Origin of the sequence: Vibrio sp. CDRSL-10 TSBA (genome assembly GCA_039696685.1) — a bacterium.
Classification (GTDB): domain Bacteria; phylum Pseudomonadota; class Gammaproteobacteria; order Enterobacterales; family Vibrionaceae; genus Vibrio.
On record CP155565.1, the window covers coordinates 979,633 to 1,037,303 of the forward strand.

Below are 57,671 nucleotides of genomic sequence, written 5' to 3' on the forward strand. Positions count from 1 at the left end.
TGAGAAAGTGAAACGATAGGAATGATATTGTGTTTTTCTAAACATTCAAAAACACGGTCATAAAACTCCAACCCAGCTTGGTTTGGCTCTGCTTCATCTCCATTCGGAAAAATACGAGTCCAAGCAAGAGACATACGGAAGCACTTAAAACCCATTTCGGCAAAGAGAGCAATGTCTTCTTCATAACGGTTATAAAAGTCAACACCATGACGCTTTGGATAGTACTTTGTTGAATTAGGGTCCATCGCCTCTTTTACTTGATCATGGGTCATCATAAACCATTGGTTAGACCAAGTTTCTTTTGGTGCTTTGTCGTCAAAAATGTAGACGTCAGAAACAGATAAACCTTTACCGTCCTGATCTGATCCGCCTTCAATCTGGTTTGCAGCGGTCGCTCCGCCCCATAGAAAATTATCTGGGAAACCTTTTAATGTGTTCATTGCTATTCCTTAATCTGTTGGTGCCTTAAGCAAAACTTGGTTGAGCGGCCAGTTTAATGACGTGTTCATCTTCTCGGATGCTCTCGTTAAGAGTGAACTCTTGATAGTCGGACGTATTGGTTACGACCATGATGACGCTGGTATCAACCCCTTCTCGTTCAAGTGACTCCAGTTCAAATTCGACTAGTGGCTGACCGACGGTAATAGTGTCTCCATCCTCAATATTGGAAGAAAAGTACCTTCCGTTGAGTTTCACCGTATCAATGCCAATATGGATTAGAATTTCTGCCCCATTGTCACTAGTAATTGCAATTGCATGTTTCGTTGGGAATATCGAAGTCACCACACCATTAACAGGAGAAGTTACAAGTCCTTCATATGGTTTAATGGCCAGTCCTTTACCAAAAGTTTCCGTCGCAAAGACCGGGTCGCTAACATTCTCTAACTTGACAAACTCACCTTTAACTGGAGGGAAGATAGTTTCTTGAGCAAGAGCTTTTACTGCTTCTTTTGCTTGCGTTACAACAGAAGCCGGAGTTTTGTTCACCGATGCTTCTTTCTCCGTGGAACTAGGTTTATCCTCAAAACCAACCACATAAGTAATCGCAGCTGCAGCGACAAAACTAATCAACATACTACCGATGGCATAGAAGAATGTAGGACCAGCTAATGCCGGTAGCCCTGGTAAACCACTCATTGTGAAGGCGTATGCTTTTACACCAGCTGTGACTGCGAAAGACCCACCTAGAGCTCCACCAATTAGTGCAGCAAAGAACGGTCTTTTCAAACGGATATTGACACCATACATTGCAGGTTCAGTAATACCCATTGCTGCTGTAAGACTCACTGAAAGAGCAAGCGATTTCATTTTTTTATCTTTTGTTTTTAAAAAGACGCCGAATGCAGCACCCGCTTGACCAAGGTTAGCGACAAAGAATAATGGCTTAATTGGATCAAATCCCATTGTACTGACGTTATTTACCATTACAGGCACAAGGGTGTAATGCATGCCGGTAATGATTAGTACTGACATCGTACCGCCCAAGATCAACCCAGCAAGCCATCCCATGTTTTCCAATAACCACAATACCCCTCCAGTAAGGTTCCCACCTAAAAACAAACCAATTGGCCCTAATACGCTTAATGTAATTGGCGTAACAATAATAAGTGTCAATAACGGGACAAACATGGTTTTCAACGAACCTGGCATAAACTTGTCTATGAACTTTTCAACATAAGACATGAGCCAAATCGCTAAAATAATTGGGATAACCGAAGATGCGTAAGATGCTGGCGTGATAGGCAGACCAAAGAAGCTAATGTCTATACCGCTTTGTTTACTTGCCGCAAAGAGTCCAGATAGGCTTGGATGAAATAAAGCGGCAGCAACTGCCATTGCTACATAAGAATTACATTTAAAACGTACTGAGCAACTGTGAGCCAACACAATTGGTAGCAGATAAAAAACACCATCACTGATAGCATTCAGTATCTGGTAGTTTTGACTGTCTTTTGGAAGAATATCGAATGTTAGCAATAACGCCAGTATACCTTTAAGGATACCAGCACCGGCAATCGCAGGGATAATCGGCGAGAAAATACCACTGATTGTTTCCATCAGGAAAGCTAGTTTCCCAGATTTCTCCGCAGTTTCGTTTTCAGCAGAGCCTTCTTGTGATGATTTACGTAAGCGTGGAATTGTTGTGTATATTTCATCACAAACTTTGCTGACTCTATCACCAAGAATAACTTGAAATTGATCGCCTGAAAGATTGGTACCAAATACACCATCGAGATCAGCGATAGCGTCTTTATTTGCCTTCGACAAGTCCTTTAAATTGAATCTTAATCGAGTAATGCAGTGAAAAAGAAACGGTGATGTTATCGTCACCACCCACTAACCGTATAATTTGATTAGCTAACTCTTTATTTGACATGGTATGTCTCCAGAAAGAAATGAAAATTGGCTGCTAGAGCAGCAAATAATCCCTCTGGTGTTTGCCTGATTTAACAGTAACAAGCCTCGTGGACATAAATGTAACTATCTAACGTCGTTAAGGACTCTATCAATATGAATCACTAAATACAGTTTTTCAGAGTCACTCATAGGATGATCATAGGTTTTCCTGACAAATTCGGAAATCGTATCAACACACTGATGAGTTTTAGTTAACTCTTTTATCAACAGGTCCGACAGTAAAGAATCGTGATTGGTAATAACCTCCTTTTTACCAATGCGCTGGGCAAAAAATTTAAGATGTGTAACGAATCGATGATAATTCGGTGAATTTTCATCAAGTTCTACATTAAAAACATACTTAACAATATTGAGTATTTGATAAACAATTTTTGTTAGAGACTTAAAATCGTTTAGATTACTGTTATCCGCATTAATAATATGCAAGGCAATACTACAGGCCTCAGATCTTTCTAACAGAACACCCCAATTTAAAAGTATCTTTTGAATAATGCCTTCGGCAAATTTAAATTCTTGATCGTAAAAACTGCGGATTTCCCATTCAAAAGGGTTTCGGTATGCTTAGACCGTCTTTAGAGCGTTTAATGGCAAAATCCAAGTGATCGGACAACGACACGAACAAGCCGTTACCAAACTTTTTATTCAATGATTTTTCTGCTTCATTACAGATAAATTCTGTAATTTCAACAACCTCAAGAGGCAAACTCTCCATCAATACTTTGAGCCGTTCGGATGTGGCATCGCCTTGATTTAATCTGAATACCTTCTCAGCAATACTAGGATCAATTTCCCCTCCAGGTAGAGCCTTAAAGCCAAGCCCTTTCCCCGTCAGTATCAACTCCTGTCCTTTCTCATCGGCGGCGCTGACCACGTTATTGTTTAGCACTTGTATTATTGTAAACATGCCTTTGTGCTCTCGTTATTGAAACTAAAAAAACAAAAAAGGCGAACCTGATATACAAAACACAAAGCTATACCTAGCTTATCTTGTGTGATGCATACAGTTTCGCCCTATTGGTAACAATCTGTATTACGTTTTAGATGATACATGGAATAATAAGGCAACGTCTATTCATTCCAATGATATCTGTGATTTGTATCCGATTTTTCTACCGGCTACATGTTTCTTTATTGCTAGTTCTGTACAAATGTTGTTTGCAGCGCTTTTTCTGACCGATCTTAAGCGAACATACTAGTCCCCTATTGCAGTTGAAAGGTATACACTAACAAAGCAAGTGTTATAGGAGAAAATAGAGTGGAAAGCAAAATCACATCAGACGTTAAAGAACATTCACGTCCATAGTATTCTGCTACCATAAACGGCCCTGTCCCTGTTGGAAGCGCTGATAGCAACAAGACACAAAGTAACGCAGGCTCAGATAATGGAAATAGAGAGCTGACCAAAATGAAAACTAAGGTTGGGTGAACAATCAACTTTGTGAATACAAACAGCATCGTTCTCTTTGTCAAAAATGAACTGGCACTACTAACCTCTCTGCCTCCAAGAAACAACCCAATCGTGACTAATGCACAAGGTGCTGCTGAGCCGCCAAGGAGATCTAACGATGAACTAATAAAATGAGGTATATGTAAGCCCAGAAACAGGAATAAAGGAAGCGACTACAGGAGCAACAATAATAGGATTACTAGATACTTTTTTAAGAACTGTCATTGCAATATCTTTCTGTTGTCGACCACGATTACTACCGCACTCGACCAGGATAATACTGATGGCAAAAAGTACACATACCGTAATGATTGTCGCACTTAGTGCATAAGTTTGAGACTCGTCCCCCACAATAGCAAGTAATAATGGAAACCCCATAAATCCAGTATTTGCATAACTACTATTAAGAGCATCGATTGAAGCATCCGCTAGCGCTCTTCCTCTTTTCATCTGAAATAGCAGAGTTAACGTAAACAGTACAAAAGTCGCCAATAGAAAAGCAGCGATAAATTCGGGGCGCCATAGTTGGTGCCATTCAGAAGTGGCAACAATATCGAATAACAGAGCTGGCAGAGCAAGAAAAACCACATACTTGTTTAACTCAGTTGTCGCTTGATCGCCCACCCAACCCTTGTATCTAAGTAGCCAACCACAGAAGATTAGAGCAAAAATAGGAAAAATAATAAGAAATGTAGATACCACAGAAGAACCATTAATCTGAAGAAAGATTAGACTCTATCCAAACAACACTATTTAATCTAATATCATTTATAACACTACTTGATACCTTTTTTGTATGAATGTTGATATTAAACAACTTAAATATTTTATCGCTGTTGCTGAGATTGGGAACATAGGTCGGGCTGCAAAAATGCTTCATTTAACCCAACCTCCCCTGAGCAGACAAATTAGCCTTCTTGAGAATGAGTTAGAAGCCACCCTTTTTGTTAGGCATCCAAAAGGAGTCACGTTAACTCCTGCCGGAGAACGCTTCTACATGGACTCAAAACGAATTCTGGCCGCTATGTCTGATGCCTATCAAAACGTGCAAGACATAGTCAAAGGCAAAGCTGGACAACTATCGATTGGTTTCATGATGCACGCGGCATACAACATCATTCCACAGCTTACAAAAAAGTATTTAGCTCTCTACCCAGATGTGTCTTTACATCTAGAAGAAGTGATACCAACAGAACTCGTCAAGCTTATTCAGTCAGGAAAATTTGACGCTGCCGTAATGCTAAAAACACCATATGATGTAGGCCTCAACTCGTTAAAACTTAAAGAAGAGAAGCTATGCCTTGCGTTACCTACATCTCATGCACTGGCAAAAATGGATACGGTATCAGGTTCGGTTTCTAGCCAACGAATCATTTATTGCAACTCCGTGGAGTGTCGCACCAGAGCTGCGGAATGCCATAAAAGTTTATGCAAATCAGTTCGGTTTTGAGCCAAAAGTAATTTTAGAAACACAACTTCAGCAAACAATCATCAATATGGTTGCTGAAGAGTTGGGAGTAGCATTAGTACCAGAACCTTTAAAGAAAGTTCAAACCCCTAATGTCACTTTTCGAGATATTGCTAATGCACCGACTGTTGAATATGTCATTGTCTGGAGAAAAGATAGTCTTAACCCCGCGTTAGAAAAGTTGATTGATTGTTTAAAAAATCTACAAATATAATTCAAAAATAGATTCCAGTATAAGCGCTCACAAGAAAACAGCTACTATCAGTAAAATGTAAAATTTAAGTAAATTGGCATCCCTGAACAGCTCGATATTAGAGCATATCGCTCTCTGCTATTGACAGTGAACGACGCACATAAAAAACAAGTAATCACTTAGTGGTTTTTTATGTATTCAAGCAACGAATGTAAAGACGTACTCATTGCATTCCTTTTGTATATCATAGATATATCAATAACAATGTCCCCGATTTCTTTTAATGGGATATAAACGATTCCCGCATGATTAAGCGTAGTTCGCATCACTTCAGGAACAACGGAAATACCTAACCCGCTAGAAACGATAGCCAACACAGACATTAAATTGGATGTTCTCTGGACAATATTCGGCTCAAAATTGTGAAGAGCCCTGAGTGCTTTGCCATCATCCCTATCTGAATTTGAGTACACAACAAAGCTTTCATGAACAAGATCAGACATCAGTACTTCGGTTCTTGTTGCTAATCGGTGCGTAGAAGGAACAACAATACATGGCGGCCAACTCACCAGCTTTTCAGCACACAGTTCTTCAGAAACCTCCAACCCAAACGTGGTGCAAAATCCAAGATCAAGCTTCTCGTTCTTCAGGGATTCCAATTGCGAGATAGGGTTCACTTCGGTTAAGTGGATATCAATATCCGGCATGTGCTTCCTGAAAGGTTGAATGTATTGACCGAGTAATCCCGAATAAGCAACGCTCCCCGAATAACCAATATTCAATCGTCCCATCGTTCCATTCAATACAGAACGGGCGACCAACTCAGCCTTTTCGAGTTGCCTGACTGCAAGGTAGGATTCATGTAAGAAATGAGTTCCCGCCGAAGTCAATCGCACGTCACGACTAGTCCTCTCAAACAAACGTCCTCCGAGCTTTTCTTCCAACGTTTTTATCTGAATGCTAAGTGCTGGCTGGGCGATGTGTAAACGTTCTGCTGCTTTTCCAAAGTGCAGTTTCTTCGGCGACAGCAATAAAGTAACGTAGTTGCTTAATCTCTAACATTGATTCAATTTTTATTATCAATAATGTCGTTATTATATATTGGTGATTATCAATAATCACTCGTAAAATGTGATTTAACGCAATTTATAGTCAGGGGGCACAATGCCATCAAACTCAAATACTATGAATCTACCCATCGAAAAACGTGGATTCCTTACCTTGGTACTTGCAGCGCTTGCTATATTCGCTCCGTTTGCCACCGATATGTACTTATCTGGTTTTACTTCTATTGCTGCAGATTTGAATACGGATATCTCCAATGTCCAATTTAGCCTTTCGACTTTTTTTATTGGTATGGCATTAGGGCAACTCCTTTATGGTCCTCTCGCGGATAAGTACGGGCGACGCATACCATTAGTCATAGGAATAGTAATATTTATTGTTTCATCTCTTGCTATAGCTTTAGCGCCAAACATTCAGATGTTTAATGGGTTTCGCTTTATACAAGCGATAGGAGGATGCTCTGGAATGGTGATAAGCCGTGCGATTATTCAAGACGTCTATGATCAGAAAGAATCTGCGCAAGCGTTATCACTAATAATGGTAATTCAGGGAGTTGGGCCTATCGTAGCACCTATTCTAGGCGCCTATATATTGGTTAGCAGCAGTTGGAATGTCATTTTCTATTTTCTGACCGTGTTTGGATTGCTTTGTCTGGCTCTTACCTATAAATACGTGCCTGAATCATTACCAAAAGAACAACGACAGTCGCAAAATATGGCGAGCATCTATAGAGGGTTTAAAGCGTTATTAAGCGACAAATCATTCTTGTTGCCTTCATTATCGGGCGGGTTAGCTGTTTCCGTTATGTTTTGCTTCATAACTGGCTCACCAAATATCTTGATGAACATTTATGGTTTATCTCAGCAGCATTATAGTTGGGCGTTCAGCGGCACGGCATTACTCATGGTGGTTATGAGTCAGTTAAATCGCATGCTACTGGCAAGGTTTTCGCCTCAAGTTATTTTTAATATCTCGGTATTCATCAGCTTACTCGCTGCCGTTATGCTGTTTTTCCTTCGAGATACTGCAAATATTTTTGTGTTTATGGCTCCGTTAGCGCTATGTATTGGACTCGTCCCTGTCGTCAGCGCAAACGCCATGGCACTGGCGATGTCTTCTCGCACAAAGGATGCTGGTAGCGCATCATCGCTTATCGGGGTGCTTCAATTCGGATTCGCCGGAGGTATCAGTGCACTGGTTAGCACCATGGATAACGGTACCTCCCTACCAATGACAGGAATGATTCTAATGTGTTCTGCTTGTGCATTCGTTTTAAATCGTCTGCGCTAACGAACACGACAATTAGGTTAATGCTAATCGACATAGCCAGTGTTGCTCAACGGGCTATCGAGATCTCTTAACTGTTTATCAGCAAAAATAAATATATCAAATAGACTTTAAAAATACCCTTAATTGCAATTTCCGGAGAAAAACATGGTCCGATCTTTAAAGATCATTTGGGTTTGTACATTCGTAGCCACGGTAAACTGGCTCTCTTTTGGTAACGTCTTAGCGCAGGAAGCTCCCCAGAAACGATGCTGCTATGCAGGTCGGTGCCCTTACTCTTAAACGTCAACTCGTCCCTACTATTTATAGTCTTCCTGGCAGGACCGTCGCTTATGAGCAAGTCGAAATACGCCCTAGAGTGGATGGTGTCGTTACGAAAGTGGTATATCAACCTGGGCAAACGTTAAACATTGGCGACCCTCTCTTTGAGTTAGATGATGCGGCTTATGTGGCATCGGTTGAATCGTATAAAGCCGATCTTGCCGCTGCCGCAGCGGATTTGCCAGTTAAAAGAGCCGCCTATCAAAGGGCTTTAAAACTGAAGGGAAAAGGGTTCACTGCGGCTGAAGTGGAAAGTGCCCAGTCCGAACTTGCAGCAGCTCAAGCAACTTATGACTCAGCGAAGAGCAATTTGAAATATGCAACGACACAATTATCCTGGACAAAAATAACCAGCCCGATTCAGGGGAAAGCAGAGGTATCGGAGGTGTCTGTTGGTGATTTGGTCACGGCAGGTCAATCCGACGCAATGACCACGATAACGCGGTTAAATCCTATCTACATGGATATGCTAGAGACCTCGTCAAGAATTCTCGCAATCAGACGTAAAATAGACCGTGGAACGTTAATCCCAAACGAAAAAATAAAAGCGAGCCTCATACTTGACGATGGAGAGCTTTATCAAGGCGTAGGCTCTCTAGTCACCGCCAGTGCTACGACGTCTACTTCAACTGGAACCGTCACCATTCGATTTGCATTCGATAACCCTGAAGAACTGCTACTACCTGGGATGTTTGTTCGAGCATCGGTCGAACTGGGCAAAACAAACGCATTCCTAATCCCCCAACGTGCGGCGCAGAGAAACAGTGCCGGTGAACTGATGGTATATGTCATTGAAAACGGCAAAGCCAAACAGGTAGAGGTCACCACTGAAGGTAGTTATCAAAACAACTGGATAGTGACTGATGGCGTAAAAGAGGGGCAAACCCTTATTCTAGATGGATTAAAAACGATGTCTGACGGTGTATCTGTCGTACCTGTAGCCGCAGAAGTTGACGAAACTCGGTTTAGTGAAAGACAAGCAAACCTATACCAGCTCTGAGCCTTCCTCAAACCAGAACGATACCGTTTCTGAAAATCCAACTAATGAATAGAAGGGTTTATGTCTAGATTTTTTATACATCACCCAGTATTTGCCTGGGTCATTGCTATTGTCGTGATGCTTGCTGGCTACTTTGGCTTATCTAGCATGGCCATATCACAGTATCCAAATATTGCTCCGACGACGGTCCGTATATCCGCAACCTACACTGGCGCAACCGCAAAAACGGTACAGAACTCAGTGACGACCATCATTGAGGATGGAATGACTGGTTTAGATGGGTTGACTTACATGACGTCAACATCTTCGTCTGGCAGTTCGTCCATTTCTCTCGTATTTGACGGAAGCATTGAACCGGCGATGGCTCAGGTTCAGGTTCAGAATAAACTGCAGTTGGTACAGGCTTCGCTTCCTAGTAATGTCACGAGTACAGGGATCAGTGTCACGCGCTCTACGTCATCAATACTTTTGGTTGGTGCCTTAGTCGATGAATCAGACCGCTACTCTCAGGTAGAATTAGGCGATATTCTCGACCGTACGATCAAAGATCCTGTCCAGCGGACATCTGGTGTTGGTTCTATCGATACCTTTTCTTCACCTTACGCGATGAGAATTTGGTTAGACCCAGATAAACTGCATAAATATGGCTTAACTGCAAATGATGTGACGGATTCGGTTTCAGATCAAAACAGCAATGTTTCGGTTGGGTCATTGGGGTCTCTGCCTACCGAAAATGGGCAGCAAATCACGGTGCCTCTGAATGCTCAATCTCAGCTGTCGACGGTGAGAGAATTTGAAAAAATATCGTTATCTACCACCAGCGACGGATCTACCGTTTACCTGGGCGATGTCGCCAGAATAGAAATTAACTCTGAAGATCTCTCTTCGACTTCTCGCTTCAACGGAAAGCCAGCAGCTGGTTTCGGTGTAAATCTCGCTAATGGTGCAAATGCGGTCGATACAGCAACAGCCGTTAGAGATAAACTAAGTAATCTATCTCACTCCTTGCCCAGTGGCGTAAAAGTCGTTTACCCCTACGATACTTCCCCTTTTGTCGAAGAATCTATTAGTCAGGTTTACCACACTCTGGGAGAAGCAATTGTTCTGGTCTTTTTAGTTATCTTTGTTTTTCTACAAAGTTGGAGAGCAACCATAATCCCTACTATTGCAGTGCCTGTCGTGCTTCTGGGTACATTCGGCATTCTTTCTGTTTTTGGGATGTCAGTTAACACCTTGTCTATGTTTGCATTGGTGCTCGCTATCGGCCTGCTGGTTGATGACGCGATTGTTGTCGTTGAGAACGTAGAGCGGGTGATGGAAGATGAGAAAATTGATGCCGTGGCTGCTACCGAGAAAAGTATGAAAGAAATTTCGGGCGCATTAGTGGGCATTGTTCTAGTGCTTTCTGCGGTATTTTTACCGATGGCATTTATGTCGGGTTCAACGGGTGTTATCTATAAACAGTTTTCCGTTACGATTATTTCAGCCATGGTTCTGTCATTGTTTGTGGCCCTCATTCTGACACCGGCAATGTGTGCCAGTTTACTCAAACCCTCACACGGTCAGTCCGAGTTTATTGCAAGCAAATTATTTAATCAGGGGTTTGATCGATTAAACAGTAAATACATCAGTGGCGTTGGTCACTTTATAACACGCCCAGTTCGTATGTTGCTGATATTAGCCGCAATCGTAGTCGCTATTGGTTACACCTATCGAGTGCTCCCGTCGTCGTTTGTACCGACAGAGGATCAAGGCGTAATGATGGGGATGGTGACATTGCCGGAAACGGCCACTCAGGTCCAAACGGAAGAAGCCATCGAGAATATTGAGAATTATCTACTCAATGACCAAAAAGACTATGTCGAAGCGGTTTTTTCTGCGGTGGGCTTTAGTTTTAATGGCTCTGGCCAAAACAGCGCAATGATGTTTATAAAACTTAAGGACTTTGAAGAAAGAAGCGATATGCCCGCAGGACAGATCGCTGCCAATGCGAACCAGCACTATATAAATAACCGAATGGGGCAAATTATCTTCATGCAGCCCGCAGCGATACAAGGTATGGGTAACTCGTCTGGCTTTGATTTTTATCTGGTTGATGATAATGGTAACGGTGCTGAGGCCTTACACAACGCAGCAGAAACACTAATTCGCAATGCACAGCAAACTGAAGAAGTTAGTGGCCCGCGAGCCAGTTTCGTCGGCAATGAAGTCTTCATTGCAACTGAATATTGATCGTGAAAAGGCTCAATCTTTCGGGCTATCACTTGCTGATATTAATTCAATGTTAACCACTATATTTTCCGGTAGTTATGTCAATGACTTCACACTCAATGAAAAACTTCGTGAAGTGATCGTACAAGGTGACTCACCATACCGAATGCAACCTGAAGACGTTTTCCGTTGGCAGGCGGTCAACAGTGATGGTGAGGCCGTTCCTTTTCGCTCATTCATTAGTCAAAGTTGGGAGCAAACCTCTTCAACGCTATATCGCTATGGTGGTACGAGCGCAATAGAAATTACGGGTGATGCAGCCGAAGGGGTTTCTACCGGTGAAGCAATGGATCGCATGGAACAGTTGGTGTCAGAACTTCCTGGGAATTACGGCATTGCATGGGTAGGGTTATCGCTTCAGGAAAAAATGTCCGGCAGTCAGGAATCCATACTTTATGCCTTATCGGTGTTAATTGTTTTTCTTTGTCTTGCTGCACTATATGAAAGTTGGTCTGTGCCATTTTCTGTCATGTTAGCCGTTCCTGTGGGGCTGCTTGGCGCACTCTGCGCTGCCTTACTTTTCGATCAGTCAAATGATGTCTATTTCAAAGTGGGAATGCTGACAACAATTGGCTTAGCCGCCCGAAACGCAATCTTAATCGTTGAATTTGCTGAAAGCCTGAAAGAGCAAGGCTACTCTTTGGTAGAAGCCTCATTGCAAGCCGCCAGACAGCGTTTACGACCGATCTTAATGACCACGTTAGCGTTTATGTTCGGTGTTTTACCCCTCGCGATAGCTTCAGGTGCAGGTGCGAATGCGCAAAACTCTATTGGTATTGGTATGCTGGGTGGCATTATCTTTTCTGCCGTGTTTGGCATATTTATGGCTCCGGTCTTCTACGTATCGGTAATGTCAGTAGTGCAAAAGATCAGAAGTAAGGAGAAATAAAATGAATTTACTCAAATGTATCCCCATTTTATTTGTTGCTGGCTGCACGACTGTTGGCCCGGATTACCAACAACCAGACATTGATATCTCTCAGAGCTATGTTGGTGTTGAGCAAAATGACGAGACTCTGAAACATTTAACGGTCAATGCGTGGTGGTTGGAGTTTAATGACCCAGTCCTCAATGGCTTAATAGAAAGGGGGCTAAAACAGAACCTGGATATCGCATCTGCAAAGGAAAGGATACGAGAAGCGGAAGCCGTCATGAGAACCACGGGGATCAATGCGCAATTAGATGGTTCAGCTGATGCCGATTACCTTCGCAGTGGCGGCGAAGGAACATCGGCCGACAATGTTTCGACTACCAGCCTGAGTGCAACGTTCGTTATTGATCTGTTTGGTGGCATAAGTCGGGAGCGAGAGGCAGCAATCGCTGACTTAGCTGCAGCTGAAGCTGACCTGGAAACCACCAGACTCGCCTGGTTAGCTGACTTAGTTTCTGCTTACTTAGATGCTCGCTATTATCAAAAGACCCTGACACTGACCAACGAAACCATACGTTCCAGAATGGATACGGTCAATATCACTGATTTGCAGTATCAAGCCGGTGCTGCAACCGAATATGACTTAGTGAAAGCTCAGGCTTTACTTGAATCTGCCCGAGCTGACTATCCGGGTTACATGGCAAGCTTGAATGCGAATATTTTTTCGATAGCGACATTGCTAAATGAACCTGCAAAAACAATCATGCAGGAGATTCATCAAAAACCGGTGGAATCGCATATTCCGGCAGCTCCTAATTATGGTGTACCTGCTGATCTGTTGAGAAACAGGCCCGACATTCATTATTATGAATCACTACTTCACTCGGCTACCGCTGATGTCGGTGTTGCTACTGCTGATTTATACCCATCCCTGACTCTAACCGGAGATATCAGTTCTATAGACGGAGATGGAAGTTGGTCGTTTGGCCCCGCCCTCTCATTACCGATATTTAATCAAGGAGCCCTCAGAGCAACGCGAGACACTAAGATTTCTGTAGCAAAACAAGCAGAAATAGATTGGCGTTCAGCAATCATTGATGCCGTTGAAGATGTGCAAGTCTCTATATCGAATTTTACACAATATCAAATACAAAGTGACGCGTTAAAAAAGTCATCGGATTTTTATTCCAAAGCATTGTTATTAGCACAGCAAAACTTTCGTGATGGAGCGATAACGTTATTGGACTTACTCGATACGGATCGCTCTGCCGCATCAGCAAAAATTAGTGCTGCATCAGCAATAAACGAGACAGCCAAAGAGTGGGCTACCTTACAAATCGCCATGGGAGCGGGAGCAAAAGTGACAGAATAAAGCAACAACTTGTGGATATATAAAGTCATAGTTCTAATTGCCACTTTAAGCTTGTATCAGCAACTCTGCTAAAACAGCCATAAAGTGGCATTTTTAACTCTCAAACAATCAGTTTTTACCCAAAACATAGTGATCTGCTCTAGCCAGACTTGACACTTAATAAAGAGACATTGGACTGCCACCGAACTCGACATTCCTTTAAACCATTAGTTGAGAATGGCCTAACTGTCATTCGCGGTTAGCACTACCCATGCCTGTAATACTATTCAGCTATAATTCCGGAACCTAGCGGTTTTGGAAAATAGAAATATTGCTTAATGCAGTGCCCAGTCTGTCTGGCTAGAACGGGTCATAGCAAATAACTCCGTTTTTTGAACTGTGTTATTTGCTTTTAAATCTAATTACTTCAAAGTTTGCCATTTTTTAATAATTGTGCGGCATGTCTACATGCCCGTACCGTCAGAGCCATACCCGTTAAAGTCGTCCCCGAAATACCACTTCCAACAAAACAGGATGCGTCAGTCACACACACATTCGGAACGCCCCACACCTGATTAGTCGAGTTCAAAACTGAGGACTCCGGCTCTGAGCCCATTCGCGCCCCTCCCGTTTCATGAATTGCCGCCCCCATTATCATCACCTTCTGAACACATAGGTATGAGCCTTGCCATTCAGACAGTATGAAAACCTTATCGGCTGGGAACAAAAGCGAACGATGCTGGGCTCGAAATCAAAATGATAACAAGCGGCACATTCTAAAAAAGATTCTACCGTAACTCTTTTTCCCATCTTAGCACTGACGTAACGGTGTATGTTTTTCCCACGTGACTCAGTTAAGTTTCGAGCAGGCGTAACAAATGCACTTTCAAGTGCAATCAGGGTGGCAGCAGAAAGGGAAGGTAGACCAGACATGATATTGCCTCTTCACGATTTTGTCGTAAACTTACATAAGTCTAGGCTACGAAGAGGCAATATCAAATTATAGTTGCACCAAATATCAATATATGGTTGTAAATATCAATTTATGGTTGTTTCAACAGATATTTCCGATGTATTGTCGGATTACTCTTTACCGTACACGTTGTTCTCTTGCTCTTGCACACGGATGAACGTGGTGCGCTTCGTTAGCTCGCGAAGCTCTGATGCGCCTACGTAGGTGCAGGTTGAACGCACGCCGCCCAGGATATCCTGAATGGTGTTTTCAACCGGGCCACGGTACGGCAATAGTACGGTTTTTCCTTCAGCTGCGCGGTAACCCGCAACGCCGCCGGAATGCTTGTCCATCGCGCTCTTAGAAGACATGCCGTAGAATTTCATGAAGGTTTCGCCGTCGACGGAAACCAGTTCACCGCCTGACTCTTCGTGGGCAGCCAGCATCCCGCCCAGCATCACGAAATCAGCGCCGCCGCCGAAGGCTTTGGCGACATCGCCCGGGCATGAACAGCCGCCGTCACCGATGATACGGCCACCCAGGCCGTGCGCGGCGTCGGCACATTCAATAATGGCAGATAGCTGCGGGTAACCGACACCGGTTTTCACGCGAGTGGTGCACACCGAGCCCGGGCCGATGCCCACTTTAACGATGTCTGCGCCTGCTAGGATCAGCTCTTCCACCATGTCGCCTGTTACCACGTTACCGGCAGAAATCACTTTGTCCGGGAATTCAGCGCGCACGCGTTGCACGTAGTCAACCAGGTGCTCTAAGTAACCGTTGGCAATGTCGATGCAGATGAAAATCAGCTCATCGCTCAGCGCCATGATGTCCTGAGTCTTTTTAAAATCAGCTTCTGAGGTACCGGTCGATACCATTACATGACTCAGCGTGTCTGTATCGGCGTCTTTAACAAACTCCGCCCAGTCTTCAACCGTGTAGTGCTTATGCACTGCGGTCATCACACCGTGTTTGGCCAGCGCCTGCGCCATGGCAAAGCTGCCGACTGAATCCATATTGGCAGCAATAACAGGCACTCCCGCCCATTGACGACCACTATGCTTGAAGGTAAACTCGCGGGTTAAATTTACTTGAGAACGGCTTTTCAGGGTTGAACGTTTCGGGCGAAACAGGACATCTTTAAAACCTAACTTAAGTTCTTGTTCGATGCGCATTATGTAATTCCTTGATTGATTCACAAATTGTGTCTCTTTTGCAGAATGCGTAGTACCCAGGTTGGCAGACTTGAGTACTTTGCGGACACAAAAAAACCGGAGCGTTGGCAGACGCTCCGGTTTTCAGCATTATAGGCCGTGATTTCTTTCCGGCAAGTCTGATATTTGACATTTTTTTGTGTTACGCTGGCAAAGATTCCATATCCGCTCCCCTGCACAGCATCCCATTTCAGCCAGTAAAAATCATTTATTGATAAAATACAGTAACTTACTAAACCCTCTGCTTTTACATCCAACTGGTCAAATATTGAACGCTTAGCTGCCAACTGCAAATCCTGACGTTTTTTCATTACTCATTTGCCGTTGTTAAGCGCGATTTTTGCCACCTTGATCGGCGTTTTATTCATCAAACCCTGCTCCCTCGGCTAATTTCTTCTATGTTTACAAAGATGTGATTGATGGCTGACCTGAGTCAAAACCCGGCGGATTGAGCACTGGATCCTCCGCTTTTTCCGTGCCGGTTGAAGTGTGGTGACTGCGGGCAAACTCATTCATGAATCAATAACAAAAATGAGCGTTCTCCGGGAGAATAACGATGAACAGCAGATGGATACCCGCAGTGGTGCTGGGCACAGTGTGTTTGGCTTTATCACCTTTGGCTGCCGCTGTAGGCGAGCACCAGTTCAGCGCCGATGTCGGCTACACCGACCTCGATAACGGCTACAGCAGCGATGAAGTACTCACGACCTCTCTCGGCTACAGCTATTACATCACCAGCTTTGTTGCCGTGGATTTGGGCTACAACGGTACTCTGTCGAGCAAAGCCAAACTGCGTGACAGCAATGGCAATGCGATTGAAACCAAGTACGACAGTTATTACGGCGGCGCGCGCATTGAGGTTCCGTTCAGCTCGTTTGCCACCGTATTTGCCCGTGGCGGCGCGGCTTATACCGAACTGAAAGAGGAAAATGTCTCGGCAAGTCCAGGTTCGTCAACCACGCATTCCGGTGTGAATCCTTATGTCAGTGCCGGCGCGCGAATCCAGATGCCGAATAACCCCAACGTGCAGCTGAGCGCAGAAATCACCTATCAGGATCTGGAACACGGTTATGACAGCACCTCAGTCTCGGTCGGTGCACGCTTCCGCCTGTAGCACTTAGCGTATAGCACTCCTGCTGTAGCATGCCGTCTTCGCCCGGCACTCACGACCAAAGAACATTAATTGCCCACATTGAGCGCAAAGCAAACACTTTACGCTCACCTCATTCACACAGAAAAGATATGGTTTATTTTTTGCTGTATCCGTTTAACTATAGCGATAATTAATTGAAGTCAGGTCTTATTTAAGGGGACTGTTATGATTGATATCGCTTTTTTCAGCGCGAAGACTTACGACGAAACCTCATTTCGTAAAATCGTTGATAACGATAAATTCACGCTGCACTTTCACGATTTCCGTCTTACCGAGAAAACGGCGCAGATGGCGCAGGATTGCAAAGTCGTGTGTGCTTTCGTCAACGATGAACTGGGCGAAGAAGTGCTCACCAAACTGTATGAAGGCGGCACTCGCCTGATTGCCATGCGCTGTGCAGGTTTCGACAAAGTCGATCTCGATGCGGCCAAACGTATTGGCATGCAGGTTGTGCGTGTGCCGGCCTACTCTCCGGAAGCCGTCGCTGAGCACGCGGTCGGCCTGATGATGTGCCTTAACCGTCGTTATCACAAAGCCTACCAGCGCACCCGCGATGCCAACTTCTCGCTGGAAGGTCTGGTCGGCTTTAACTTCTACGGTAAAACGGTCGGCGTGATTGGCTCGGGTAAAATTGGCGTGGCGGCGATGCGTATTCTGAAAGGCCTGGGCATGAATATTCTCTGCTTTGACCCGTACGAAAACCCGCTCGCGACTGAACTGGGTGCCAAGTATGTCAGCCTGCCGGAACTGTTCAGCAACAGTGACATCATTACGCTGCACTGCCCAATGAGCAAAGAGAACTACCACCTGCTCGATGAAGCGGCGTTTAATCAGATGAAAGACGGCGTGATGATCATCAACACCAGTCGTGGTGAACTGCTGGACTCCGTCGCCGCCATTGAAGCGCTGAAGCGTGGCCGGATCGGTGCGCTTGGCCTGGATGTGTATGACAACGAAAAAGATCTGTTCTTCCAGGACAAGTCTAACGATGTGATTGTCGATGACGTGTTCCGCCGTTTGTCGGCGTGCCACAATGTGATGTTCACCGGTCACCAGGCATTTCTGACCGAAGATGCGCTGCACAATATTGCCGAAACCACACTCAACAATGTGCTGGCGTTCGACCAGGGCACTTCATCAGGCAACGAACTGGTTAGCTAATCACCTGATTAACTAGGTAGCTGATTACCTGAGTACCTGAGTAGATAAGCACACTCAGGTACAGGCTGGTGAATCAGTTCACCAGCTGACGCAGATAGCTGAACAGATCACTGGCGAGCAATCCACGCTCGCCAAATTCTTTGGCGTTCATGTCCGCCGCCATACTGTGGATTTGCACGCCAAGTTTCGCTGCTTCGGTCAGGTTCAGGCCCTGAGCCAGCATGGATGTGATGATACCGGTTAACACATCACCCATTCCGCCAGTCGCCATACCCGGATTTCCAGCCAGGCAGACAAAAGTCTGCTGACCGTCAAATACCAGCGTTTCCCGCTCCTTTTAACACAATCACACCGCCATATTTCTTATGCAGCGCTCTGACTGCGCTAAATCGATCCGCCTCGACCTGACTGACTTTACAATCGAGCAGTTTAGCGGCTTCGGCCGGATGCGGGGTGATAATACGCTGCGCATCAAACCCGCCGGACATCGCGAGAAAATGCAGCGCATCAGCGTCCAATACTTTGGGCTTTTCACTTCTTTCCACATGCTGCATGATGTGACGCGCAGTATCATTGCGGCCCAGTCCTGGCCCGACAGCAATCACATCGCACCACTGCAGCCGTTCATCGATAAACGACATTTCATTCCAGCCGGCCGCCATGATTTCCGGACAGGCGGCCAGCATCGCCATGGTATTACTGGCGTGCATCAGTGTGGCGGTTAACCCCGCGCCACTGCGTGCACACGCTTTGGCAGACAAAATCGCTGCCCCGCCCAAACCCTCATTACCACCGATAATCAATGCCTTACCATGACTGCCTTTATGAGAACTCGGTTCACGCTTGGTCAGTAGCTGCTTGATCGATTTAGGGTCGATGGCCTGTAAGGTCGGCGTATTTTGCGAATTGAACGTTTCTTCTACGCCCAGTCCGGCAAAGTTAAGATCGCCGACATAATTACGTGCTTTGCCTGTCACCAGACCTTGTTTGAGACCGATAAAACTCACCGTATGGGTGGCACGAATCGCCGCACCCAGCACCGAGCCGGTGTTGGCACATAAGCCGGATGGCACGTCTATCGCGACAATGGGTGCCGGACTGCGATTCAGCGTATCAATCAGCTGCTGCACCGGTTCGCGCACTGTGCCGCTTAATCCGGTGCCAAGCAGGGCATCAATGATCAGATCAACATCCCGTGGTACTTCATCATCAATCGGATAAACCTCTCCGCCATGATCCAGCCAATGATAGTACGCCGATAGCGCATCGCCGCGCAGTTGCTCCGGATCGCCATATTGCCACACCGTAACCTGCACGCCGAGTGAACGGGCCAGACACGCCACAATGTAACCATCTCCGCCGTTATTGCCTCCGCCGCAACACACCAGCCAGTGATGAGCGCCAGGATACTGAGCATAAGCGACGGTAAAAGCCGCCTGGCCTGCGCGTTCCATCAGGCTGAACATTTCCAGCCCTATGGCTTTCGCAGCCATGGCTTCACCTTGTTTGACTTGTTCGGCGGTGTAGAAGACTTTGGGTAACGGCATGGTCCTTCTCCTTGCAGGATAATAGCTATCCTGCGGCAGCAACTGAGTTTAAAGTGTATGCAAAAAAGCCAAGGGCTTCCTTGGCTTTGCACCATTTTTGTGTGGTGGGCTATCTGTTTTACTGGGCGAAACGCTCGGTTTATCAGGCGAATCCGGGTTTTACAAACTCAGCGCTGTTATCGGGCGCTCACTGGTTTTGCAACGTCATCAGCGCTTCAGCGGTTGCGTCCTGAACAGACAAGAACAGCGAATTCACTTTGCCGGTCGGTGTGCGCATCGGATTAAGCGTGATGTTCTGATACATAAACTCCGCCTGCTGGGTAACCGGACGGACGTTACGACATTTAAACAGATAAGGGCGCTGTTGCCAGGTGATAAAGCTGCGGCAACCAAGATCGTACACCGGCTTGGTTTTGAGCTTGAACCACTCCGGCGGGATTTCAGGAAACAGGGTAAACAGCGACTGGCCGATGGCATCATGGGCCTGTTTACCGCTGTGGTGGGTCATAAACCCGTTCCATACCTGAACGTTGTAATCACGATCCAGAACCACCAGCCCCATGTCTACGTTCTGCACCATGTCCACCATCCAGTGGAACTGCTCAAATTCAGCCGGTAAAGTCAGCATCAGAAGTCCTCCATCAGGTAAGCCAGTTTGTGATCCAGCAGCGGCAATGATTCATCGACAAACATAAACAGCAGATCGCAGCGAATTGAGGTGCCTTCGATGTTGTAACTCACTTCAAAAGTCATAGTTTTCTTAAACGATCCTGCGGTGGATTCAATGATCGAATCGATCGGAATGTGTTGGCCGAGTAATACCGGCGCACTCTGGAAAAAGCGCACTTCCGCCTGTTCACCGAGGCCATTGAGAAACGAACCGACCAGAATATTAGAGACATCCATCAGCAGTTCGAGCTCTTCCAGTTCGACACTGTCCGCCGGAATCTGCATCAGTTTTTTCAGATCCGATACGCTGGAATCGCTGAGCAGCACCAAGGCTTCACCGGCAATGCCCTCACCGCTGAATCCCTGGCATACCCCCGAAACCTGACTGTTTTCAGCCAGATCGCGCAGCGCCATATGCAGTTCGCTTACTTCAAAGATATTAACGTTAGGCAGCGGCAGCTGGACAAACACATCGAAATGACGGGCCAACGCATCGGCGGCGCGGCCAATTGATACGTTAGCCACTTCCATATAGATATCGCGGCGACGTAATATCGGCAGTTCGAGACTGACAGGCGTCACCAGCCTTGGTTGCGCCGGCGGCTCGAGAATCTCGCGAATCACCGCGTTGAGATCGGTTTGACTGATTGGTTTTTGGATAAAGGCTTTCGCCCCCAGCGCCATGACCCGCTCTCTGGCCTTGGGCTGAATATCACCGGAAACCACCACGACCGGCGTCGAGTCATTGTTTGACTGCATAGCCTCAAGCGTACCAAAGCCGTCCAGCTCTGGCATAGTCAAATCAAGGAACATCAGCTGATAGGAATTTTGCTCCAGCAGCGCAAGCGCTTCCAGACCATGAGTAGCAAAGGTGATATCGGCGTTTAAGGCGGCGGGCAGCGAGCGCGCCATCTGCTTTCTGGCCAGGGCCGAGTCATCACAAATGAGTATGGAGTACGACATATAGTGACCGTCCATGCTGATGTGGGTGTAACAGTGAGTGTATACCCATTTTTGCCCCGCAAGCCAGAATATTACGCTTACTTATTGATAACTCGACTGTTCGCTCAAATTAGCGGCGGGATTAATCAGACCTTCGTGCGGTTAAGTTGCGGGCCGGTTGAGAAATCATCTGTGTTACGAAGCGGGGAATTCAGTAACTCGGCCACAGGGTCAGAACAATGATGCGCAGCACCACAGCAAATACCACCATCGCAATGCCGAGGCGATACCATTTGTACTCTGCCACCGTCATCGGAATGCGCTTGTAAAACATAGTCACAACGCCTTTCCAGTCATGACTGCGCTTACCGTACTGAGCAATCCCGGTCAGTACAAATAAAATCCCGGCCACTAAAACGGCTTTTTCAATCCAAAACAGTGTGGTTTCCATACATCCGCCCTTTCCTTACTATTTAGCGTTCAGTGTATTAATAATCGCGCTCTGTGGCTGTAGAAACTATAGTCGAACACTGCCTCTTTCTGTTACTTATCCAGAGCTTCGTCCACGACGCTATCCCCGCTTCAGATGGGGCGCCTGAACCAACAAAAGAGTCAACGTTAAATGAGAGCAATAGAAAAAGAGGCCGAAGCCTCTTTTAATCGAATCACACTTTTTACGCCGTCGCTTACCGCGCTCCGGGCCTTACTGCGCTGAAACCTCCGGCGCTTTCGTAATGCTGTCGCGGTAGGTAAACCACAGATAGGTGACCACAATCGAGAAGAACAGATAAGACAGCGCAAATACGATTGGTGATGTTATCAACTGAGCCGACATGCCCCAGGCAACACCAAGAATGGTCACACTGACTTTAGCCAGTAAGCCGCAAATCAGCAGAAACAGCGCAAGCTCCGGGAAACGGGTGCTACGAAACGCAAACCAGTAGCAACTCCCGACCGCCAGGGCTGCCACTGACAGGCCGAGCATGAAAGAATGCAAATGATCAGCAGACGCTACGCCTGCTGACACCGATGTCATCATGATCACTAACAGCTTTATCATAGGACTACCTCTGCTTTAAAAGCACACTTTCAATAATGGAATCTAATTTTGTGCGCATTTTCGCTGATCTGATTTTTATTGCAAGTACCCGTAAATCGTGAAAATGCGTGCAAAATTCAACCGCCCTGACTTTGTTAAATAGGGGTTAAAAATTAATCACCACTTAAGTAGTAATAGCAGTGCCTGCCAGGCTTACGGAGAGTCTGAGTGTGCGTTTTGATACAAACTTTTAACCGTTGTAAATTTTTGTTTCATTGCTGAAAATGTGACCACAATCCACTCTGTTACACTCCAGCAACCTCAGATTGCGGAAATAAGCCAATACATCAACCGTTACCGAACGGAATGAGTAAAACGGGGGCGGCAAACGGATTAGGACAAAATTTCCCCGCTCCGGGACGCTCTGAGCCTGCACAGTAACAAATAATTACAAAAAGCCGATACGCGGCAAGAAGAGCAAAGAATGCAAGAAAGGCGCTGGTTTTTGACAGCGCCTTTCTTTATCTCTTATGAAAAAACCAGTTTATGAGGTGAGCTGGGGATGGAAAAACCTAGTCGAATGCATCTCTCAAGCAGCATTGGAATAGGTCTCTCTCCCTTTGTATTTCATGCTGCGTTTAAAGCTGCCTTTACCCTTTTTCGCTTTCTCAACTCGCTGTCTGAACAGCGGACTGGTCACAACCGCTTTCAGCGCGTTGTCTTTAATGGTGCCGCGTCCGAACTCGGTGTCTGCACACTGATGTTCGCGAACCGGTTTTACTGAGTGGCTCATTGATACCTCCTTGGGTGACAAATTGATGAGCTGTTTCGCCGCGTATTGTGCGCCTAATTTTTTTAGAGTCAATCACCTACACTGCCAATCAGCGCTCTTTTTTTTGAATTAAATAGATACTCAATTGCACAAAAAGTGTACGCAGAGCAAAAAAATTAATAAAAAGCAAAAAAGCGTCGTGATTGCGTCAAGATTCGATTGACAACCCCCCGGATTACTCTAGACTCACTATCAGCTAGAAATGAAGTTCTTTGTATACACATTGTTTCGTTGGATTACTTGTAAGTCCCGTAGTGTCGTACGCATAGCAATCTACTTTTCCACGCTATCCGCGCCGATGTCGGCGATATTTAAATTTTGATTTAGGATTTACACTATGTCTACTCCAGTTACTGGTACCGTTAAATGGTTCAACGAAACTAAAGGTTTTGGTTTTATCAAGCAAGAAAACGGTCCTGACGTTTTTGCTCACTTCAGCGCAATCCAAGGTGACGGTTTCCGCACTCTTGCTGAAGGTCAAAAAGTTGAGTTCGTAATCACTCAAGGCCAAAAAGGTCCTCAAGCTGAAAGCATCAAAGTTCTGTAATTGAACTGACCAAATATATAGTAGCCAGCTCCCAGAGCTGGCTATTTTCGTTTCTGGGACCTGCAAAATGTCTCCGGCTTCGTTTCTTACGTACATGTTTTATCCGACATCGGTTTTATCTGACGTAAGTATTCTCTGACGTAAGTTCTTCGGGCCTGAGCATTTTCTCTGACGTAAGCATTTTCATGGCAATTAAACCCACTATCTATAAATTCCGCCTTTCCCTGTCGGACATTAACCGTGATCACTACGATACTCTCAACCTCACTGTAGCGTTACACCCGTCTGAAACCAATGAGCGCATGATGGCCCGCGTGATGGCATTCTGTCTCAACGCTCACCCGGACTTACAGTTTACCAAAGGTATCTCAACCACCGCTGAACCGGACATCTGGCAAAAAGATCTGGCTGACCACAACCTGCTGTGGATTGAGCTCGGTGAACCGGATGTAGAGCGTGTTAAAAAAGTGACACGTCAGAGCGCGGTCACCAAGGTATATACCTACCAGGTGAAATCTGACATCTGGTGGCAGCAGAACAAAGGTAAACTCAGTTACCATCAGGCTGAGATCGTGCGCTTCGATCCGGAAGTGATCAGCGCAATGGCGGCCGAGCCAAAACGCACCATGGACTTGTCTGTAATGATCAGTGGCCACTCTCTGTTTGTCGAAGGTGACCTTGGCAGTCATGAACTGACCTTTGATGTGCTGCAGTCACTGCCTGAGTAAACGGCAGGAAAACCCTCTGCTCATGGCGGGGTTTACCAAAAGCAGCAAAAAGGCCCTTCACGGGCCTTTTGTTTGTATATTTTAGCTTTGAATCCGATTACGCCATCAGCGTTGCGTGCGGGCCGAACATCTCATAGTGGATGCGCTCCGGATTGACACCCAACTGGCTCAACTGCGTGACGATATTTTGCATAAACGCAACCGGGCCACACAGGTAGAAATCCCCCTCAGCGAACGGTAATTCAACCTCACTCAGTACCATCTGGCCCTGACGTGACTCGCCCTGCTCGCCTTGCAGATACCAGATATGTTGCTGCCATTGTTGGGTTGCCACCAGCGTTGCGGTTTCATCAACAAAGGAGTGCTGGAACGGCGAATTGCACGCATGCAGATAAGTCACATCCTGTTTACCCTGTTGAGCCAATGTCTGCAGCATCGCCTGCATCGGAGTCGCGCCGACACCTGCAGAGATCAGCACCACCGGACGCTCACGCTCGACATAATGGAAATCGCCCGCCGGAGCGTACAGGTTAACAATATCACCTTCTTGAACTACAGCATGGAGGTGATTCGACACCAGGCCGGCAAACTCGCTCTCAGCGCCTTCACGTTTCACCGAAATACGATAGTCTTGACCATTACTCGCCTGCGACAACGAATACTGACGGATCTCTTTGTATGCCGAGCCTTGCGGCGTTACTTCAATACTGATGTACTGACCTGGCAGGTAATCCAGTACCGGCTCACCATCTTGCGGACTCAGAATAAAGCTAATCACCAGCTCGGATTCAATCCGCTTCTCACTGACCACAAACGGACGGGCATTCTGCCAGCCACCGGCGGCCTGTTTACGCTGCAGGTACAGCTCGCCTTCACGGTCGATAAACACTTTGGCCAGGAACAGATAAGCATCGGTCCAGGCTTGCTCAACTTCAGCAGTAAACGCGTCCGGAGCCAGTTCACGCAGTGTCTCAATCAGGTGGTGACCAACAATCTGGTAATGATCCGGCTGGATGTTGAAGCTGGTATGTTTGTGGGCAATACGCTCCACTGCGCCAGTCAGTGCTTCCAGGCTGTCAATGTGTTTGGCATACGCCGCGATGGCTTCAAACAAAGCCACACTCTGACGGCCTGTTTTTTGGTGCGTCATGTTGAAGATATTCTGCAGCTCAGGATTATGGCTGAACATACGTTGATAAAAATGACGGGTCAGAGCCGGGCCGGCGGATTCAAGCAGTGGAATGGTACTTTTTACAATCGCGATAGTGTGGTCATTGAGCATAAAATGATGTTCCTCATTTTTTGAGATAATGTCAGGCGGGCAGACCACTATGAATGAAAGTGTTGCACGAGACCTGACGTCGATTCTTCTGCAACTGATACTGCAGGTTCAATGCCACTTTCTATCTCATTGAAAAGTATAAATTTGAACAAAATTAAGCCAATAATAAAATGTCAAATTAACTCATTTATTTCATGTCATTTTGACACTACAATATCAAAAAACACCATCGGACATGCTTATGCCGGATTTCTCCATTTCCACCCTGGTCGATATGACCATCGGACTTGCCAGCGGACTCAATGATGAAGACCGCTTTAACCGCCTGCTGGATGCGGTGCGTAAGACCATTCAGTGCGATTGTGTGGCCCTGATGTCACTGCAAAAAGAGACTTTGATCCCGCTCGCGATGCAAGGTCTGACCCGCGACACCATGGGACGCCGTTTTCTGATTTCTGAGCATCCGCGCCTGGAGCAAATCTGTCATTCATCGGCTCCGGTGCGCTTCAATGCCGATTGTCCGCTGCCTGATCCATTCGACGGCCTGCTGCTCGATCATGACGACGATCTGCCGATGCACTCCTGCATGGGCCTGCCTTTGCGCTTTGGTGACAGCCTGCTCGGTGTGCTGACTCTGGACAGCCTGACACCGGATGCCTTTGAACGCATCCCTGAACGCAGCCTGGAAGTATTGTCGGCAATTGCCGCCTCAACCCTGAAAATGGCACTGACCTTTTCCCAGCTTGAAGCACAAGCCAAGCAGACTCAGCTGCGCCTTGAAGAAACTTAACGAAGAGGCCTGGGAAAGAGACGGCAGCGAGCTGATTGGTCAAAGCAGTGCGATGCAGGCGATGAAAAGCGATCTGGATGTGGTTGCCCCCTCCCAGTTCAATATTCTTATCCATGGAGAAACCGGTGTCGGCAAAGAGTTAGTGGCGCGGACCATCCATCACCAGTCAGCACGCCGCCGCCAACCGCTGATCTACGTTAACTGTGCCGCCATTCCGGAAAATCTGGTCGAGAGTGAATTGTTTGGCCATGTCAAAGGTGCCTTTACCGGTGCTGATCGTGATCGTATGGGTAAGTTCGCGCTGGCAAACGGCGGAACGCTGTTCCTTGATGAAATCGGCGAGTTGCCGCTGGCAGCGCAGAGCAAGATTTTGCGTGCGCTGCAAAATAATGAGATTCAGCCGGTCGGCATGGATAAGGTGCAAACCATTGATGTGCGTATTCTGGCTGCCACCAACCGCGATCTGAAACATGAAGTCGAGGCGGGCCGTTTTCGCGCCGACTTATATCACCGTCTGAGTGTATATCCGATTTATGTGCCGCCGCTGCGTGAACGCAACGGGGATATCACGCTGCTCGCTGGCTACCTGCTGGAAATCGCCCGCCGTAAACTCGGTATCGTACAGTTAAAAATCCAGCAGGCGGCATTGCGTTACCTGATTAGCTATAACTGGCCCGGTAACGTGCGCGAGCTGGAACATGTGATTAACCGCGCGGCGCTCAAAGCGCGGGCACGTCATCCGCAGCAGTCTCTGGTCACGGTGAGCAGCGAAGATATCGGACTACTCGAGGGCACCACTGCTGCGCGGATCGAGACGACGCCGGTGCAGGCAGAGCAAGATCTTGCTCTCAATCAGGGGCTGCGTGAGGCCACGGATGAATTTCAGCGTCGCTTGATCAGTGAAGCACTGACTCAGGCAGACTTCAACTGGGCGAAAGCCGGACGTCAGCTGAAAATGGACAGAGCCAACCTCACCCGACTGGCAAAACGCCTGGGCATAGAAGTCACCACAACCCACGATATCAAGCGCCAGTAACGTCTGGTGCCATTGCCCAGAAACACCATTGGCCACAAGCACCAATGTGCAGAAACACCATTACGCAGATACAATAAGGGGGATAATCGCTTATCCCCCTGACGTTATTGTGCACCGCATACTTATTGTGCGAGAGCCGTTACCGCGTAAGAACGGTGACTGCGCTCAGAACGTTCACCGATCCGAAAACGCTTATTGAACTGACACTGGCTGTGGTTCGGACGGCAATGCCACATCAGCCGGCTTGCTAAAGGCCTGTTCATATTCATACATGAAATCGCGCCGAATCAGTTGCTCCAGATCGGTGGCCCGATCGGTCGGACAGAAAATCATCACGTTGACCACCTGCTCGCCGGTCATGGTTGAGGTAATGTCGATATGCGGATCGGCGCTCGGCAGATCGACACCGGCATGCTTTTCAATCATGGCATTATAACGGCGTGCGACATCAATAAAGTGCGCAAAGTGCTCTTCAATCCGGGCATTAAAGGCCGGCAGCAGCGGATACAGATTGACGAAATCCGGCACCACAATACTGAAATTGTGGAATACATAGCGCTTCATGAAATTGAGGTTTTTGACCGGAAAGGTAAAAAACATACTGTTGGGCAAGGTGGCGGTTTTACCAGTGTAATGATAACGCCCGTTCTGCAAATCGATCTCCTGAATCACAGTCGCCATCATGTTGTGTTCGATCACTTCCCCGCTCAGTTTGCCGACTTCAATCCAGTCGCCGATACGAAATGAGCGTGAACTGGCACGCTGTATTGAACCGGTGAAACACAAGATAATCTCTTTCGACGCCACCACAATCGCCACCGCAATTGCCGCAACGGAAAGCGCAAATTCACTGATTTCCGGTTGCCACAAGGCAAACAATATAAACAGGGTCGCCACAAAGGTCCCGTTCTTGGTGCTCGACATCCATTTACGCTGATGCTCGCTGAGAAAAGCGCCATCGCCGCGGATACGTGCCAACGCCACCCGACGCAGCAAAATCATCACCGCCAGAATAATGGCCGAGAATATCAATTTGTGTGTGAGCAGATATTCAACGATAACGTTAAGCTTCTCCATTCCCTAATCCTATCTTGTTACATGACTTGATGAGTAGCCCAACTTATCATCAGCGGTTGCGCCGGGCGTTAACCCAAGCGCCCACTGAAACTGCGGCCTGATAACCGATCCGGCCCCTAAAGCCCGCCGCAGTGACTCTATGCAATCAGTCCATTATTGTGAGTCATAACCTGACTGACAGCTCGCCAGAGTATACCCAATGGCCGCACAAGTGTCGGCTTAGTTACCCGGAATTATGCACTTTATCAAAACACTGCAAGCTTCATGCTCAATATTTATACCCAAACGAGTTGGAGTTGCAGGCAGCTTCAAGCAGGAAAGGGATAAGTGAGGCGAACAGACAGGCGAGGTAAACACATACGCGAGACCAATAATTGAAATGAAAACGCCGCGAAAGAAATGCGCGGCGCTGAGTGATAAGGTCGGAGATCAGCAGGGTTTTGATCTCGTGGCGCGGAGATCAACTGACTGGCACAAACTAAGCCTGGTAACGCTGTGCGGTTTTCTGGGCAAGCTTAACCAGCACTTCAACCGTCTGCTCCATCCCTTCGATGGTAATAAACTCATGAATCCCGTGGAAGTTATAACCGCCGGTAAACAGGTTGGGACACGGCAGGCCCATAAATGAGAGCCGCGCGCCATCGGTACCACCGCGAATCGGCTTGATCAGCGGCTCTACACCGCACTCCTCCATCGCAGCTTGCGCCAGTTCAATAATGTGCGGATGCGGCGCTATCTTCTCTTTCATGTTGGCATAGCAATCGTGAATGATAAGCTCCACCCGGCCTTTTTTCAGCTGACTGTTGAGGGTACTGACGATGTCTTGCATGCACCGTTTGCGTGCTTCCAGCCCTTCGCGTTCAAAATCACGCAACAGATAATCGAGTTCCGACTTTGCGACCGCCATTTTGGCCGCGCCAAGGTGATAAAATCCCTCATAGCCTTCGGTGTGCTCCGGCGTTTCCTGCTCCGGCATCATCAGGATAAAGCGTGCTGCAATCTGCATCGCATTCACCAGCTTGTTTTTCGCCGTGCCGGGATGAACGCAGACCCCGTGACAAATGACCGAGGCGGTCGCGGCATGAAAATTCTCATACTCCAGTTCGCCGACCGGGCCGCCATCAACGGTATAGGCCCACTGCGCGCCAAACTTTTTGACATCAAAATGGTTGGCACCCCGGCCAATCTCCTCATCCGGAGTAAAGGCGACACAGATGTCACCGTGCTGAATCTCCGGATGAGCAATCAGCTCTTCTAACGCGGTGATGATCTCCGCGACACCGGCCTTATCATCCGCACCGAGTAAGGTTTTTCCGTCTGTTGTGATGAGGTTAAAGCCGTGCAAATGGTGCAGTTTCCGGATAGTGGATCGGCGACAACACTTCATCCCCGCGACCGAGGGCAATATCGCCGCCCTGATAATTTTCCACAATTTGCGGCTTGATGTTCTTGCCTGACGCATCCGGCGCCGTGTCCATATGCGCGATAAAGCCAATCGCCGGAACAGCATAATCCACATTCGATTTCAGCTTGGCCATCACGTAACCATGCTCATCGAGCGTCACCTCGCTCAAACCCAGTTCCAGCAACTCATCGTGCAGCATCAGGGCAAATGCTTTTTGACCAGTGGAACTCGGGCAGTGGTGGTTTTTCGGTTTAGATTGAGTGTCATAAGTCACATAGCGCAAAAAACGCCCGACCAGATTTTCCATAGCGAATCTCACTGTCTGTCAAAATACCGTTGAGTAGCTGCCCAACAGGAACCATGCGCTTATACCCGATAGAGTCAGAATGCGGCGCACCAGGTGCACTGGCGTGTGAATGGGTATATACGCAGTCAATTGCAATCCATAGTACGGATTATGTCTGGGTAAGAGTTGCTATAAATCAGGTTTTAGTGGATTAAGTCCATACTATTGATATGGGGAAAGCTGCAGCGTGGCAGAAAAACTCAACTCACAGGCTCAAAAACAAAACGACCCCGCCAAATAACGGAGCCGTTGTATTCATTGCACAGAGCAGATCATCGCCCCTTTACAGAGCGTATATTTACCTGACTCCGCCGCTTACAGCGAAGTGGTGATGGTTTTTATACCGGATCCGGGGTCGGTTCAGGTGCGATATACTCAAAATTCACCACACCCTCTTCACCTGCGGTCAGAGTCACCTCATGCACCTGGTCTGTCGGAGATGGCAGCGGCACCACATCCTGGCCGTTGTACTGAATTGAATCATCACCGGCACCGTTACAGGTGAAGGCGACAGTGTAGTCTCCGGTTGGCAGGAAGCCAAACGAGTAGTTTAACGTCTCGTCTACCGCGGTCGAGGCGTAAGGAGTCACTACGCCTTCCGGTACCGGATTCATCGCATCGAACTCTGGATCGTTTTCATCAACCAGATCACCCAGCTCTGAGCCGGATACCAAACCTTGGTACAGGTACACATAACTGCTGGTATCGACACTGCACGTCTCACCCTCATCCAGCAACGTCTGATCCACCGAGCCTGACAGGCTGACCACATCACTGTTGCTCAGAATGCTGACGCCATGAGGTTTGAGAATATAGCCATTCTGAGTACCGCTATTACCGCGCATCACCAGTGACGAGCGCAGATCAAACTCAATTGTGAATGCCTGAGTCGCTTCGTTGCTGACGGTAAAGCTGCCTAACCGCAGTCGGTTACTTGGCTGTTTCAGATCCTGGGTGCCATCAGCGTCATCAACAAAGTTAACGTTCGACTCACTGCTGATATGCAGGATCAGATTCTGATAGGTACCAACCGGGATTTCTTGATTTGTGATGATTAACGCTGAGTTTGCGCCCTGATAATCGAGCAAATCAATTTGTTCGTAATCTACACTTGGATCATCCGGATTCACATCCAGGAAAATCGACTCACCGTTCTGCTGCACCAACTCAATCTGAGTAAAACCAATCGTCACTGACGAGGCATAATCAACCGGAGCATCAGACACCGCGAAAGAGACCGTTGCGGTCTGGGTCGAACTATCGTCACCACCGCCACCACCACAGGCGGTCAATAAAAGAGCGGCACTGCTCAGTGCCATAAGAGGTAAAGTTTTCATGCTACACCCATTGCTTTGTTTTATCGTTTGTTGATATTCATATCAATTATAGTTGAAGCAATATGTGATTGATGAAAACCGGGCGGATTCTGGCAAGCATCTTACATTATGAAAAAAATTAACAAACCTCTGTCAATACCGCGACCCAATACGTCGTTTAATCGGCGTATTGCCCCCGCCTGTGCGGGTGCAAACCCTCCCTGTCTTAGATTCAGCCGCGTCCTGTGACGCGGCTATTTTTTTCTCTAAAATAGCCAGCCATCTGTTCAGCGCAGCGCCTCCGCTGGTTGACCTAACTTTAAGCCGTGGCTAAACACAACATTCGGCTGCTCATCGCCGGCGTTTCTATCGTGACTTTTTCGCCGTCAGATTCAAACTGCTGACCGCTTAACAGATCAAGCAGAGCCTGCGGCCAGTTCACGTCGACACTCTGGATACGGGCTGATTTGTTTATGATCACCACGCCGCGCTCACCACGACTGAACACCAGCAGATCATCGTTAGCTTCCAGATGGACCATTGGCAGCCCGTGCATTTGATTGTGAAAAGCGATTCTGGCCGCCATTTTTGGATCACACCAGGCATGCTCCCAGCGCGGAGTATCATCTTCCAGCAAAAAGCCGCTGATATTCAGATCGGCGTAAATCAGCGGCACACCGCCATCACGACCAAGGATGTAGCTGTAGGCCAGCGCTTCACGCTGCGGCGACATCACCAAGTCTGAAAACACATCGTTGTTGGGAATATCATGGGTGATGGCAAACGTAATCGCCCGCTCTTTCGAAAGAGCCTCACCAAAACAGTAAGGATCAATGAGCGCTGTCAACGAAACCTTGCGGCTGCAGCGCATTGTAAATGGTCTGAAACAGCGGAAAATCGTATGCACCGAGAGAAGTTTCCTCCAGATAGGGTTGCAGAAACAAACGATATTCTTCATGGGTTGCCCCACCATCGGTAATGATTTCCCCAAAAATGTGCACGTCATGAGTGATATCTTCACTCCAGACCTTCTTCAGGTGCTCAATGGTCATATGTTTGGCGGCATCAATCCGAAACCCCTTCACCCCGAGTTGCTTCATCGCCAGCAGATAGTTTCTCTGCTGCTCTACGACATGAGGATTGTCGCGCAAAGTCGGTAATCCCTGATCATGCGGCCCGCCGGTAATGCGGCCGTTTTGTACCTGCCATTTGTCCTTCCAGTCGAGAATGCCGAACGCTTCAACAAAATCATCCTCTTCAAACAAAGGCTCGGACAGATCGCCGAACAGTCGCTGTTTCTGGTAGTAGCGCGATTTTTTTCGATACGCCTTGATGTCCAGGCTGCTCGGGTATTGCAGATCGAGTCGCTGCTTCGACTCATTGGCCATATGGTTAAAGACCACATCGATATACACCAAGATGCCAAATGAGCTTAGTGTATTGATCATTAAAGTAAAATCTTCGGTATTACCTAACTGGTTGTCAACCAGGCGATAATCCTGTGGCTGATAACGCTGCCACCAAGGCGTACCTGATTTATGTTGATACGATTTCATCGGAGGTGAGACGAGCACCGCTTTGTAGCCAGACTGGCGAATAAGATCTGCCCGCTGAGTGACCAGGCCGTAGGGCCAGTCAAAAGCATGTAAAATGACATCGGTCGGTTGAACACTGTTCATGAGCCAAACTCCTTCTACTCTAGCAAGCGAAGAATACGAAACAAATAAGGCAGCTTGCTAACATTGACGCTGATTATAAATCGACCAAACATAGGTAAATCCCCCTTTGGAGAATAATTTACGGTTGAGAGTCAGGGCGTAGGAAATCCATTTTTCTCCCCTTTGGTTAAAGTTTGACTCACTCCCAAGTTAGAAAAACATGCAAAAGCTATACTTGGTTGCTCAATATTTAGACAAACCTGGAGCCTGACATGCGCACTGTCCGAATTGATATCGTCTCCGACGTTGTCTGCCCCTGGTGCATTATCGGTTATAAGCGCCTGGAGGCGGCGCTTGCTATTCTGTCCGAACAACTGCGGGCGGAGATTCACTGGCACCCCTTTGAGCTCAACCCGACCCTGCCACAAGGCGGAGAAAATCTGCGTGAGCACCTGGCCCGTAAATACGGCACATCGGCCCAATCCAGCATCGCTGCGCGGGACACTTTGCTGCGCTTGGGTGACGAAGTCGGTTTCACTTTTCGGTTTTTTGATGACATGCGTATCTACAACACCCGTAAAGCGCACCAGTTATTACTGTGGGCCAATCAGCATCACAAGCAGGCCGAACTGCAAATGGCGCTATTTGACGCTTACTTTACCCGTGGTCAGGCAATGGATGATGAAGACGTATTACTGGACTTGGCTGAGCAGGTTGGCCTGGAGCGGGTTCAGTGCCAGCAGATCCTGCGTGATGAGTCCTGGGCCAAGACAGTTGCCAATACCGAGCAGCAGTGGCTGCAGGCCGGAATTCAGGCGGTACCGGCAATTATTCTCGATCAGCGCCATCTGATCTCCGGCGCGCAGACCACCGAAAATCTGCTTAGCGTATTGCAGGAAATCAGCAGCAAAGCGCCGACGCATTAGAGCTAATGGTTTGCCGCAAGTGAATGCTTTGCCGTAAACGAATGGTTTCGCGCAAACGAATAGTTTAAAGATAACAAAAAGGCACCTGAATTCAGGTGCCTTTGTTTAAACGTGCTGCGAGGTTTTTAGCGTACGCGAGCAATTCATCTCAAGAGAAGCGTTAGTCTTAAGATAACCGTTAACCTCAAGAAAACAGTTAGCCTCGGCAGAACTGCCAGTCTCGAAAGAAACGCTTGGTTTCAACAGAACAATTAGTGAATCGGTGCGTCACTTTTCGCGAAAAACTTACCGAAATACTGCTCAAGAACTTCCGGCGTCAGTTTGCCTTCTGCTTCCAGTTGTTTCAGTTCCTGCGCAATCGCTTTTTGCTCTTCCAGCGTTGGCAATGGAACTTCTTGTTCTTCGCCCGCTTCCTCAGCCATCAGCTCCAGTTCTTTTTCAAAATCGCTCATCGTGCTTACCTAATAAGATTTTAATTACTAAGCCAGAGTGTACCTAACTCGCCACTCTGATTCTAGAGCTTAAAACTGCCCACCAGCTTATCGAGACGCGCAGACAATTGACTCAGATCGCGACTGGCAGCAGCCAACTCTTCCGCAGTTCCTGTCGTGACTTCATTAATCGCGTTAATTTCTTCAATATTCTGGTTAATGGTGTAGACCACTGTCGACTGCTCTTCGGTCGCGGTCGCCACTTGGGTATTGCGATCCGAAATATCGTTAATCCGTTCAGAAATTGCCACCAGCACTTGCACCGCTTCATCGGAAGATGCGACACTTTCCGACGTCAATGCTTTACCTGCCGTCATGGCTGTTACTGCATTTTTGGCATCACTTTGCAGCTTGTCGATCATCTTCTGAATCTGCTCGGTCGATGAGGCAGTGCGACTGGCCAGGTTGCGGACTTCATCGGCAACCACAGCAAAACCACGTCCCTGCTCACCGGCACGCGCGGCCTCAATCGCAGCATTCAGTGCCAGCAGGTTGGTCTGCTCGGAAACATCACGAATCACATCCAGAATCGAGCCGATCTGCTGCGTCGTCGCAGCCAATTCTTCTACCACCTGACCGGTCTGTTCAATATCGGTTGCAAGGCGGGTAATAGAATCTTTCGAGCGCACCACCACACCTCTTCCTTCCCGGGTATTATCCGATGCCTGGCTGGCGGTATCGGCAGCAGTCGCAGCGTTAGATGCAATCTCTGCAATCGTCGCACCCATCTGGTTGATGGCAGCGACCACCTGAATGGTCTGATCACGCTGCATTTGACTGTTATCATGGGTGGTACTTGCTTTGTCAGATACCGTCTGCGCGGCTTGTTGCAGCGAACTGCTGGTGGACGCCACTTCTTTAATCGAGTGATGAATCTTATCGATAAAGCCGTTAAAACCAGCCGACAACTGAGCGATTTCATCATTGCCGTCAACGATGATGCGCTGGGAAAGGTCGCCGTCCCCCTGACCTAACTCACTAAAGCGCTGTGCCAGTTGACGAATCGGGTTGACGATACTGTTGGCGAGCACAAAACCCAGGCCAATAAACAGCACAGCCACTGCTAAGGTGATCAGCAGCATACGATGAGTCATCTGGTCGAGTTCAGCAAACACTTCATCAACCGGTACATTACCCACCACAAACCAGTCCATAGACGGAATATACAGGCTGGCAACGAATACCGGCTGCCCCTGATAATCAGCATGAATCAGATTAAAACCGGATTGATTAAGCAATTCATCCGCCTGTGCGCCGTATAACGATCGCAGCGTGGCATTCGCCTGCTGTTTTTGACGATGAATCTGTACTTTGCCTTTGGCATCCGCCAGGAAAACAAAGCCGGTCTTCTCAATCTGAAAGCCGTTAAGCAATTTCACCATGTCACCCATCGATTTAGACAGGCCGGACAAACTGTTGCTGGAAAGGTCCTGATAGTTGGCAAACATCTTCACTTCACCGGTAGACGGCTCCTGAAACATGCTTACCATGGCGGACTGACCGGATGAAGTGAAACCAAAAAACCAGCCATCCTGATCTCGGGTCAGCTGACGCAGAAAGCCGTTCTGGTTCCAGTAATAATCGGTTTCCCGGTTCGCAACAGACGCGTCGTTAAGCTGATACTGCTCGACGACATTGTTGAGCTGTTTGACCAATACCGCTTCACTGCCTGGCTCGCGATCGGTTGAGGCGATCGCCTGCTTGATGTACTCGTTATGCGCCAGCTGCTTAGCCGCTTGCAACAAGGTGCTGACTTCACGGTCAATCTGTTCACTGATTTGCGACAGCATGGTGGGTAACTCGACATCAACCAGCTGATGCTGCAAGGCCGCTCGCGACTGACGCTGCGCAATAACACCCATAATGATGGTGGACGCTAACACAGCGAAAGTTATTCCCAACACCACCTTTTGTTTTATCGTTACATTATTGAATTTTAACATTTTCCTCGCCTTAAATGGCTAAAGCTGACTTGAGCATGCTGTTACTCTGGTTATGTAGCATTACCTTGATGGCGCAAGATCTCGATAAATACGTGGACCTTGGTAAACGCTAGATCTTAGTAAACACACTACCCGTGATTATTTATCGGCCAATCTGACTCAGACTTGAGATTCAACTCTTATTTTTATGAAAACAAATGAATCATATATCAAAATTGAATCATAAGTGAGATTTATGCCAAGTAATTTGAGTCTAGTGGATTTCAGATACCCTGCCATAACCGAAGTAAGGAAATAACAGGTGTCAGCTCATGATTGACCTTTAAACTGAGCCCGAATTTGTCTAACAATTGGCCGTTTAGAGGGCTATTTAAAAAATCGTTGGAACTTTTTGTTACAAATCCGGTACTAAATGCCGAATGTAGGCAGAGATTAAAAGCTCGAAGGAGAGTTGAGTTACATGCAGTCACACACTTTTCAAACATTACAGAATTACTTAAATCAACAGGTTATCGGTCAGCAATCCCTGGTTGAGCAACTGCTGGTCGCACTATTGGCTGATGGGCATATCCTGGTAGAAGGTCCGCCGGGGCTGGCGAAAACCAGGGCGGTAAAATCGCTGGCAGACTGCATTGAAGGCGATTTTCATCGCATTCAGTTTACTCCTGATCTGCTGCCTGCCGATCTGACCGGGACTGATATTTATCGTCCTGAAACCGGTGAATTCACCTTTCAGGCCGGGCCGATTTTCAATTCGCTGATCCTGGCCGATGAAATTAACCGCGCGCCGGCCAAAGTTCAGGCCGCGATGCTGGAAGCCATGGCAGAAAAGCAAATCACTGCCGGACGCCAGACCTATCGTCTGCCGGAACTGTTTCTGGTCATGGCGACACAAAACCCGATTGAACAGGAAGGCACCTATCCGCTGCCTGAAGCGCAACTGGACCGTTTTTTGCTGCACCTGGATGTGGACTATCCGGATGCCGAACATGAACTGGCGATTCTGCGTCTAAACCGCGGCGAAGCGAAAGGGACGACTGAAGTCACGCCACCGGTTATCACTCAGGAGCAGATTTTCGCTGCCCGCCAGGAAGTGCTGAATATTCATATGGCGGAGTCCATTGAGCATTACCTGATTCGTCTGGTCATGGCGACTCGTAACCCCGCACAATACGACGCGCAACTGGCGCAGTGGATTGAACTGGGTGTCAGCCCGCGCGCCACCATAGCACTGGATCGTTGTGCGCGAGCGCATGCCTGGTTACAGGGCCGGGATTTTGTCAGCCCGGAAGATGTCCAGAGCATGGTCTTTCCGGTTTCTGCGCCACCGCCTGCTGCTGACGTATCAGGCCCAGGCCGAAGGCGTTCACCCTAATCAGGTGATTGCCCACCTGTTATCTCTGGTAGGCAGCGCGTAGGACATCAGTATGGCAACACATCAGCCTCATCTGCTGCCCGAACATGCCAACGGTGTGACCCTGTGTCTGGAAGAGCTGCTGCCCTACCAGCAACAAACGGTGAAATGGCTGCCTCCGGCGCGTAGCCTGTGGTCACATATGGCCGGCCAGCATCAGGGCCGCCGCCTGGGACGCGGCATGGACTTCGCCGAAGTGCGTCAGTATCAACCGGGCGACGACATCCGTACCATCGACTGGCGGGTCACGGCGCGCACCGGAAAACCGCATACTAAGCTGTTCACCGAAGAGCAGGAAAAGCCGGTGATCCTCTATATCGATCTGAGCCCGTCGATGCAGTTTGGCTCGCGTCTGATGCTCAAATCGGTTCAGGCCGCACACTTTGCCAGCTTGCTGAGCTGGCTGTCGGTGGCGCAAAAAGATCGTATCGGTGCCGTTATCGACCTCGGCCATGAGCAACTGGAAATCAAGCCGACCAGTCGCCGCAAAGGGCCCTTGCAATTGATGGCGAGTCTGGTTGATGCCCAGCAACGCGCGCTGGCACAGGCCCAAAGCGCTTCACCGGCCATGCATACCGCGATGCAAACGCTCAACCGGATGTGTCCGAAAGGCAGCGAGGTCATCATGATCAGCGACTTTGTCCGTTTTGACGACTCATTGCGTCCGCTGTTCAATCAACTCAACCGCCATAACCGTGTCCGCCTGGTGCATATTTTTGACCCGCTGGAGCAGGGCCACACCGCTTTTCGTGGCGTTGAGCGGGTCAGCGATCACCAACAGACGCGCTGGCTCAACTTTTCCGCAAATAGTACCCGGAATGGGATCAAAAAAGCCTTTGAATCTCAAAAAGAAAAACTAAAATCACTCTGCCAGTCTCTGGCGATAGATTATCGTTCACTCTCCTGTGAGCGTCCTTTGCTACAACAATTGTCCGGATAACTAAAAACTATGAAGCAAACACCTTCGACGCCGCTTGAATTAAACGCGCTGCATCTCCCTTCCGAGCCTTCCTGGTGGCCTTTAGCCTGGGGATGGTGGGCACTCGCAGCCGGCCTGCTATGCGTCGTTGTATTTTCCCTGCTGATGGTACGCTGGAAGCGAAAACGTATCGCGCCGCAAAAAACCGCGCTACGTCTGCTCAATCCGCATCTGAGCAATACGCCCTCTTCGGCGATTGAACTGCTCAGACAAGCGGCGCTTTGTTATTTTCCGCGTGACCAGATTGCTCATCTGACGGGCAAAGAGTGGTACAACTTTCTGGACGAACAACTCGGCCGTCCGCTGTTTGTACCGAATGAAACCGTGTGGCAGCAAGCCTTATACCAAAAACAACCTGTAGCGGATGCCAAAGCGCTCGTTGCGGACTGTTACATTTGGGTTCAGGACGCTTTGCCACCGAAAAAACGGAGACCTTCGAGCGTTGGCAAACATTGAGTTCGTTTTCTGGTGGCTGTTTGTTCTGCTGCCGGTGCCGCTGCTGATCTATCGCTTCTCACCAGCGATAAAACAGCAAGCGGCGATACATCTGCCCTACCTTCCCGCGCAAACGGTAACCGCTAAACCGCGTCATTGGTGGATCAAAGCCCTTGCCGTTGCTATCTGGATTTGTCTGGTCACAGCAGCAGCCCGTCCGGTCTGGTATGGCGACCCGGTGACGACTTCACCCAAACACCGCGATCTGATGCTGGTGGTCGACCTCTCTTATTCAATGAGTCAGGAAGACATGAAATCCGGCGACCAGTTCATCGACCGTTTAAGCGCAGTCAAACAGGTTTTGTCGGACTTTATCCGTAAACGAGAAGGGGATCGCCTTGGTCTTATCTTGTTTGCGGATCACGCTTACCTGCAAACCCCGCTGACTCTGGACCGTAATACTATCTCAGAGCAGCTTAACCGCGCCGTGTTACGCCTGATCGGTACTAAAACCGCGATCGGTGAAGGCATTGGCCTTGCGACCAAAACCTTTATTGACGGCGATGCGCCGCAGCGCGTGATGATCCTGCTCAGCGACGGCAGTAACACATCCGGTGTGATGGATCCGATGGAAGCAGCCAAGATTGCCAAAAAGTATCACACCACGATTTACACCGTCGGAGTGGGTGCGGGCGAAATGATGGTTAAAGACTTCTTTATGAGCCGTAAGGTCAATACGGCGCAGGATCTGGACGAAAAGACGCTCAAAGCGATTGCCGATACCACCGGCGGACGCTATTTCCGCGCCCGTAACCAACAGGATCTGCAGACTATCTACGATACCATCAACCAGCTGGAACCAATCACCAATGCGACCCAAACCTGGCGACCGCAAACCGAATGGTTTGGCTATCCGCTCGCGCTGGCGCTGCTGCTTTCTCTGGTGGTGGTTATTGTGAGGAGAAACCATGTCTGATTTTATTTTCCTCTCGCCATGGTGGCTGACCACCCTGGTGCCATTGGCTCTGTTACTGGGCTGGCTGGCGCGCCGGGCACGTAATCAGAGTTTGATTGCGCCGCATCTGGCGGCGGCTCTCGGCTTATCGGGTGACAACAAGCAGCGCAGCGCGCTGACCGTTATCGCCTTAAGCTGGCTGGTCGCTGTGCTGGCACTGGCAGGCCCGAGTTTTGAAAAGCAGCCGCGGCCCAGCTACTCGGCCAGTAACGCACGCGTGGTGGTGATGGATATGTCGCTGTCGATGCACGCCACCGATATCAAGCCCAACCGCCTGGCACAGGCTCGCTATAAAGTGCTGGATATGCTCAAAGGATGGCAGGAAGGCAGCACCGCCTTAATCGCGTATAGCGGCGATGCTTATACTGTCAGCCCGTTAACCAGTGACAGTGCGACCATTGCGAATCTGATCCCGAGCCTGTCGCCGGAAATCATGCCCTACCCCGGAGCGAATGCCGCCAGCGGAGTCGAACGGGCGATCACCATGCTCAACAATGCCGGGCTGCGTCGTGGCGATATCATCGTCCTGGCTGATGACCTCGATAATCAGGAAAGTCAGGCGATCGAAAAATTGCTGCAGGGGACTCACTACCGGCTGATGATCCTTGGCCTTGGCACCCGTGACGGCGCACCGATTACTCTGCCTGACGGCTCGCTGCTTAAAACCGACGCCGGGCAGACCGTGGTCGCGAAAACGGATTTTAGTACGATGCAAGCGCTCGCTGCGCAACTGGACGGTATTTTTACCCCGTATCGCGCCGACGGCTCCGATGTCGAACGCCTGCTGGCGACCACGCAAAGTGAACGTCCGCTGACCGGTAAGAAAAACAGCCAGACCGTGAGTGACCATGTCAATAACGGTTACTGGCTGGTCCTGCTGCTGCTGTGCCCGGCATTACTGTTATTCCGCCGTGGCTTTATCTTTGTGCTGATACTGGCAAGCGGCCTGACCATGCCATCGCAACGAGCCGAGGCATCCCCCTGGCTCAACGCAGATCAGCAGGCTATGCAGTCCTATCAGAAAAAGGATTTCGCAGCAGCAGCCGAGCAATTCTCAGACCCACAATGGCAAGGGATCGCGCGCTATCAGGCCAAAGACTACCAAGGTGCGATTGATGCTCTGTCACAACTGGCGCAGCCTTCGCCCCAGGTACAATACAACCTCGCCAACGCTTACGCGCAGGCTGGTCAATTAGACAAAGCCAAGCAGCTCTACCAGCAGGTTTCTGCAGGCTGAACCAGACAACAGCGACGCAGAGCATAACCTGCAGGTCGTCGAGCAGGCGCTGAAGCAACAGCAACAGCAACCAAAGTCTGGCTCTGAGTCGGATAAATCACAATCGCATCAACAAAATAAGTCACCATCGAATCAACAAAACAGCGCCGATAAGTCGCAATCCGGAAACTCGGGATCAGAACGCGAATCTGATAAGCAGCCAAGCTCCGGGCAGAACTCCGACACCTCTGCGCAGCCTGATCAGACATCCGCTTCTCAGTCGCCGGCGAACAATCCTGCGTCTGACCAAGAGCAACAGAACCAGCCTGCATCTTCATCACAGAATCCGGGATCTCAAACCGATCCAAAAGAGCAGGCTAACTCTGACACCAGTCAGCAACAGGGCGGCGAGCAATCATCGGCTAATCAATCATCCTCTAAACAATCAGCCGCTGAGCAGTCAGCCGAACAGCCATCCACGGCTCAGCAGCAAGCTCAGCAGGTACAAGCGAGTCAGGAAAAAGCGGACAACTCAGATAAGCGGGCAGCGTCTGCAACTCAGGCAACCACGCAGCCCATCGATCCTGAATTACGTAAGCTGGAACAAGTCGAAAGCGCCCGCGATCCCAGCCAGCTATTACGCGCCCAACTTTATTTTCAGGCACAAGACAGAGAGCCTCCACAAACTCAAGGTAAGAAGTGGTGATCATGAAATTATTACTCAGCCGTCTTTCATTCGTCCGTCACCTAGTCACCGGGCTGACGGTGCTATTTTTTTGCGTGTTCAGCCTGAGCGCCAGTGCGGCCTTCTACGCCAGCGTCAGTAAGAATAAGGTGGTCAAAAATGAAGTCTTTCAGCTTAAAGTGGTCAGTGAAGACAGAGCGTCATCAGACGATATCGACTTCAGCCCGTTAGACAAAGATTTCTTTATGAGCCGCCCCAGCTTTGGCTCATCGATTAACATTATCAACGGTACGCGCACCAATCGCAGTGAGTGGACCGTCTCGCTGGCAGCCAATCAGATTGGCACAGTGACGATTCCGAGTTTTGAGCTGAACGGAGAGAAAACCGATCCGATTACGATTCAGGTGACCGATGATGAAACGGCGCCGGGCAGCGATGATCTGGTCGAAGTACAGAGTCAGCTATCACGCTCGACCTTGTATCCGAATGAGAGCACGCTGCTCAAAGCCCGCTTGATCATCAAAGCCGATCCGCGCCGTTTGCAGGATCCCAAGATAGCGCCGCCAAAGGTGGATGGCATGGAACTCAAAGCGGCCGGAGAACCAAACCAGTATCAGACGGTCATGGATGGGATTGAAGTCACGGTTGTCGATCAGGACTTTCGCCTTACCGCGACCAAAGCGGGCAAGTTTACCCTGTCCGAGCCGAGCCTGACCGGCACCCTGGTGTATGGCAGCAGCTTTAATGGATCAACCCGAATTATTCCGCTCAACACCACGCCGAAAACCTACACTATCACGGTTGAACCCAAGCCTGACAACTACCAGGGCAACTGGCTGCCAACCAGCCTGCTGACGCTGAAAGAGCGCTGGCTGGACAGCAATAGTCAGCCGATTGAAAGCAGCCGCTATGTCACTAAAGTCGGGGATTCTATTACCCGCGAAATCACTTTACAGGTAACGGGGCTGTCGCAGGAGCAGTTGCCGGATCTGAAACTCAACTATCCCGATTCGGTGCGCGTCTATGACGAGAAACCGGTGTTCGATACCCTCGATAACGGCGATGTCACCATGACGGTAAAGCAGGTTCTCATCCCACGCCAAAGCGGCGAAGTCACTCTGCCCGCTGTGGCGGTTAACTGGTGGGATACGGTGCGCAAGCAGCAACAGACGACGTCAGGATCAGGCCTGACCCTGACGGTAAAACCAGGTGATAACCCGGTGGTCGCCAGCGCGACTCCTGCCCCGGCGCCCGCGCAATCGTCGCCGGTTCAAACCGTCACCGTGAAAGACGCCGGTTACTGGCCGTATCTGACTGCCCTGTTTGCCTTACTGTGGGTTGTAACCTTGCTGACTCTGGTGTGGCAACTGCGCAAACGCAGTGCATCAACACCAAAAGCGCAAGCGAACAATATCTCCTCTCACTACCAACAACTGCAACAGGCGCTGCAGGGCAATGATGGCATTGCGCTCAGCCATGCGCTCAAACGCTGGCAAGCTGAGGTGGTCACAACAGATCAGGAACAAGCGCAGTTGCAACTGGCACTGAGCGAAACTCAACCAGGCACTCTACTCTGCCAATCCGGGCTCATATAGCAGCCGCGAGCTGGCGCAGTTAACTAAACGAATAGAACAGCAGCAGAGCAAACGTAAAAAACAGGTCAAAGATCCGTTAGCAACGCTGTGAACGTGATCTGACGCTTAACGATTCCCCGTCAGCTCGTCTACGCTGACGGGGAATCGATTTCGGAGCGTATCATGACCCAGTTAACCACTAAATCCTCTCTCATCCTCGGCCTGTGCCTGCTACTGGGCCTTGCCACCCTCGGCTACTATGTGCAGCAATCGGCGGTTAAGTTTAAAGAATATGAACGGGTCGTTACCGTGAAAGGCCTTTCGGAGCGCGAAGTCGCGGCGGATACCGTAATTTGGCCGATTCAGTTTACTCTGGCAGATAATGACTTACCCAGCCTGTTCACCACGCTTGATCTGCAGGCCCAACAAGTGATGCAGTTTCTGGCCCGTCAGGGCATCAGCGCCGACGCAGTATCACTCTCCTCTCCTGCGGTGATCGACAAAAAAGCGCAGCAGTACGGCGGAGATTCTCCGGTTGAGTTGCGTTATCTCGCGACGCAGTCGCTGACGGTGTACAGCCCGAATGTAGAACTGGTAAGACAGGCTATCAGCCAGATTGGCGAACTGGGTAAAGAAGACATTGTGTTTAACGCAGCCAACTACAATAGCCGGATCGAGTACCTGTTTTCCGGGCTTAACGACATCAAACCGGAAATGGTCGAAGAAGCGACGCTACAGGCTCGGCAGGTTGCCGAGAAGTTTGCCAAAGACTCGCAAAGTACTCTGGGCAAAATCAAACGCGCGACGCAGGGTCAGTTTTCCATTTCTGACCGGGATAACAACACGCCTTATATCAAGAAAGTTCGCGTTGTATCGACCATCGAGTATTTTTTGTCTGACTGAACCAGCAATCTGTTTGACTAACCGAACTATCTGTTTATCTAAACGAAGAATCTGTTTAACTAAACCAACAATCGGCCTGCTGAAATAACTATTGGTCCGCTTAAATAACTATTAGTCTGCTTAAATAACAATTGAGTGCTGCTGGTCTCACATTTTGATAGGTCAGTAGCAATCAGCACTGGCACTGAGCGTAAAACTGCCCGCATAATAGAGTCATTATTTGCCTTGGCTTACTCACTATTCAGCTGGAATAGCCGTTAATCAACGAACTCGTTATGCGAAAAAACAGCGCCCTGTCTGTGACCTTATTGTCATTGCTGCCGACTCTATTCAGTGCCGCCACCTTTGCGGAAGAGCGCTTCGCGCCGGTTGAAGCACTGAAAGCCGATCTGGTGCAGGTCGATAAATCCAAACGCCGCATGTACCTGCTCGAGCAAGGACGGGTGATTCGTGAGTTTCGGATCGCACTGGGAAAATCACCCAAAGGCCACAAAGTTCAGGAAGGCGACCAACGCACCCCGGAAGGACGTTACTATCTCGACTATGTCAGTGAACAGTCCGGCTTTTATCGTTCCATGAACATCAGTTATCCTAACCAACAGGATCTCAGACGCGCTGAGTCAATGGGTGTCAACCCCGGCGGCGCCATTAAGATTCACGGCCTCAAACAAGGATTCGACGGCCGACCGGAATACATCCAGAGTTTCGACTGGACCAATGGTTGTATCGCTCTCACCAACCGGGAAATGGATGAATTCCTCAGTTTAGTAGACAGCGGCACACCTATCGATATCGAGTGGTGATACCTCAGGCACTGCTCATCTATTACATAGTCAGCTATTGCTTGGACTGACAACACTCTACCTCTGCTGTCTGTGTGATGTTGCTGGCAAAAATTGCCAGGCTTATCATCATCATATGTTCTACAATGAATATTCATATATTTTGTAATCCACGGTATCACGTTGCTGAATCACCTAGCTGATACCGAGTCGATTGACACCTAAAGGACAGGTCTACGCAACGAATGCCAATCTCAATGCCTCCGATACATCGCATGCTTGCTAAAGTTCTGTGGTTACCCCTGATTATTCTCAGCTTGGGTTTTGTTACTGCGTCTTATCTGGATAAACAGCAGAAAGAGCAGAGCAGGCACATGATTCAGCGTGAACTGGACTTAAGACTCAGCCAGATCAGCGAAGCCGTCGCTGAACGCGTGACTCTGTATCAATATGGTATTCGGGGCATGCGCGGTGCCGTCATGACCGTCGGCTCAGATCAGTTTGATTACCAGCAAATGCTCAAGTACACACAAACGCGCGACTACGCCCTGGAATTTCCGGGCGCACGCGGGTTTGGGTTTATTCGTTATGTGGTTCCCAGCGACGCACAAGCGTTTGTCACTCAGGCAAAAGCCGAGCGCCCGGATAAAAACTTTGAAATTAAAACCCTGACGCCTCACAACGACAGTAAATTTGTCATCCAGTACATCGAGCCGGAAAATCGTAACACCGAAGCCGTTGGCCTGGATATTGGTTCAGAAGCGATGCGCCGCGCTGCCGCACTTGCCGCCGCCCAATACAATGAAGTTCGCCTGACGGCGCCGATCACCCTGGTTCAGGCCAATCAAAAAACCAAACAGGGCTTTTTGATCCTGATGCCTGTTTATGAATCAAATCAGGTTCCGGACCGAATCGAGCAACGCATGCACGCCATTCGCGGCTGGAGCTACGCCCCGATTCTGATTGATGAAGTGCTGAGTTCGATAACCGGTATGAGCAATGACCTGACCCTGACTATTTCCGACATCACTCAGAATCAGCCGCAAACCTTCTTCTCACGCGGTGACGTCACGCAACACACCGAATACAGTTCCAAACAAGTGATCTGGCTGTTTGGACGCGACTGGTCCTTATCGCTGACGGCTCATCAGGGTTTTATTAAATCTGTACCCGCGTCGGCCAATCAGCGTATCTTTCGCGAAGTGATTGGCATGACCATCCTTCTAGTGCTGATTGTGTTTAGTTTACAGCTGTTACTGACCCGAAGAGCACTCGCCAGTCAGCACAGAGAAGAACTGGCTGAAGCCACGCAAAAGGCGCTGACCGACGCCAATGCTCAACTGGAGCAAGAAGTCGTCAAACGAACTGAAGAAATTTCTCAGGTCTACGCGCTGCAACGTACCATATTAAGCAGTGCCGGCTACGCGATTATTGCCTCAGATATGGACGGTATTATCAGCGAGTTCAACCCGTCCGCGGAAAGACTGCTCGGGTATAAAGCCTCTGAGATAATAGGACGAGCCACACCGGAGAAGTTCCACGTGGCTGGAGAAATCCGTGCACGCGCGCACGAGTTATCTGCTGAGCTGGGCAGAGAGATAGCCCCCGGATTCGAAGCGTTTGTGACCAAAGCAAAAATGGGCATTGTCGATACGACTCGCTGGACCTATGTGCACAAGAACGGCCACCACATTCCGGTACGCCTGATTGTCAGCATGCTGCAGGATGAACATAATAAACCTGTCGGCTATCTCGGGATTGCGTATGATCTGACCGACATGCTCAAACGCGAGCAAGAATTGGCGGAAGCCAAAGAGCAGGCTGAGCAGGCAAACAAGGCCAAGTCTGAATTCCTCGCCAACATGAGTCATGAACTGCGTACACCAATGAACGCGATTCTGGGCTTGCTGCAGATTGCGCAGAACACCGACCTTAACAAACAGCAACGCGATTATCTCAATAAAACCCAGAATGCTGCGCAATCGCTGTTGGTGCTGCTCAACGATATTCTCGATTTTTCTAAGGTTGAAGCCGGCAAAATGCAGATTGAACAAAATCCGTTTTCGCTGACTGAGCTGTTACACGAAACCGGCATTCTGCTCTCCTCCAATAGTCAGCAAAAACATTTGGAGCTGATTTATCAAATTGATGAAGATGTCCCGGATTATCTTATCGGCGACAGCCTGCGTTTGCGTCAGATCCTGCTCAATCTGGCGGGTAATGCGATCAAATTCACCGAACATGGCGAAGTCAAAATCGCGATCAGTGTCGACTCTCTGCTCCAACAACAGTGCGTATTGCGGATGACGGTGAGTGACACCGGAATCGGTATGACATCAGAACAGCTGCAAATCATCTTTAAAGGCTTCAGCCAGGCTGAGTCTTCCATCAGCCGGCGCTACGGCGGAACCGGACTCGGCCTGTCGATTGTCAGACACCTGGTCAACCTGATGCAAGGGACTATCGAAGTAAAAAGTACACATGGAAAAGGCAGTGAGTTTACTTTCACCGTCACCTTAGGCTGTGTCGATACAAACGATCAGCCGGCGCGCAGTCCTGATTTACCGGCCAATCTTCGGGTTTCTGGTGGTAGAAGACAACAGCTCTGCTCAGGTCATCTTTGAAGACTTCCTGACCCGCTTCGGCTGTGATGTCAGTGTGGTGTCCGATGCCGAAACCGCATTACATCGTATCCAGCAACGCGATGGCACCGACCAACCGTTTGACCTGCTGCTGGTCGACTGGAAACTGCCGGGCATGGACGGATTATCACTGACTAAAACGCTGCGTAACCAAGCGCACCTGACGCACATGCCGCAAATCGTCATGGTGACAGGGTTTAGCCGCAACTTACTTGACCAACATCTGGAAGAGACCCAATCACTGCTGGATGCGCTGCTCATCAAACCGGTCACGCCGGAAGCACTCAAAAAGACCCTCTACGATGTGATATGTCGTTGCAGCCCTGAAGTGACCATCAGCCCATCCATATCAGGTAGCTCGCCTGTCCGTGCTCTGCTGGGTTTGAAATTACTGCTGGTGGAAGATAATCCGACCAACCGCCTGGTCGCAACCGAACTGCTGACTCAGCAAGGGGCGACAATTGTCGAGGCACAAAGCGGCTCAGAAGCCCTGGCGGCGCTGGCGCAACAAGAGTTCGCTCTGGTGCTGATGGACATTCAGATGCCGGAGATGGATGGTTATGAGACCACACGTCGTATTCGTCAGCTACCCCATTTTCAAAAGCTGCCCATCATTGCGATGACCGCTAATGCGATGCCGGAAGATAAGAAGGCCAGTTTAGCGGCCGGTATGAATGATCATATCGCCAAACCATTTGATCTCGATGAAGTGATCAGAAAAGTCCTCCACTATACCAATCAGAGCGACATGACTGATAACCATGAGCCGGAACAACAGCAGTCATTGCCCGAGCAGGTGCTGGACTATGCGCAGCTGCACCATATTGCTCTTGAAGAAGCGGTCGCTCGACTGGGCGATCTGCATATCTACACCCGGGTTATCGAACAATGCGCTTTGGATATCCAGGCTGCGTTACCGCAACTTCAGCAACCTCAGCACTCGGCCAAAGAAGCACGTATTCTGTATCATAGCCTCAAAAGTGCGGCTGCCAGTTGTGGTTTGACTTCGCTGGCAAGCAAACTACAGAAAGAAGAGAGCTTTTGCGCCCAGCATCCCGATAATATGATCAGTCGTAACAGCGCTTTGCTGGCCGAAATATTAGTGGCAAAATCAAAACTTGAACATCTTGCTGAGCTGCTGAACCAAGCCACACCTAAATTGACGCCAGCGACAGAAATCACTGAACTCGATACCCAACTGGACAAGTTGTTCCATTATCTGAAAACATCCAATATGGCCGCAATGGGGTTATTTGATGAAATATCAGATTCGCTTAAACTCATTGATAGCCCTTTGAGTAAAGAACTCGCCAGCCACATGCACAACCTGGCATTTTCCGACGCCGCGGTGGTTGTAGATAAACTTAAAAGAATTAAAGACTTAGCTGATGCATCGTAACCTTTTTTCTCCGGAATTGATGAAAGAGCCCAAGTTCACTGTTCTGGTCGTGGATGATCAACCGAGTAATATTCAGTTGATTTACCAGTTACTGAAAAACGACTATGACATCCTGATGGCCACCACAGGCCAGCAGGCGATTACCGTGTGCAAAGAACACCGGCCCGACCTGATCCTGATGGACGTGATGATGCCGGATATGAGTGGCTGGGAAACCTGCATAATCATCAAACGCACTCAAGAGATAGCCAATACACCGGTCATGTTCATTACGGCTCTGACCGAAGAGGATGACGAAAACGCCTGCTGGGATGCTGGCGCGGTCGATTTTCTCAAAAAGCCGATTAACGCCAATACGCTAAAGCATCGTATCAAGGCTCACCTGACTCTCAAACATCAATCCGATTTACTGCGTTCTCTGGCCTACTTAGATGGCTTAACCGGCATCAGTTCACGCCGTTACTTTGACCAGTACATTGAAGCTCAGGTCGCCCAGGCGTTTCGCAAGCAGGAGCCGCTGTCTGTGCTATTGATCGATATCGATTATTTCAAGCAGTACAACGACCGGTTTCGGCCATCTCGCCGGCGACGACTGCCTTCGTCATGTAGCGAAACTTATTCAGTCCTGCTGTCTACGTCCGGCCGATCTCGGCGCCCGCTACGGCGGCGAAGAATTTGTCATGGTACTGCCGGATACCAATCAGGAAGGGCTCGAGCATATCGCGCAGCGGCTGAAAGAAGCTCTGCAAGAGAAAGCCATCGCCCACCCTCAATCGCCAACTAAACTGCTGACGGTCAGTGCTGGCGGTGCGACTTACATGCCGGGAGCGTCATCCTGTAAAACAGAGCAACTGCTGGTTCTGGCTGATACCATGCTGTATCAGGCCAAAGGTCAGGGCCGTAACCAAACCTGCAGCGACGTGGTTGAAGCTTAGTCAACCACTCTCAGAATCGGTAACGATAACAAGCAAAATGCCCGGGTAACCGGGCATTTTTCTCTGTCTGTTTTATTAGCAATATTGCCGGCATTCACCACAATATTACCGATTTTCAGCACAACATTAACAGTTTTCAAAGCAATATTAACGGTATTCCGGGCAGTATTGCCAATTTTGCTGGCAACATTACTGCTGGAACGGATAAATCGAGCCCAGCCCCATGATTTGGGTCAGCTCATCGAGCGCCGTACGGTTTTCTGTCAGTAATTGCGGGTCAGCAAGGTCAGCTTCGGTCAGGCGGTCACGGTAATGTTTGCCCACCCAATGAGTCAGTGACTGATACAACGCATCATTCATCACTGCGCGTTGATTTGTTGCCTGTAGTTCTTGTTCGGTCAGTACAACGCGTAAACGCAGACACGCCGGACCACCACCGTTACACATACTTTCACGCAAATCAAACACCCGGATGTCACGAATTGGCCCGCCACTGGTGACCAGTTCATTGAGATACATCCAAACCCGTTGGTTATTGCGCGACTCCTGTGGCACCACAATCATCATGCTGCCATCCGGCTTGGTCAGTAACTGGCTGTTAAACAAATAAGTATTCACCGCGTCTTGTACCGACACCTTGCTGGTCGGCACTTCAATCGGAGTAAACTCAGCGCCAACCCGAGCCAGCTTACGCTCAATTTCAGCAAACGCAGCAACCTGGTGATGAAACGCTTCCTGATGGTGGAACAGCACCGGGCCGTTGCTCACCGCAATCACATCGTTATGAAAAACACCCTGGTCAATGACTGCAGGATTTTGCTGCAGGAACACGGTATTGTCATTATTGAGCTGATGCAAACGAGCCACGGCTTCACTGGCTTCACGGGTTTGGCGCGCAGGATATTTTTGTGGCTCGACCTCACCGCCAAACGCCTGACGGCCATAAACAAAAACTTCAACGCCCGCTTCACCGTAACTGGCACACAACCGATTGTGGTTGGCCGCGCCTTCATCCCCCATGATCGCCTGTTGCGGCAGAGCATCATGATGCGCAAAATGGCGGTCATCGCGGAAAATGGCCTGCAGAGCACGCCCTGTGGTGCCATCTTCAATAGAACGATGGAATTTATTGTTCAGGTTAGCCACCGTAAAGTGGACCTTGTTATCAGCGGTGTCGGCCGACGGCGACACCGTTGCGGCATTGGCGACCCACATTGACGAAGCAGAACTGACATTAGCCAGAAGGCGCGGCGCTTGTTTGGCCGCTTGCGCGATCACCTGCGCATCCGTACCACTGAATCCGAGCTGACGTAATGTGTGTACACATGGCCGTTTCCTGCGGAGGCAACACACCCTGTTTGAAGCCCATATCAGCCAGAGTTTTCATTTTCTCCAGGCCTTGCAGTGCAGCCAGTTTCGGATTGGCAACCGCGTTCTTGTTGGATGTCGACGCAACATTACCAAACGAAAGTCCGGCATAGTTATGGGTCAGCCCTACCAGACCATCAAAGTTTGCTTCATAAGCGGTCACATCTGGCTGCTGATTGGCGGCCATTTCTGACACCGGATGGGATGACACTGTATGTTGTGACATAGTCTACTGCTCCTTATCACCTGTACCTTCTCGCGGCCCGTCTTGACTAAGCGTGCCAGGTATTTATTAATCGTAGTCGGTACTGACTAATCGTATATGTGGGGTACACATCGTTTTGGATAAATTGGCTTGAACACGGCAGTCTCGCTCACCGAAAGTCCAATCACATCAAATCTGTTCACGGTCCAATCAGCCCAGACCATGATGTTTTTCCCGTGCAAACAACGGCGCAATTCTGACCACCTCTCCTGCGGTGACATTGAGCGCGTCAGCCTGCTCGGCGGTCAGTAAAATTTCGTCGCGGGTGTAGGGCTGATTGGCGACAATAGCACGATAATGCTGGTAACTCTGATTACCAATCAGCAGTGGCGTCACGCCCTCTTCTGCGTCGTCAACCACGGCGACGCGGCGCGTTTCATGGTCACGCACAATACGCAGATCTCTGGTATAAGCTTCCAGGGTCGGACCAGCATCGAAAATATCGATATACCCTTCATAACGCATGCCTTCGCTTTCCAGAATTTTTCGCGCCGGCAGCGTGTTCTCATGCACTTCAGCGATCACGGCTTTAGCCTCATCGGTGAGGAAATCGACGTAGAACGGGTGCTTTGGCATCAGTTCAGCAATAAACGCTTTCTGACCAATCCCTGTCAGGTAATCCGCCTCACTGAAATCAATCGCAAAGAAATGGCGGCCTAAACTTTCCCAGAACGGAGAGTGACCATTTTCATCCGAAACACCGCGCATTTCCGCGATCAGTTTGTCAGCAAACTTGTCTTCAAAGGTGGCCATAAACAGCATGCGCGACTTGGAAAGCAGATGGCCATTCTTACCCTGACGATAATCCGGATCGAGGAACAAGGTGCAAAGCTCACTGTTACCGGTATGGTCGTTGCTAAGGAACAGGGTCGGCATCTGAGTGTAGACATTAAGTTCTTTGGATGCGTGAACCAGGGTGCCAACCCGGAAATCATACCAGGCCTCAGTCAGACCAATCGCAACCTCGATGCCACTGATTCCGACCACCTGTTTAGTGACACTATCTTCCAGTACAAACAAATAGCCCTGATCGTGCAGCGGCGCACTGCCTTCCCAGGTCGCGATCATGCGCTCAATACGATCACTGATGCGCTGTTCATTATTAGGCAATGAAGTAAAGCCTACCCCGGTTTTGGTCGCCAGATTAAGCAGCGCCTGTTTATCATCCCTGTTGATCGGACGAATCACCATCATAGTTTTAATTCCTTGTCATGATGTTGAAAGTGAAAAGGTTACAGTGGCAAAAACCACACTGACTGGCCCTGTTGCAGGCCGGCTTCTTCACACTTTCCTTGTTCTAAAATCAGTTTGTTAGCGGCAAAATACGCAGATACTATGGTGGCGCAGAAGCCATCCGGGCCCATAAAACCAATCAGGAAGGGTTTGGCGCTCGCTAAATCACCGCTTTCACTGGCCACCGTCGCGTGTTGCTTACCGTGCCAGATGGACAGAGTGTCGCGACGTGCCGTCATAATGGCCCCGGCATCGAAGATCTCGATATATTTGTCCGCTTCAAACCCTTCATCACCGAGCAGGCGAAACTGCAGCTCTGCATCACCATGTACCTGTCCCAGCGCCTGCTGCGCCTCTTTGGCCAGCAAGGGGACATAAAGAGGATGATGCGGCATCAGTTCGGCAATAAACGTTTTATCCCGGGTGCCGTTGTAGTATTCGACCTGGTTGTAATCCATACCAAAAAATTTACGCCCGACGTTTTCCCAAAACGGAGCCCGACCCTCAGCATCTGCCACACCCGGCATCACCGCCAGCCATTGATCCGAAAATCGCATTGGAAATGCGCTCATGAACAGCAGTCGGCCCAGAGTCACCAGTGCAGCATAAGGCGTGTCACGCAAAGATGGATCCACATAAAATGAACAGAGCTGGGAATGGTCACTCAAATCATGATTCAACGTCAGAGCCTGAATCCGGCTGTGGACGTTAAGAGCGCGGGAAGAGTGAATAAGGACATCATTACGCAGCGCGTAAAAGGGCTCCTGGCAACCGGCCAGTGCATTGATAGCGCCGGTCCCCATTAAGCGACCACTGCGGGCATCTTCAAGCACGAAGAAATAAGCCTGATCGCCCGGTGCTTCCACATCCTCTGCAAAAGCGGCCAGTGAACGTTCAACCTTCTGAGTCAGATGGGAAACGTGTAGCCGGCAGGGTGCACACCATTGGGCCACTGTCCTGGGCCAGGCGTTCAATGTCGCTCAAATCGCTGAGCTGAGCGGGACGGAATAAATACATGTTATATCCTTATCTATGCAGGCAAGGCCTGCCCAATCACTCCGGATTGGTATTCATAGACCTGATGACTGATTTCCAATACTGTCAGGACCAGATTTCACTTAATTTTTTTGAGACTAGAGGTTAAATTCGAATAATTAATCATACCCAAAGCGAATTAATGAAAATTAATGCATTAAAAGTCACTATTTAAATTAAACCTATTCCACTTATTCCATAAAACTAATCTCAACCTTGACAGACATAGTAAAATTAAACCCGATTAAATATCAACAAATTAAATACACCAGAAACATAATTACAACAAAACAAACAACGATTTAACTATAACTTATTGTTTAATTTGAATTTTATTTGAGTTGATCTTTTCGTTATTCGACAAGACACTAGATGACGTTTGCGTGATTTATCACAACACGGACAAAGATAATTTATTTATAATATCTGCATAGAAATATTAATGAACATGCCAAATTTATTTTTTCTATTAATAAAAATGCGTAACAAGGGAATTTTTAGTCTGATTTTGTGTATGAAAATTACCCGAACGATGAGAAGTTTCGGATAAAAACACCAGAATTTTACTGGTGTTGGTATTAAACTGACTTTTGCGTGAACAGCATCAGGCCCCGCTATACCAATAGATACACACTTATTTGTAGAGGCTCAGCTTTGAGGTGAACTGCTGGATTGTTTCGGTATCGCCAAACAGGCAGATGCCCCAGTATTCCAGCTCTGACTCAGAAGTCTGCTGCGTCAGAGTTTGCTGCTCGGCAGAGCCCCCTTGCGCCATCGTATGAGTAAAGACTGTATAACGAATTCCCCGGTCACTGGCCTCCTGTTTCACTTTGCGAATTTTGTTGGAGTTGTCGGCTTTCAGCACAATAAACGGATAATGGGAAATGTTAGGCAAAATATTGCCATCGAGATCACGATAGTCGACATACTCGGTACCCTCACTATGCAGCAAATCCGCCAGACCGGCACTAAGATGTCCCAACACGTTTAAACTGCGGCCAAAATCCAATTTTTTGCTCAGTACAGCGACATAACGCTGTTGATTCTCATCAGGTAGGTTCACTCTTCTCTCCTTGCTAAACTTCTTACTATCTATTCATCTCAAACTTAATATCAATGTGGCGATCAGTGTACTGCACGAATACGTATCGAGATAAGTTCGCTCTTCCACACGACCGTCGTCTAGTTTACTACTTACCCCTCAGGCCTCTGTCGCAGTAACAGCTGATACGCAATACACCCACCCTGCGCAGATTAAACATATAGCATTTGATAAACAAGTGTTTAGCCCTATTCTGAACAGCACTGCCGCCCCCGGATCCGCCGCACAAAAACAGGGCACACCGAGCAGAATTTTTTGTAGTTCTGTTAACGCAGCAACACTATTGTTCACCATAAATACTATGATATTCAGAGTGACTTAACGAAGGAGTATCGTAATGAAATATCAACATATCCTGGTCGCTCTGGAATTGGAGGAAGAGAGTAAACTGTTGATTGATAAAGCAGTCTCTTTTGCCAGCTTAGTCGATGCTGATGTGTCTCTGGTTCATATTGACGGGACGAAAGGGGAAATTTACCAACAGCTGATCGACATCCGGGCTGAGCCGGAACAAAAACCTCTGGATGAACATTCAAATAAGATGCTCAAGCAATTTCAACAATACAGTGAATTCCCATTCAAACACTTTTATGTCGGTACCGGGGATCTGAGCAAAAAGCTGGAAACCCTGATTGCCAGCGATAACTATGATCTGCTGATCTGTGGTCATCACCATGATTTTGTCAGCAAAATCGTCTCCTACTCTCGCCATCTGATCAACAAATCCCCCATCGATATTCTGGTGGTGCCGATTGTTGATTAGCGTCGCTAAGCGATTTTACGCCGTGATCAGATGAATCAAGTGCCGCACAAGGTAGCCAAACGGAACCGGACTGCTTAGAATGTTGCAGACACTCTCTGCAACATTGCTCTGGTTACGCGTTATTTATGCTACAAATTTCCAATAAAGTTTCTCTAGCCGACTGGGAAATCGAACTCTCGGCCATCCGAGCCATGGGCAGCGGCGGTCAGAAACGTCAATAAAGTTTCCAGTGCCATTCATCTGCGCTTTGATATCAAACGCTCAACCTTACCCGAGATCTATAAAGAACGCTTACTGGCATTGTCTGATTCCAGGCTGACCAAAGATGGTGTGATCGTGATTAAAGCCCAGTCTTATCGGACTCAGGAACAAAACAAAGAAGACGCGCTTAATCGGCTGAAAGAGATGATTAGCGCCGCTATGGTGGTCGAAAAGACCCGTCGGGCGACCAAACCCACCAAGGGGTCGCAACGACGCCGCGTGGATAATAAAACCAAACGCGGCGCCACTAAGGTGTTAAGAAAGAAAGTCGATTACTGACCGGCTTTCCTTAAGTAGGCTTCAAACTCTTTGGCCGGCAACGGGCGACTAAAGAAGAAGCCCTGGCCATATTCACATTGCATCTGGTTGAGGTAATCAACATGGCGTTGTTCTTCAATCCCTTCAGCAACAATCTGCAGTCCTAACGCCTTGGCCATCGCAATAATTACGTTAACCAGCTCCTTATCCGAATCATTGTCGAGCATGTCTTTAATGAAGCTGCGATCGATTTTAAGACGATCAAAAGGAAAACGCTGGATGTAACTTAACGCAGAGTAACCGGTGCCGAAATCGTCAATCGTCAGTTTGACACGCCTTTCGCGTAGTTTATCCAGCATGCTCATCAGTTCATTGCTGTGGTTAAAGAACAGGCTTTCGGTCACTTCCACATCAAATTTTTCTCCCGGTAATCCGCTTGCCTGCAGGCTGTTCTCAATTTGCACCAACAATTGATCGCAATAACGGAACTGGACACTGGAGAAGTTAACCGAGATGAACAAGGGTACGATTTGCTGCCATTGCGCTGCTTGCTGTGTCGCTTGTCTTATCGCAAACTCGCCCAATTGATGAATCAGCCCGTTACGCTCCGCAATCGAGATAAACTCTTCCGGATTAACAAAGCCATATTTCTCATCATGCC

General features: G+C 48.6%; 47 protein-coding genes and 9 pseudogenes (2 of these 56 only partly in view). 27 read left to right on the plus strand and 29 right to left on the minus strand.

What is annotated here, in order from left to right; all coding sequences use genetic code 11:
• The 6 genes from ABDK09_04855 to ABDK09_04880 all read right to left on the minus strand — a co-directional run.
• Window positions 1-440, minus strand: partial view of a glycoside hydrolase family 1 protein gene (locus tag ABDK09_04855; GenBank protein ID XAW87562.1) — the 5' end (the start) only. 1,030 nt of this gene lie to the left of the window's left edge; only the first 440 of its 1,470 coding nucleotides appear in the window; the start codon lies at window positions 438-440; its stop codon lies off the left edge, out of view.
• Between the two features lie 25 nt (window positions 441-465).
• Window positions 466-2,334 (minus strand): beta-glucoside-specific PTS transporter subunit IIABC, encoded by a 1,869-nt coding sequence (locus ABDK09_04860; GenBank protein XAW87563.1) that lies wholly within the window; start codon window positions 2,332-2,334, stop codon window positions 466-468.
• Window positions 2,335-2,481: 147 nt separating this feature from the next.
• Window positions 2,482-2,952, minus strand: a complete 471-nt coding sequence (locus ABDK09_04865) for a PRD domain-containing protein (protein ID XAW88462.1) — start codon at window positions 2,950-2,952, stop codon at window positions 2,482-2,484.
• A 7-nt stretch (window positions 2,953-2,959) separates the two neighbouring features.
• Window positions 2,960-3,322 carry a CAT RNA binding domain-containing protein gene (locus ABDK09_04870; GenBank protein ID XAW87564.1) on the minus strand — a complete coding sequence of 121 codons (363 nt, stop codon included), beginning with the start codon at window positions 3,320-3,322 and terminating at the stop codon, window positions 2,960-2,962.
• A 296-nt stretch (window positions 3,323-3,618) separates the two neighbouring features.
• Complete coding sequence (locus ABDK09_04875) at window positions 3,619-4,023, minus strand: AEC family transporter (GenBank protein ID XAW88463.1); 405 nt, start codon at window positions 4,021-4,023, stop codon at window positions 3,619-3,621.
• Entirely contained in the window at window positions 3,989-4,567 is a 579-nt protein-coding gene (locus tag ABDK09_04880; GenBank protein ID XAW87565.1) for an AEC family transporter, read from the minus strand. Before ABDK09_04880 ends, ABDK09_04875 begins: the two co-directional genes overlap by 35 nt.
• Before the next feature lie 94 nt (window positions 4,568-4,661).
• Between ABDK09_04880 and ABDK09_04885 the strand changes: the two genes are divergently transcribed.
• Window positions 4,662-5,315, plus strand: a complete 654-nt coding sequence (locus ABDK09_04885) for a LysR family transcriptional regulator (GenBank protein ID XAW87566.1) — start codon at window positions 4,662-4,664, stop codon at window positions 5,313-5,315.
• The gene (locus ABDK09_04890) at window positions 5,272-5,547 is read left to right on the plus strand and encodes a LysR substrate-binding domain-containing protein (protein ID XAW88464.1); all 276 of its coding nucleotides are present in this window, start codon (window positions 5,272-5,274) and stop codon (window positions 5,545-5,547) included. The genes ABDK09_04885 and ABDK09_04890 overlap by 44 nt, the downstream gene beginning before the upstream one ends.
• A 158-nt stretch (window positions 5,548-5,705) precedes the next feature.
• Here the strand turns inward: ABDK09_04890 and ABDK09_04895 are convergent, their stop codons facing one another.
• Window positions 5,706-6,557, minus strand: coding sequence for a LysR substrate-binding domain-containing protein (locus ABDK09_04895; GenBank protein ID XAW87567.1), 852 nt, complete (start codon window positions 6,555-6,557; stop codon window positions 5,706-5,708).
• A gap of 133 nt (window positions 6,558-6,690) precedes the next feature.
• Here ABDK09_04895 and ABDK09_04900 point away from each other — a divergent pair, with 133 nt between their 5' ends.
• From ABDK09_04900 to ABDK09_04920, 5 genes are all read left to right on the plus strand, one after another.
• On the plus strand, window positions 6,691-7,881 hold the full coding sequence (locus ABDK09_04900; protein ID XAW87568.1) for a multidrug effflux MFS transporter: 1,191 nt from the start codon (window positions 6,691-6,693) through the stop codon (window positions 7,879-7,881).
• Between the two features lie 253 nt (window positions 7,882-8,134).
• Window positions 8,135-9,199: an efflux RND transporter periplasmic adaptor subunit gene (locus tag ABDK09_04905; protein ID XAW87569.1), complete on the plus strand. Its 1,065-nt coding sequence runs from the start codon at window positions 8,135-8,137 to the stop codon at window positions 9,197-9,199.
• A gap of 60 nt (window positions 9,200-9,259) precedes the next feature.
• Window positions 9,260-11,431 (plus strand): efflux RND transporter permease subunit, encoded by a 2,172-nt coding sequence (locus ABDK09_04910; protein XAW87570.1) that lies wholly within the window; start codon window positions 9,260-9,262, stop codon window positions 11,429-11,431.
• Window positions 11,415-12,359: an efflux RND transporter permease subunit gene (locus ABDK09_04915; GenBank protein XAW87571.1), complete on the plus strand. Its 945-nt coding sequence runs from the start codon at window positions 11,415-11,417 to the stop codon at window positions 12,357-12,359. The genes ABDK09_04910 and ABDK09_04915 overlap by 17 nt, the downstream gene beginning before the upstream one ends.
• Before the next feature lies 1 nt (window position 12,360).
• Window positions 12,361-13,713: an efflux transporter outer membrane subunit gene (locus ABDK09_04920; protein ID XAW87572.1), complete on the plus strand. Its 1,353-nt coding sequence runs from the start codon at window positions 12,361-12,363 to the stop codon at window positions 13,711-13,713.
• A 648-nt stretch (window positions 13,714-14,361) separates the two neighbouring features.
• On the opposite strand, the pseudogene ABDK09_04925 reads toward ABDK09_04920, so the two are convergent.
• The 3 genes and pseudogenes from ABDK09_04925 to ABDK09_04935 form a co-directional block, all read right to left on the minus strand.
• Window positions 14,362-14,625 (minus strand): annotated as a pseudogene (locus ABDK09_04925) (endonuclease).
• 150 nt (window positions 14,626-14,775) lie between these two features.
• A complete protein-coding gene (locus ABDK09_04930; protein ID XAW87573.1) occupies window positions 14,776-15,819 on the minus strand; it encodes a GMP reductase in 1,044 nt (347 codons plus the stop codon).
• Between the two features lie 20 nt (window positions 15,820-15,839).
• Entirely contained in the window at window positions 15,840-16,169 is a 330-nt protein-coding gene (locus ABDK09_04935) for a hypothetical protein (protein ID XAW87574.1), read from the minus strand.
• 245 nt (window positions 16,170-16,414) lie between these two features.
• Here ABDK09_04935 and ABDK09_04940 point away from each other — a divergent pair, with 245 nt between their 5' ends.
• Window positions 16,415-16,972, plus strand: a complete 558-nt coding sequence (locus ABDK09_04940) for an outer membrane beta-barrel protein (protein ID XAW87575.1) — start codon at window positions 16,415-16,417, stop codon at window positions 16,970-16,972.
• Between the two features lie 204 nt (window positions 16,973-17,176).
• Window positions 17,177-18,172: a 2-hydroxyacid dehydrogenase gene (locus tag ABDK09_04945; GenBank protein XAW87576.1), complete on the plus strand. Its 996-nt coding sequence runs from the start codon at window positions 17,177-17,179 to the stop codon at window positions 18,170-18,172.
• A 73-nt stretch (window positions 18,173-18,245) separates the two neighbouring features.
• Here ABDK09_04945 and ABDK09_04950 read toward each other — a convergent pair.
• The 6 genes and pseudogenes from ABDK09_04950 to ABDK09_04975 form a co-directional block, all read right to left on the minus strand.
• Window positions 18,246-19,719 (minus strand): annotated as a pseudogene (locus tag ABDK09_04950) (NAD(P)H-hydrate dehydratase).
• 187 nt (window positions 19,720-19,906) lie between these two features.
• Window positions 19,907-20,347: a PAS domain-containing protein gene (locus ABDK09_04955; GenBank protein XAW87577.1), complete on the minus strand. Its 441-nt coding sequence runs from the start codon at window positions 20,345-20,347 to the stop codon at window positions 19,907-19,909.
• Window positions 20,347-21,351 carry a response regulator gene (locus ABDK09_04960; GenBank protein ID XAW87578.1) on the minus strand — a complete coding sequence of 335 codons (1,005 nt, stop codon included), beginning with the start codon at window positions 21,349-21,351 and terminating at the stop codon, window positions 20,347-20,349. Before ABDK09_04960 ends, ABDK09_04955 begins: the two co-directional genes overlap by 1 nt.
• A 190-nt stretch (window positions 21,352-21,541) precedes the next feature.
• Window positions 21,542-21,781, minus strand: coding sequence for a hypothetical protein (locus tag ABDK09_04965; protein ID XAW87579.1), 240 nt, complete (start codon window positions 21,779-21,781; stop codon window positions 21,542-21,544).
• A 252-nt stretch (window positions 21,782-22,033) separates the two neighbouring features.
• Entirely contained in the window at window positions 22,034-22,387 is a 354-nt protein-coding gene (locus ABDK09_04970) for an NADH:ubiquinone oxidoreductase (GenBank protein XAW88465.1), read from the minus strand.
• Window positions 22,388-22,958: 571 nt separating this feature from the next.
• Window positions 22,959-23,162, minus strand: a complete 204-nt coding sequence (locus tag ABDK09_04975; GenBank protein XAW87580.1) for a ribosome alternative rescue factor ArfA — start codon at window positions 23,160-23,162, stop codon at window positions 22,959-22,961.
• A 376-nt stretch (window positions 23,163-23,538) separates the two neighbouring features.
• On the opposite strand from ABDK09_04975, the gene ABDK09_04980 reads away from it, so the two are divergent.
• Both ABDK09_04980 and ABDK09_04985 read left to right on the plus strand, forming a co-directional pair.
• Window positions 23,539-23,748, plus strand: a complete 210-nt coding sequence (locus tag ABDK09_04980) for a cold-shock protein (GenBank protein XAW87581.1) — start codon at window positions 23,539-23,541, stop codon at window positions 23,746-23,748.
• A 185-nt stretch (window positions 23,749-23,933) separates the two neighbouring features.
• Window positions 23,934-24,476, plus strand: a complete 543-nt coding sequence (locus tag ABDK09_04985; GenBank protein ID XAW87582.1) for a YaeQ family protein — start codon at window positions 23,934-23,936, stop codon at window positions 24,474-24,476.
• A gap of 97 nt (window positions 24,477-24,573) precedes the next feature.
• Here the strand turns inward: ABDK09_04985 and hmpA are convergent, their stop codons facing one another.
• Window positions 24,574-25,758, minus strand: a complete 1,185-nt coding sequence (gene hmpA, locus ABDK09_04990; GenBank protein ID XAW87583.1) for an NO-inducible flavohemoprotein — start codon at window positions 25,756-25,758, stop codon at window positions 24,574-24,576.
• A gap of 241 nt (window positions 25,759-25,999) precedes the next feature.
• On the opposite strand from hmpA, the pseudogene norR reads away from it, so the two are divergent.
• Window positions 26,000-27,584 (plus strand): annotated as a pseudogene (gene norR, locus ABDK09_04995) (nitric oxide reductase transcriptional regulator NorR).
• 192 nt (window positions 27,585-27,776) lie between these two features.
• On the opposite strand, the gene ABDK09_05000 reads toward norR, so the two are convergent.
• The 4 genes and pseudogenes from ABDK09_05000 to ABDK09_05015 all read right to left on the minus strand — a co-directional run bounded on the left by ABDK09_05000 (window position 27,777) and on the right by ABDK09_05015 (window position 33,407).
• Window positions 27,777-28,661 (minus strand): mechanosensitive ion channel family protein, encoded by an 885-nt coding sequence (locus ABDK09_05000; GenBank protein XAW87584.1) that lies wholly within the window; start codon window positions 28,659-28,661, stop codon window positions 27,777-27,779.
• 478 nt (window positions 28,662-29,139) lie between these two features.
• A pseudogene (gene pepT, locus ABDK09_05005) lies at window positions 29,140-30,373 on the minus strand (peptidase T).
• Between the two features lie 377 nt (window positions 30,374-30,750).
• Window positions 30,751-31,749, minus strand: coding sequence for a DUF4382 domain-containing protein (locus ABDK09_05010; protein XAW87585.1), 999 nt, complete (start codon window positions 31,747-31,749; stop codon window positions 30,751-30,753).
• A gap of 298 nt (window positions 31,750-32,047) precedes the next feature.
• Window positions 32,048-33,407 (minus strand): annotated as a pseudogene (locus ABDK09_05015) (alpha-amylase family glycosyl hydrolase).
• A 251-nt stretch (window positions 33,408-33,658) separates the two neighbouring features.
• On the opposite strand from ABDK09_05015, the gene ABDK09_05020 reads away from it, so the two are divergent.
• Window positions 33,659-34,312: a DsbA family oxidoreductase gene (locus ABDK09_05020; protein XAW87586.1), complete on the plus strand. Its 654-nt coding sequence runs from the start codon at window positions 33,659-33,661 to the stop codon at window positions 34,310-34,312.
• A 251-nt stretch (window positions 34,313-34,563) separates the two neighbouring features.
• Here the strand turns inward: ABDK09_05020 and ABDK09_05025 are convergent, their stop codons facing one another.
• Window positions 34,564-34,764: a restriction endonuclease subunit S gene (locus tag ABDK09_05025; GenBank protein ID XAW87587.1), complete on the minus strand. Its 201-nt coding sequence runs from the start codon at window positions 34,762-34,764 to the stop codon at window positions 34,564-34,566.
• A gap of 62 nt (window positions 34,765-34,826) precedes the next feature.
• Complete coding sequence (locus ABDK09_05030) at window positions 34,827-36,746, minus strand: methyl-accepting chemotaxis protein (GenBank protein XAW87588.1); 1,920 nt, start codon at window positions 36,744-36,746, stop codon at window positions 34,827-34,829.
• A gap of 460 nt (window positions 36,747-37,206) precedes the next feature.
• Here ABDK09_05030 and ABDK09_05035 point away from each other — a divergent pair.
• From ABDK09_05035 to ABDK09_05055, 5 genes and pseudogenes are all read left to right on the plus strand, one after another.
• Window positions 37,207-38,164 (plus strand): annotated as a pseudogene (locus ABDK09_05035) (MoxR family ATPase).
• A 9-nt stretch (window positions 38,165-38,173) separates the two neighbouring features.
• Window positions 38,174-39,100 (plus strand): DUF58 domain-containing protein, encoded by a 927-nt coding sequence (locus ABDK09_05040; GenBank protein ID XAW87589.1) that lies wholly within the window; start codon window positions 38,174-38,176, stop codon window positions 39,098-39,100.
• A gap of 9 nt (window positions 39,101-39,109) precedes the next feature.
• Complete coding sequence (locus ABDK09_05045; protein ID XAW87590.1) at window positions 39,110-39,595, plus strand: DUF4381 domain-containing protein; 486 nt, start codon at window positions 39,110-39,112, stop codon at window positions 39,593-39,595.
• Complete coding sequence (locus tag ABDK09_05050) at window positions 39,582-40,550, plus strand: VWA domain-containing protein (GenBank protein XAW87591.1); 969 nt, start codon at window positions 39,582-39,584, stop codon at window positions 40,548-40,550. The genes ABDK09_05045 and ABDK09_05050 overlap by 14 nt, the downstream gene beginning before the upstream one ends.
• Window positions 40,543-41,826, plus strand: a complete 1,284-nt coding sequence (locus ABDK09_05055) for a VWA domain-containing protein (GenBank protein XAW87592.1) — start codon at window positions 40,543-40,545, stop codon at window positions 41,824-41,826. Before ABDK09_05050 ends, ABDK09_05055 begins: the two co-directional genes overlap by 8 nt.
• Here ABDK09_05055 and ABDK09_05060 read toward each other — a convergent pair.
• Window positions 41,802-42,143, minus strand: a complete 342-nt coding sequence (locus ABDK09_05060) for a hypothetical protein (protein ID XAW87593.1) — start codon at window positions 42,141-42,143, stop codon at window positions 41,802-41,804. The two genes, ABDK09_05055 and ABDK09_05060, sit on opposite strands and share 25 nt — an antisense overlap.
• A 370-nt stretch (window positions 42,144-42,513) precedes the next feature.
• On the opposite strand from ABDK09_05060, the gene ABDK09_05065 reads away from it, so the two are divergent.
• The 7 genes and pseudogenes from ABDK09_05065 (at window position 42,514) to ABDK09_05095 (ending at window position 50,725) form a co-directional block, all read left to right on the plus strand.
• Window positions 42,514-44,085: a BatD family protein gene (locus ABDK09_05065; protein XAW87594.1), complete on the plus strand. Its 1,572-nt coding sequence runs from the start codon at window positions 42,514-42,516 to the stop codon at window positions 44,083-44,085.
• A gap of 162 nt (window positions 44,086-44,247) precedes the next feature.
• Window positions 44,248-44,967, plus strand: coding sequence for an SIMPL domain-containing protein (locus tag ABDK09_05070; protein XAW87595.1), 720 nt, complete (start codon window positions 44,248-44,250; stop codon window positions 44,965-44,967).
• A gap of 275 nt (window positions 44,968-45,242) precedes the next feature.
• The gene (locus tag ABDK09_05075; protein ID XAW87596.1) at window positions 45,243-45,770 is read left to right on the plus strand and encodes a L,D-transpeptidase family protein; all 528 of its coding nucleotides are present in this window, start codon (window positions 45,243-45,245) and stop codon (window positions 45,768-45,770) included.
• Between the two features lie 236 nt (window positions 45,771-46,006).
• The gene (locus ABDK09_05080) at window positions 46,007-48,373 is read left to right on the plus strand and encodes a CHASE domain-containing protein (GenBank protein ID XAW87597.1); all 2,367 of its coding nucleotides are present in this window, start codon (window positions 46,007-46,009) and stop codon (window positions 48,371-48,373) included.
• Window positions 48,336-49,790: a response regulator gene (locus tag ABDK09_05085; protein XAW87598.1), complete on the plus strand. Its 1,455-nt coding sequence runs from the start codon at window positions 48,336-48,338 to the stop codon at window positions 49,788-49,790. The genes ABDK09_05080 and ABDK09_05085 overlap by 38 nt, the downstream gene beginning before the upstream one ends.
• A gap of 19 nt (window positions 49,791-49,809) precedes the next feature.
• A pseudogene (locus ABDK09_05090) lies at window positions 49,810-50,298 on the plus strand (response regulator).
• A gap of 109 nt (window positions 50,299-50,407) precedes the next feature.
• Window positions 50,408-50,725, plus strand: coding sequence for a GGDEF domain-containing protein (locus ABDK09_05095; GenBank protein ID XAW88466.1), 318 nt, complete (start codon window positions 50,408-50,410; stop codon window positions 50,723-50,725).
• Window positions 50,726-50,914: 189 nt separating this feature from the next.
• On the opposite strand, the pseudogene astB reads toward ABDK09_05095, so the two are convergent.
• The 4 genes and pseudogenes from astB to ABDK09_05115 form a co-directional block, all read right to left on the minus strand.
• Window positions 50,915-52,256, minus strand: a pseudogene (gene astB / locus ABDK09_05100) (N-succinylarginine dihydrolase).
• 252 nt (window positions 52,257-52,508) lie between these two features.
• On the minus strand, window positions 52,509-53,552 hold the full coding sequence (gene astA, locus ABDK09_05105; protein XAW87599.1) for an arginine N-succinyltransferase: 1,044 nt from the start codon (window positions 53,550-53,552) through the stop codon (window positions 52,509-52,511).
• A gap of 38 nt (window positions 53,553-53,590) precedes the next feature.
• A complete protein-coding gene (locus ABDK09_05110; GenBank protein XAW87600.1) occupies window positions 53,591-54,544 on the minus strand; it encodes an arginine N-succinyltransferase in 954 nt (317 codons plus the stop codon).
• Between the two features lie 716 nt (window positions 54,545-55,260).
• Entirely contained in the window at window positions 55,261-55,689 is a 429-nt protein-coding gene (locus ABDK09_05115; GenBank protein ID XAW87601.1) for a DUF2000 domain-containing protein, read from the minus strand.
• A gap of 376 nt (window positions 55,690-56,065) precedes the next feature.
• Between ABDK09_05115 and ABDK09_05120 the strand changes: the two genes are divergently transcribed.
• Window positions 56,066-56,491 carry a universal stress protein gene (locus tag ABDK09_05120; protein XAW87602.1) on the plus strand — a complete coding sequence of 142 codons (426 nt, stop codon included), beginning with the start codon at window positions 56,066-56,068 and terminating at the stop codon, window positions 56,489-56,491.
• 125 nt (window positions 56,492-56,616) lie between these two features.
• A pseudogene (gene arfB, locus ABDK09_05125) lies at window positions 56,617-57,031 on the plus strand (alternative ribosome rescue aminoacyl-tRNA hydrolase ArfB).
• Here arfB and ABDK09_05130 read toward each other — a convergent pair.
• Window positions 57,025-57,671: the end of an EAL domain-containing protein gene (locus ABDK09_05130; GenBank protein XAW87603.1), read on the minus strand. 1,672 nt of this gene lie beyond the right edge of the window; the window shows 647 of its 2,319 coding nt (coding positions 1,673-2,319); its start codon lies off the right edge, out of view; the stop codon is at window positions 57,025-57,027. The pseudogene arfB and the gene ABDK09_05130 sit on opposite strands and share 7 nt — an antisense overlap.

Coding starts and splice junctions, on each gene's coding strand:
- ABDK09_05070 (XAW87595.1), top strand. CDS start 44,248: ATGACCCAGTTAACCACTAAATCCTCTCTCATCCTCGGCCTGTGCCTG.
- ABDK09_05020 (XAW87586.1), top strand. CDS start 33,659: ATGCGCACTGTCCGAATTGATATCGTCTCCGACGTTGTCTGCCCCTGG.
- ABDK09_05075 (XAW87596.1), top strand. CDS start 45,243: ATGCGAAAAAACAGCGCCCTGTCTGTGACCTTATTGTCATTGCTGCCG.
- ABDK09_04885 (XAW87566.1), top strand. CDS start 4,662: ATGAATGTTGATATTAAACAACTTAAATATTTTATCGCTGTTGCTGAG.
- ABDK09_04930 (XAW87573.1), bottom strand. CDS start 15,819: ATGCGCATCGAACAAGAACTTAAGTTAGGTTTTAAAGATGTCCTGTTT.
- ABDK09_04975 (XAW87580.1), bottom strand. CDS start 23,162: ATGAGCCACTCAGTAAAACCGGTTCGCGAACATCAGTGTGCAGACACC.
- ABDK09_04955 (XAW87577.1), bottom strand. CDS start 20,347: ATGCTGACTTTACCGGCTGAATTTGAGCAGTTCCACTGGATGGTGGAC.
- ABDK09_05045 (XAW87590.1), top strand. CDS start 39,110: ATGAAGCAAACACCTTCGACGCCGCTTGAATTAAACGCGCTGCATCTC.
- ABDK09_05080 (XAW87597.1), top strand. CDS start 46,007: ATGCCTCCGATACATCGCATGCTTGCTAAAGTTCTGTGGTTACCCCTG.
- hmpA (XAW87583.1), bottom strand. CDS start 25,758: ATGCTCAATGACCACACTATCGCGATTGTAAAAAGTACCATTCCACTG.
- ABDK09_04985 (XAW87582.1), top strand. CDS start 23,934: ATGGCAATTAAACCCACTATCTATAAATTCCGCCTTTCCCTGTCGGAC.
- ABDK09_05030 (XAW87588.1), bottom strand. CDS start 36,746: ATGTTAAAATTCAATAATGTAACGATAAAACAAAAGGTGGTGTTGGGA.
- ABDK09_04920 (XAW87572.1), top strand. CDS start 12,361: ATGAATTTACTCAAATGTATCCCCATTTTATTTGTTGCTGGCTGCACG.
- ABDK09_04945 (XAW87576.1), top strand. CDS start 17,177: ATGATTGATATCGCTTTTTTCAGCGCGAAGACTTACGACGAAACCTCA.
- ABDK09_05040 (XAW87589.1), top strand. CDS start 38,174: ATGGCAACACATCAGCCTCATCTGCTGCCCGAACATGCCAACGGTGTG.
- ABDK09_04965 (XAW87579.1), bottom strand. CDS start 21,781: ATGGAAACCACACTGTTTTGGATTGAAAAAGCCGTTTTAGTGGCCGGG.
- ABDK09_04905 (XAW87569.1), top strand. CDS start 8,135: ATGCAGGTCGGTGCCCTTACTCTTAAACGTCAACTCGTCCCTACTATT.
- ABDK09_04870 (XAW87564.1), bottom strand. CDS start 3,322: ATGTTTACAATAATACAAGTGCTAAACAATAACGTGGTCAGCGCCGCC.
- ABDK09_04900 (XAW87568.1), top strand. CDS start 6,691: ATGCCATCAAACTCAAATACTATGAATCTACCCATCGAAAAACGTGGA.
- ABDK09_05060 (XAW87593.1), bottom strand. CDS start 42,143: ATGAAGATGCAGGCTGGTTCTGTTGCTCTTGGTCAGACGCAGGATTGT.
- ABDK09_04980 (XAW87581.1), top strand. CDS start 23,539: ATGTCTACTCCAGTTACTGGTACCGTTAAATGGTTCAACGAAACTAAA.
- astA (XAW87599.1), bottom strand. CDS start 53,552: ATGATGGTGATTCGTCCGATCAACAGGGATGATAAACAGGCGCTGCTT.
- ABDK09_05025 (XAW87587.1), bottom strand. CDS start 34,764: ATGAGCGATTTTGAAAAAGAACTGGAGCTGATGGCTGAGGAAGCGGGC.
- ABDK09_04935 (XAW87574.1), bottom strand. CDS start 16,169: ATGAAAAAACGTCAGGATTTGCAGTTGGCAGCTAAGCGTTCAATATTT.
- ABDK09_05010 (XAW87585.1), bottom strand. CDS start 31,749: ATGAAAACTTTACCTCTTATGGCACTGAGCAGTGCCGCTCTTTTATTG.
- ABDK09_05065 (XAW87594.1), top strand. CDS start 42,514: ATGAAATTATTACTCAGCCGTCTTTCATTCGTCCGTCACCTAGTCACC.
- ABDK09_05120 (XAW87602.1), top strand. CDS start 56,066: ATGAAATATCAACATATCCTGGTCGCTCTGGAATTGGAGGAAGAGAGT.
- ABDK09_05055 (XAW87592.1), top strand. CDS start 40,543: ATGTCTGATTTTATTTTCCTCTCGCCATGGTGGCTGACCACCCTGGTG.
- ABDK09_04910 (XAW87570.1), top strand. CDS start 9,260: ATGTCTAGATTTTTTATACATCACCCAGTATTTGCCTGGGTCATTGCT.
- ABDK09_04940 (XAW87575.1), top strand. CDS start 16,415: ATGAACAGCAGATGGATACCCGCAGTGGTGCTGGGCACAGTGTGTTTG.
- ABDK09_04960 (XAW87578.1), bottom strand. CDS start 21,351: ATGTCGTACTCCATACTCATTTGTGATGACTCGGCCCTGGCCAGAAAG.
- ABDK09_05000 (XAW87584.1), bottom strand. CDS start 28,661: ATGGAGAAGCTTAACGTTATCGTTGAATATCTGCTCACACACAAATTG.